This is a genomic window from Paenibacillus luteus (assembly GCF_006542765.1).
Taxonomy (GTDB): Bacteria; Bacillota; Bacilli; order Paenibacillales; family Paenibacillaceae; genus Pristimantibacillus; species Pristimantibacillus luteus.
In genome coordinates, this window is sequence record NZ_SKCD01000028.1 from 1 (window position 1) to 55,705 (window position 55,705).

A 55,705-nucleotide genomic window follows, 5' to 3' on the forward strand; every position below is an offset into this window, starting at 1 on the left:
ATGGCGGAGGGGAACCACGCGTTCCCATACCGAACACGACCGTTAAGCCCTCCAGCGCCAATGGTACTTAGACCGCAGGGTCTTGGGAGAGTAGGACGTCGCCAAGCACGAGAGACCTATCGCATGTAATGCGATAGGTTTTTTGTTTTATAAAGAAGATATAGATTTGGAAATACAAAATAGGTATGAATCATCCGTTGATTAGTGCTCGTTTCATTATGCCGCAAGGCAAGGAACGAGCTTTTATCTGTTTATTTGACCCTATTCATGTATAAACAGGCTTCATGCGCACCAAGCTATTAAAAAATGATTTTGTTCCAGCACTTGACCTTTTTCTAAAATTGCATATAATAAAATCAAAGTCAAAGAAAGTCAAAGTCAGTTGTCCGAATATTCGGTGTATAATGAATTTGACTGAAAAAGGCTTATTGAATGAAATGTTTCATCTTAGGCTTTATTGGTTATTTCTCAGGGAGGTTGGTGGTTTGCGAAACATTTCCGATCTCATCGAACAGTATTTGAAGCTTATGCTCCAAGACAGCCCGGGGGGCGCAGTGGAAATTCAACGCAATGACTTGGCTGACAAATTTTCTTGTGTACCGTCGCAAATCAACTATGTCATCAGCACTCGATTTACCATGGAGAAAGGATACATGGTTGAAAGCAAGCGCGGAGGCGGAGGCTATATCCGAATACAACGGGTTGATCTTCCGGCACTGAAGGCGATTCAATTCCATATCGAGGAAACGGTAGGGGAATGTGTTGATCAAGGTGCTGCGGAAGGACTAATTTATCAGCTGGAAGAAGCAAACCTCATCACAAAGCGCGAAGGGAATTTGCTTCGAGCAGCGGTGCATCGGGATACGATTACATTAAAGCTGCCGCTGCGGGATGAGATAAGAGCGAGACTGCTTAGATCCATGCTGATCTCATTGCTGGTCAAATAAAGCGATGCCGTGTATACCGAGGGGAGGGATCAGGCTTTTGTATTGCCAAGAATGCGGCAAAAAGCCAGCAACGCTTCATTTTACGAAAATCGTTAACGGTGAGAAAACTGAATTTCACATTTGTGAAAGTTGTGCTCGCGAGAAGGGCGAGGGCATACCAGGCGCACCTAACAGCTTCTCTATCCATAGTTTATTGTCAGGGCTTTTGGATTTTGAGCATATGGGCAGCTCGGGTGTGGGTGGGGCTGCGAAGCAGCCAGTGCTGCGCTGTGAGGATTGTGGCTTAACATACACGCAGTTCAGCAAGATCGGCCGCTTTGGCTGCAGCTCTTGTTATCAGGCGTTTGCGGATAAGCTTGATCCCCTTCTCAAAAGGGTTCACAGCAGCACCATACACAGCGGTAAAATACCCAAGCGTTCAGGCGGGCAAATTCAGTGCAAGCGCGAAATCGAACAGCTGAGACGGGATTTGCAAGCCAAAATAGAGCATGAGGACTTTGAGAGCGCAGCTCAGCTGCGTGATCGAATACGTGAGCTGGAACGCAAAATTGCAGACCTGTAGGCTGGCATAGAAGGAGTGAGTCAAACTCTTGACTAAGCATCGATTTTCACAGCACGCGCTAAGCGAATGGATGAAGGATGATGGTCCGGAATCGGAAATTGTCATTAGCAGCAGAGTGCGCGTTGCTCGAAATTTACGTCATCAGCCCTTTCCCTTGCTTGCTACGGATCAGCAGTCGAAGGATGTAATGGATCAATTGACTGAAGTGAGCCAAAGCGGTAAGCTGCAGTCGATAGGTTCTTTTGAAACCATCATCTTGTCGGATCTAAGTGAGCTTGATAAAAGGGTGCTTGTCGAAAAACATTTAATTAGTCCTAACTTAGCGAATGAATCGCAATGCGGGGCTGTTATTTTAAGCGATAATGAATCTGTAAGCATAATGATTAACGAAGAAGATCATTTGCGCATTCAATGTCTATATCCGGGATTCCAAATCCAGGAGGCATGGACGTTGGCCAGCGGAATTGACGATATTTTTGAAGAAGCTGCTGATTATGCTTTCGATGAAAAGCGTGGATATTTAACGACATGCCCGACAAATGTCGGCACAGGCATCAGGGCATCGGTTATGATGCATTTGCCGGCACTCGTGCTAACCTCGCAAATTAATCGTATTTTATCAGCGGTGACGCAAGTTGGGCTCGCGGTAAGAGGGCTCTACGGGGAAGGCAGTGAAGCACTAGGGAATTTGTTTCAAGTGTCGAATCAAATTACGCTTGGACAGTCCGAAAATGAGATTATTGACAATCTCTACAGTGTGGCCAGACAAATTATCGAACACGAGAAAGCTGCCCGCAAGCGGCTGATGCAGGAATCGCGACTGAGAACGGAGGATCGCGTGAAGCGGTCGTATGGCATCTTGTCGTATGCTTCCATTATGGATTCGAAGGAATCGGCTCAGCGACTGTCAGATGTACGGCTTGGTGCAGATCTCGGAATATTGACGAATGTAACGCCACAAATGTTGAATGAGCTTTTGGTAATGACTCAGCCCGGATTTTTGCAGCAAACCTTCGATGAGAAGATGAGCCCGGAGCAGAGGGATTTCAGGAGAGCAGAACTCATACGCAAGCAATTGCGTGGTGAAAAAGGCCATGGGGGTGCATCAATATGATGTTTGGAAGATTTACGGAACGAGCACAGAAGGTGCTGGCATTGGCGCAAGAAGAAGCAGTCCGCTTAGGACATAACAATATTGGAACAGAGCATATTTTACTTGGTCTCATTCGTGAAGGGGAAGGAATCGCGGCCAAAGCTCTTATCGGACTAGGTCTTGGACTTGAAAAAATTCAAGATGAGGTCGAAGCATTAATCGGACGCGGACAAGAGCAGCCAAACAACATTGCTTATACGCCGCGTGCGAAGAAAGTCATTGAGCTTTCCATGGATGAAGCGAGAAAGCTAGGTCATACGTACGTAGGTACAGAGCATATTCTGCTTGGTCTTATTCGCGAAGGAGAAGGCGTTGCGGCACGTGTGCTGAACAACCTTGGAATTAGTCTGAATAAGGCACGCCAGCAAGTGCTGCAGCTGCTTGGTAGCAGCGAGGCGGTGTCAAGCAATCATGGCTCGCCAGCCAATGTTAGCACGCCAACGCTGGATGGTCTTGCTAGAGACCTTACCGCCTATGCGAAGGAAGGAAATCTGGATCCCGTTATTGGACGGAGCAAAGAAATTGAGCGTGTTATCCAAGTTCTAAGTCGCCGGACAAAAAACAATCCAGTTCTAATCGGTGAACCTGGGGTTGGTAAAACAGCCATTGCTGAAGGGCTCGCACAAAAAATTATCGAGAATGAAATTCCTGAGACATTGCGGGATAAGCGTGTAATGACGCTGGATATGGGCTCTGTAGTTGCGGGTACCAAGTACCGTGGTGAATTTGAGGATCGACTGAAAAAAATTATGGATGAGATTCGCCAGGCTGGCAATATCATTCTATTCATTGATGAGCTTCATACCTTGATTGGAGCAGGCGGAGCAGAGGGCGCGATTGATGCTTCAAACATTTTGAAGCCAGCGCTTGCTCGGGGCGAGCTGCAGTGCATAGGTGCAACGACGCTTGACGAGTACCGCAAATATATTGAGAAAGACGCCGCACTTGAGCGTCGCTTCCAGCCAATTACGGTAGATCAGCCTTCACCGGAAGAAGCGATTCAAATTTTGTATGGACTTCGTGATCGTTATGAAGCCCATCACCGTGTGAAAATTACGGATGAAGCCATTGTGCAAGCCGTTAAGCTGTCTGATCGTTATATTCCGGACCGTTTCTTGCCGGATAAAGCCATTGACCTTATCGATGAAGCTGGTTCCAAGGTACGCTTGCATTCCTACACTGTACCGCCGAATTTGAAACAGTTGGAGAACCGTTTGGAGGATATCCGTAAGGAGAAGGATGCCGCGGTTCAAAGCCAGGAGTTTGAGAAGGCTGCTGCACTTCGTGATACAGAGCAAAAAATTCGTGAAGAACTGGATATCACCAAAAACCAGTGGAAAGAAAAGCAAGGCCGTACCGATTCTGAAGTAACGCCTGAGGATATTGCTCAAGTCGTTGCAAGCTGGACGGGTATCCCGGTTAGTAAATTGGCTGAGGAAGAAACTGAGCGTCTTCTTAAAATGGAGGATATCCTCCATGACCGCATTATCGGCCAAGACGATGCCGTCAAATCGGTATCAAGAGCCATTCGCCGTGCGCGTGCCGGTCTGAAAGATCCTAAACGCCCGATCGGGTCGTTTATCTTCTTGGGCCCAACAGGCGTTGGTAAGACGGAGCTGGCTAGAGCGTTAGCTGAAGCGATGTTTGGTGATGAGAATGCCGTCATTCGGATTGATATGTCAGAGTACATGGAGAAGCATTCCACTTCACGTCTTGTCGGAGCGCCTCCAGGCTATGTTGGATACGAAGAAGGGGGGCAGCTCACTGAGAAGGTACGTCGTAAGCCCTACTCGGTTGTACTGCTCGATGAGATCGAGAAAGCTCACCCGGAAGTATTCAATATCCTTCTGCAAGTGCTAGAGGATGGCCGCTTGACGGATTCCAAAGGGCGCGTTGTCGACTTCCGCAACACCTTGATTATCATGACGTCGAACGTTGGCGCCGATCAAATCAAACGTAATTCCTCGCTCGGCTTCACAGCCGTACAGGATGCAGGGCGCGACTTCTTGCAAATGAAGGATAAAGTTCTGGCAGAGCTGAAGAAAAGCTTCCGTCCAGAGTTCCTGAACCGTATTGATGAGAGTATCGTATTCCATTCACTGGGTGAAGAGCATATTGCTCAAATCGTTACATTGATGTCAGATGAGCTTCGCAAGCGTCTGCGCGAGCAAGATGTTGATTTCATATTGACGGAAGCTGCGAAAAATTTCCTCGCGAAGGAAGGCTACGATCCGCAATACGGAGCGCGTCCACTGCGCCGTGCTATTCAGAAGCATATTGAGGACCGGTTGTCCGAGGATTTGCTTATGGGCAAAATCCAAAAGGGCGATACGTTCACGATTGATGAAAAAGATGGCGGTCTAACGGTTACCAAGTCCGTCTCGGAGCAGGAACCAGAAGAATCCACTGCGAAATAAGGCTAAAATAAAAACAACCCCGCAACCAGAAATTATGGCTGCGGGGTTGTTTTTATGTCGTGCAACAATTGACAATGAGAATCATTATCGTATAATAAGAATAAAGCGGTACATTGAATGGGAGGAAAAACGATGATCGTCGTTACAAATACAATTAAAGTGAAAACGGGACATGGAGAAACCGTGGCCAAACGTTTTGAAAATTCAAAGGGCATTGACCAGTCTTCAGGCTTTGTACGAATGGAAGTTCTTCTGACAGAAGGGCTGCAGGAATACGATCAGCTCAAAGTCAGCACGACATGGATAGACAAAGCTGCTTTCGAAGGATGGGTCAATAGCGACTCTTTCAGGCAAGCACATGCGCATCGCGGCAACCAGCAGCAAGGCGCAGATGGACAACCAACGGAGTGCGTAATGCTCGGTTCACAGTTGACGACGCACCGTGTACTTGTTGCGAGGCAAACAGGGTAGAGGTTTAATCAAACGTGATTACGTTTAAGCGTAGTGTGTTTTCGTCATAAATGAATGTGATGCAAGGGCCTTTATGCTTGCTCTCTTATCCACTGTGGATAACGAGAGCCTTTTTTTATGCCCATTTGATGAAAGCGCTTGTGGGGATATGTTGATGTCCTGTGGATAATGTTGATGTAATGTTAATAAGTCTGTGGATAAAATATATTTTTGCTAAAAAGGACAAGCTTAACTGTGGGCAAAACGTTAAAGCTACGCACATTTCCGAATTCATCAACAATGTGGGTTTATACCTGACTCATAAAATGGTAAACTTTATATAGTGTCATTTTAAGCAAAATCGCTAGGGATGGCTTCAAATTTTTAAGCTAGCCATAACGTTTAAGGAGTATAGAATGGCCAAAATCAAATCAAAGTTTGTATGTACAGAATGCGGGACCGAATCGGCAAAGTGGCTCGGAAAATGCCCAGGCTGCCATGCTTGGAACTCTATGGTGGAAGAGAAAGAAACCGTTGTGAAGACGAAGGGCGTCGGATTGTCTTCGTTTCATGCGAAAGAAAAGCCGCAGTCCATCATACATATAGAAAGTGGGCAAGAGCCTCGTATTGAAACAAGGATGTTGGAGCTTAACCGGGTACTAGGCGGAGGCGTTGTTCCAGGCTCGCTTATTCTTGTAGGCGGTGATCCGGGAATCGGAAAATCAACACTGCTGCTGCAAACCTCTCACGCTCTTGCGGTGAAAGGACTCAAGGTGCTTTATATTTCTGGAGAGGAATCTGTACGTCAAACAAGACTTAGAGCTGACCGGCTTGGTGCGCTTACGGAAACGCTTTATGTATTATGCGAGACCAATATGGAGCAAATTAATGATGCCATTGAATCGGTCCAACCTGATTTTCTTGTTATTGATTCCATTCAAACCGTATATGATCCCAATGTACAATCAGCCCCAGGCAGCGTGTCTCAAGTACGAGAATGTACAGCACACTTTATGAGGGTAGCCAAGATTAAAGGGATCGCTACGGTGTTAGTTGGCCATGTGACGAAGGAAGGCGCAATTGCAGGGCCAAGATTGCTTGAGCATATGGTGGATTGTGTTCTTTATTTTGAAGGGGAACGACATCATACGTACCGGATTTTAAGAGCAGTGAAGAATCGGTTTGGATCGACGAATGAGATAGGTATCTTCGAGATGGGCGAGGATGGCCTCAGAGAGGTATCAAATCCTTCCGAGCTGTTCTTGTCTGAGCGTCCTCTCGGCGTATCCGGCTCGACCGTTGTAGCGAGCATGGAAGGTACAAGACCGGTGCTCGTAGAACTGCAAGCGCTCGTTGCGACTACAAATTTCCCTTCTCCGCGGAGGATGTCTACCGGCATAGACCATAATCGGATGGCACTTATCATTGCGGTATTGGAGAAGCGAAATGGGATGTTCTTGCAGACACAGGATGCGTACTTGAATGTCGCAGGAGGCGTGAAGCTTGATGAGCCAGCTGTAGATCTTGCAGCTGCGGTTAGTATAGCATCCAGCTTTCGCGATGCGCCGACGAAGCCTTATGACGTTATTTTTGGCGAGGTTGGGCTCACAGGTGAAGTCAGGGCAGTATCTCGTGCCGAACAACGGGTGAAGGAAGCGGAGAAGCTTGGATTTAAACGCGTTATTATGCCAGAGAAAAGCTTAAAGGGCTGGAAGCCGCCCGCTGGCATCGAAATTATTGGCGTAAGCACAGTGTCAGAAGCACTTAAGGCAGCGCTTGGATAGGGGGCAGACGATGAAGGAACCTACTCAGCTTGAAATCATGAACCAATTGTTGCAATTAGTCGCACCAGGTACCCCTTTTCGTGATGGACTTGAGAATGTGCTTCGGGCGAAAACGGGAGCTTTGCTTGTTGTCGGCTATAGTCCTGAAGTAATGGAAGTTGTAGATGGAGGTTTCTCCATCAATTGCGACTTCTCACCGAACTATTTGTATGAGCTTGCCAAGATGGATGGCGCAATTATTTTGAGTGAGGATATGCGCCGCATCTTATATGCCAATACACAGCTTATACCGAACAGCTCGATCCCTTCGATTGAAACGGGTATTAGGCACCGTACGGCTGAACGAGTTGCCAAGCAAACAGGCAAGCTCGTCGTGTCTATCTCGCAGCGCCGAAATATCATTACCCTGTATCAGGGGAACCTTCGGTATTCGCTAAAGGATATGGGCGTTATTTTGACGAAGGCGAATCAGGCGATCCAAACGCTCGAGAAATATAAAGCGGTACTAAGTCAATCCTTTACCAACTTGTCAGCTCTTGAGTTTGAGGAGCTTGTCACACTGCAAGAGGTTGCGCATGTCATCCAGCGTGTTGAAATGGTACTGCGCATCAAAATGGAGATCAAACGTTATGTCAATGAGCTTGGCACCGAAGGGCGTCTCATCAGCATGCAAATGGATGAATTGGTTGGCGGAGTAGAAGAGGACGCTTGGTATTTGCTTAAGGATTATGCCAAAGAGAATTCCGACGAGAAAATTCGGGAAATACGGGCAGGCCTCAAGAAGCTCAGCTCGGAAGAGCTGCTTGATGCTCCACCGATTATCCGTTTGATCGGTTACTCTCATACGAGCAACATGAATGATGAATCCGTCTCCCCACGCGGCTATCGCTTACTGAACAAAATACCTAGGTTACCGCTTATTATCATGAATAATCTCATCGAACGATTCGGACGGTTGCCTCATATTCTGATGGCCACGATCGAGGAATTGGATGAGGTAGAAGGCATTGGCGAGGTCAGGGCCCGGGCGATAAAGGAAGGGCTCAAGCGCATCCAAGAGCAGATGTTCATTGACAGGCAAATCTAAATCCCATACAATGGATTGAATGTGGTCCTGTAACGTGAAGGTACATTCGTTAAGGTTTTTGGGGCATAGTAGAGAAGAGGTGGAAAAGATGATCGTAAAATCGATACCGAGCCTTCTCACGGTGGGGAACTTATTCCTTGGAGTAATCGCCATCATTCTTGTATTTAATGAAAAACCAGATACGGCGGCAATGATGGTGCTAATCGCCATGCTGCTCGACGGTGTAGACGGACGCGTTGCTCGGGCGCTAAACGTTCAAAGTGAATTTGGTAAGGAGCTGGACTCTTTATCTGATGTGATTTCGTTTGGTGTAGCGCCTGCATTCATTATGTATGTTGTAGCGTTTCAAGATCTTAATCCAGCGTTGGCTTGGATTATTACAGCATTGTTTCCGATCTGTGGCGCATTGCGGCTTGCCCGCTTTAATGTGATTTCAAGCGCGCCTGGTTACTTTATTGGCTTGCCGATCCCGGCTGCTGGCGGTGTACTGGCGACATTAGCGCTTTTCAAAGATGACATTTACGTATCAGTGCTGCTTACAAGCACACTAGTGCTTGCGCTGCTAATGGTCAGCACCGTTAAATATCCGAATTTCAAAAAGGTTGGCATCCCCAAAAGCGCAGTATGGGTTGTCCCTATCATCATTGTTATATCTGTGGTGCTCGGTTTGGTATTCAAAAATCACTTATCTAAAATCGTGTTTGTACCGCTGTTGCTTTACGCGCTGTACGGCCTAAAAAAAAACGTTGATCGCCGATTGCCCAAACGAAACCGGAAAAGGAAGAAGCGGGAAGAAGCTTCGGACGATTCCGTTAAGTCAGAGAAGCCGGCGTGAACTGGTTGAAACAATAAAAATAGCGTTCCTAATCACAAATTATTGTGTTTAGGAACGCTATTTTTTTGTTTATAACATTAAATGATAAATAATTAACAAATAAAACAATATCTAAATCAGAAACATTATAATAAATGCAAGCGGGAAGTCGCATAATAACAGTTATACGACATTTTTAGACACAATATTCGAAAATGTTACTTACTATTATATGCCATTAATGCCATCAATACAACTTTCTATTTAAATCTATAGGAAGAAAGACCTTTTTAATTAGGTCGTTAGGTATGACCGATTAATAATTCCTCGACATAATCAGAAGCGGATTTCGTTAACTGTTCAACCGTATGCAAATATCGCTGCGTCGTATTAATATGCGAATGACCTAATGATTCCTGAACCTGCTGCAAGGATGCGCCATTTAATAAGGCTAATGTAGCATTAGTATGCCTTAGCCAATGAGGGGTAACGGGTTTATCCAATCCACATTTCAGACAGGAAGCTTTGATCATCCGTTCCACCTGTCTCGTTGTAATGCTAAAGATTTGTTCTTCTGATTTGCTCGATAGATGCGGCTTTGTACTTAACAGCTCCGTGTAAAGCATCCATAAATGACGGGGAACCTTGATCTCCCTTATTTTTCCGCCTTTGCCTCGTGTAACCGTAAGCCATACGGTTGATTCCATTGGGTCTGAATAAAAATCACACCAGCGAACGGCACAAAGCTCCGATACTCGCAAGCCGAGCAGGAGGAGGCTTAGGGCGATTAAATAATTGCGTTTGTTATCATGTTGTAGAAAATGCAGCAATTTTTTCACTTCATTTTTCGTGAGAAAGTGCTTTTTACTCATCAGAGGGATGACAGGCAGACGCACACTGCTTGTAGGATTGTGATTAAATAATCCAATATTGGGATCACTTCCCCATTTGTACATAGATTTAATGGCTGCCATCGTAACGGAAATGGAAGCTGGAGCAAGCGGCAGTTCGTTTTTCTCTTTTTTTACAGCCATAAGAAATAACTTAAAGGCTTCGATTTCCCTCCAGGTTATTTCGTTTAAATTCCGATAGGATATAAAGTTCCGGAAGCGTTCGATGGCTCTGAAATAACTCTTGTAGGTATGCTCTGATCTGCTGCGATTGCTTAAAAACATCTGGATTTTTTGCTCATCGGTAAATTTTATTTCTTTCTCTTTTAATACCTGTATCGAACGTTTTTCCTCTGCATATGACTCTGTTTTCACCAGAAATCCTCCTCATGTTGTCGTATAACTGTTATTATGCGACACCTAGCCGCGTGTATCATTTTTCTAAGCCTATAGACTATATTTTACAAAAAAAGTTACAAAAGCAACCATTATGCCATTTTAACTGGGTTGAAGAGGAGAAGCGAATGTCGATTAGTCCAGGCTATGCGGAAGTAGTTTCCTTACAGCAAACCAACGCGGGAAGTTGGATGAAGTACTTGATGTATAAAAGCCCGGCTACTTACCGGCACTGTGTCAGAGTAGCTCTGTTAGCCGAAATTATCGCGCCGTATTTAAATCTTTCTGAGCAAGATAATGCCTCGTTCATCAGAGGGTGTTTCCTGCATGATGTAGGCAAGGTAAGGGTGCCTAACGATATTTTGCATAAAAAAGAACACTTAAGTGAGTGGGAATGGAACATCTTGCGCAAGCATCCGGTATATGGGGAAGATATTTTGAAAAATCATTCGTTTTTTGATGCCAATATTTTGGATTTGGTGCGGCATCACCATGAAAGATATGATGGGGAAGGATATCCTGCTGGGATGTATGGCAAGTCCATTCCTTTATTCGCGAGAGCATGCTCCGTTATTGATGCTTTTGATTCAATGCTGTCTGTACGTCCATACCGTAAGCCGTTTACTAAAGAGCAGGCTTATCAAGAGTTGAGTAGAAATAGGAATACGCAGTTTGATGGAAAACTCGTAGATATGCTGATTTCGATTTCAACCGAAGAAATGTCCCTTTATTTCAGTTATATTTATTCGAAAGAAAAGTAGGCGGCACAAAAAAGCTTTGAGGAGAAGGTTCCCTCAAAGCTTTTTTTCTTGTTTGTATAGTTACGTTAAATTAAACAGGCCTAGTGTCGTGCACTTGTCGTACTCGTCAGCAATAACCTCATCAAGTTGAATGTCGAGCAAATTGCATAACGCAGTCATGTAAAATAAGTTGCGGCCTAGCTCGGCCTTCAGGACGTCGCGGCAATGCTCGCAGACAGCTCCTGAGAGATGGCTTTGCAGCGTCTCTTTGGCGTGCTCAAGATCAGAGTCGTCGGAATACTGCTGCTTACGGGCGTTTAGTTCGATGCAGCCGCAATCGGTCACGGCTTTCGTGACGGCGCGGTTAACGGAAGAACCAGCTTGACCAAATTTTGACATGACATCTAGCAAGCTGCGGTGCCGGAGCAGCAATTCGGATACTTGCTGCTGAAATTGATCCAGTGTAGGAGCGCTCATCGGTTCCACCTCTTTCACCAACCTCATAGGATGTGATCTTATTTTCCATTATAAGCTTCCTTAGCGCTGTTTTCAAAATGTGAATTATTAAAAATTATAAATCTTTGTATGAAATGATCGCCTCTAGGGTTAACAAGCCAATTATTGGAACATAATTGTAATGGAGGTGAACCATAATGGTTAGACGAATAATTCAACTAATGGGTATGATGTTTGGTGGTATGGCAGGCGGAGAAGTATACGGATGGATCTACGGAGCGGCCGTATGGTCAGGCTCATCCTTCGGAATGATGCAGCGATCCGGCACTTATTACATGAATGTAGCCATTGGTGCGGTTTTTGGTGTGGTTGTGGCAACGATGCTAGCAGGACAAATCATTCGGATGATGAATAAGGGAGCGGAGCAGGCGGCAGAGCTGCCTATGCAAAAGCTGATTGCCGGTGCGGGCGGTTTGCTCGCGGGTCTATTGCTTACCGTATTGCTTTATCCAGCAGTCGCAGGTCTAGAGGGGCTAGGCAGACTCATTCCTGCCGTGATGATGGTATGCTTCGGTTATTTGGGCTTTCATATTGGTCTGCATAAGCAGGAGGAGCTGGCAGAAGGCTTTGCTGCCCTGCTGGAGAGGCGCAGGAGTGTGCCAGCTGCAGATGAAGCGGGAGGATACGAAGAGCATAAGATACTGGATACGAGCGTTATCATCGACGGCCGTATTGCTGATATTTGTAAAACAGGTTTTATAGAAGGAACATTGGTCATTCCCGAATTTGTACTGGAGGAGCTTCAACATATTGCAGACTCTTCGGATTTGCTCAAACGCAACAGAGGACGGCGTGGCCTGGACATTTTGAACAAGATTCAAAAAGAGCTTGATGTGAAGGTGCTTATTTACGAAGGAGACTTCGAGGAGATTGGCGAGGTGGACAGCAAGCTTGTCAAGCTGGCTAAAGCTCTTCACGGCAAGGTAGTTACGAACGATTTTAATTTAAATAAGGTATGTGAGCTGCAAGGGGTATCTGTACTAAACATTAATGATTTGGCTAATGCAGTGAAGCCTGTCGTCCTGCCTGGAGAAGAAATCATCGTTCAAGTGATAAAAGACGGCAAAGAGCATGGACAAGGCGTAGCTTATTTAGACGACGGAACCATGATCGTGGTAGAGGGCGGACGTGAATATATCGGCACAACGATGGAAGTGCTGGTAACGAGCGTGCTGCAAACGTCTGCGGGCCGAATGATATTTGCAAAGCCGAAGCTGTTGGAAAAAGCGCTGTAACAAGGTATGATAGTACTATTGTTTAAGCGCAAACGGCTGACGCCGCCATGGTGGCGGACAAGCTCGTTTCGCAGTGAAATATAAGCAGGTTAATGGACGTGAGTCTTCTGGCTGCTTATGTTTTAACACAGTGTGAGGCGGGTCGAGGCATGGGAGCAGATTGGGGAGTTATCATCGTTGCAGCCGGAAGAGGCACAAGGATGGGGACGAAGGAGAGCAAGCAATATTTGCAGCTAGGGGACAAGCCTATTCTTGTTCATACTCTAGAGCTGTTCCAGTCGATGGATACGGTGAAGGAAGCTGTGCTGGTTGTAGGAAGCGATGATGTGGAGCGGTGCCGCAGTTGGGTAACGCATTATGGGATAACCAAGGTGAAGTCCGTTGTCGCCGGTGGCGATGAGCGCCAGCATTCCGTTTACTGCGGGCTGCAGGCGCTATCGACGGACTGGGTGATGGTACATGACGGGGTACGTCCGCTTGTTACGGCTGCAGCTGTACAGGCTTGCTGTGCAATGGCGGAGCAAAGCGGCGCTGCGGTGCTTGCTGTTCCGGTGAAGGATACGATTAAACAAGTGGATGAAGCGGGTGTAATCGTTTCAACACCAGACCGCCGAAGCTTGTGGGCGATTCAAACGCCGCAAGCTTTTCGTCGTGTCCTGCTGCTCGAAGCGCATGAACGCGCGCGTGAAGAGCAATTCATCGGAACCGATGATGCTATGGTCGTTGAGCGGTTAGGGGCTAACGTCATTGTTGCGGAAGGCGAATACACAAATATAAAAATTACGACGCCTGAAGATTTGCCGTGGGCGGAATTTTTGCTCACGAAGCGTCGTGCCGATCAGGCAGAGGGGAACGGTGGGCAAGAATGATTCGAGTTGGACAGGGGTTTGATGTGCATCAATTGGTAGAAGGGCGTCCTTGTATTATTGGGGGAGTAACGATCCCATATGAGAAAGGACTACTTGGTCACTCTGACGCAGATGTTCTGCTGCATGCGGTGACGGATGCGATATTGGGAGCGCTCGGGCTTGGCGATATCGGCAAGCATTTCCCGGATACGGATGCCGCATTCAAAGATGCGGACAGCTTGAAATTGCTGGAGGAAATTTGGAAACTGGTGCGTGAACGCGGCTATAAACTCGGCAATATTGACTCTACCATTATTGCGCAGCGTCCGAAAATGCTGACCTACATTCCGCAAATGGCGGAAATTATTGCGAATGCGCTTGAGGCTGATGTGAGCCAAGTGAACGTTAAGGCGACCACGACAGAGCAGCTTGGTTTTGCGGGACGCGGTGAGGGAATTGCGGCACAATCCGTTGTCTGCCTCATCAAGGATGTGCTATGATCGGGAATATTCAACTTTAATGCAGTAGCGGCGTGGGACAAAATTTTGAGGAGGCATTTGAGATGACAGCAGAGGTTCGGGTTCGTTATGCCCCGTCTCCAACGGGACATTTACATATTGGCAATGCAAGAACGGCATTATTCAATTATTTGTATGCAAGAAATCAAGGCGGAAAGTTTATTATTCGGATTGAAGATACCGATGTAAAGCGGAATGTAGCGGGCGGAGAAGAAAGCCAGCTTAAATATTTGAAATGGCTCGGCATCGATTGGGATGAGAGCATTGATATCGGTGGGGGCTATGGTCCATACCGACAGACAGAGCGTCTTGATATTTACAGCCAATATTGGCAGCAGCTGATTGATCAAGGGCTTGCCTATCGCTGCTATTGCACGGAGGAAGAGCTTGAGCGGGAGCGCGAGGAGCAAACGGAGCGCGGAGAGACACCTCGCTATTCCGGACAGCACCGTAACTTGACGGAAGAGCAGCGGCAAGCTTTTGAAGCAGAGGGTCGTGTGCCAAGCATTCGCTTCCGGGTGCCTGAAGGACGGACCTATTCCTTTGACGATATCGTAAAAGGTTCAATCAGCTTCGATACAACGGAGATGGGCGACTTCGTCATCGTGAAGAAAGACGGTATACCGACATATAACTTTGCGGTTGTATTGGATGACTACTTGATGAAAATTAGCCATGTGCTCCGTGGTGAGGATCATATCTCGAATACGCCTCGCCAGCTCATGATTTACGAAGCTCTCGGCTGGGAGCCGCCGCAGTTTGGTCATATGACGCTAATCGTCAATGAGCAGCGCAAGAAACTGAGCAAACGCGATGAGTCGATTATTCAATTTATTTCCCAATACGATGACCTCGGTTATTTGCCAGAGGCCATGTTTAACTTTATTACACTGCTTGGCTGGTCACCGGAAGGCGAACAGGAGATTTTCACCCGTGAGGAGCTTGTTGCTGTCTTTAACCCGGAGCGTTTGAGCAAAAGCCCGGCTGTATTCGATACGCAAAAGCTGAGCTGGATGAACAACGAATATTTGAAAAAAACAGATTTGTCGCGAGTGGTAGACCTTTGTTTGCCGCATTTGCAGGAAGCGGGCCGGGTTGCTTCAGAGCTTGATGCGGAAGGCCGCGCATGGGTGACTGACCTTGTCGCGCTTCACCAGGACAAGCTTCGTTCTGCTTCGGAGATCGTGCCCATGACAGAGCTCTTCTTCCGCGACACGGTGGAGGATGAAGAAGAGGCCGTGACTGTGCTGGCTGAAGAGCAGGTGCCAACCGTACTTCAGGCGTTTTTGACGCTGATTGAAGCGGGCGGATCTCCGTTTGGAGTGGATGGCATTAAAGAAATGATTAAGGCTGTGCAGAAGGAAACCGGCTTTAAAGGCAAACAGTTGTTTATGCCGATCCGTGCAGCACTTACTGGTCAAACACATGGTCCTGACCTTAACCAATCGCTTGCTTTGCTAGGCAAAGAAAAAGTTGCTGAGCGGCTGCGTACCCGTCTGACAGGCTACGGGGTTTGAACGATTTCGGCAGATCTCCAAATGAGGTGGACATAATGTCCTTGTCACATTTTTGGGTATTCGGTATACTATGTCTAATAAATGAATGAATTGAACGGCCATGAACAGGAGAAGTACGTTTGCTTGTGGATTCGCAGAGAGGACAACCGTCATTCGAATCGGCGTCGCATCAAGATGTGGCAAGGAGAATATAGAATGTGGCTGCAAGTTGTCTGGTCCGCCGAACGGAAATATGCACCTGGGAGCCTTGTTCCGAGCTGCTTCAGCAAGAGAAACACGATCATATGGATAAAGCGTTCCCGTTTTATCTTCGATGACGATGTACATCTGGCTAGGCAGGGTAGGCAGCAACGTATCGTCTGCGTTAAAGACCTTGAGACGAACAAGCTTCAGCGCAAGCTGGCTCCTTGTTCAAGCAGAGTGGAACCGCGAGTTTACACGCCTCTGCAGCATATGATGCTGCGGGGGCTTTTCTTTTTTTATAAGGAATTTATGAGCGTTTGAAAAAAAGGAGCATTGCTTATGTTTCGTCATTTCCAATCGGACATTCAAGCGGTATTCGAGAATGATCCTGCTGCCCGAAGCCGTTTCGAGGTTGTCTTCACGTATTCCGGCTTGCATGCGATATGGGCGCATCGTATTGCACACCCTTTATACCGCAAAGGATACTTTACGCTTGCGCGAATGGTCTCTCAAGTGAGCCGCTTTATGACAGGTATTGAGATTCATCCCGGGGCTCAAATCGGAGACCGTCTGTTTATCGATCATGGCATGGGCGTCGTCATAGGAGAAACCTGCGAGATCGGGGATGATGTTGTCATCTACCAGGGCGTAACGCTTGGCGGAACGGGCAAGGAAAAAGGGAAGCGTCATCCGACTATTGGCAATAATGTAGTTATTGGCTCTGGAGCGAAGGTGCTTGGTTCGTTCGAAGTGGGGGAGTTCTCTAATATCGGATCGAATGCGGTAGTGCTGAGAGAGGTTCCTGCCAATTGTACAGTAGTGGGCAATCCCGGCCGCGTAGTTAAACGGAACGGGCAGCGCGTTGGCGATCGGCTTGACCATACGCAGCTTCCTGATCCGGTCATAGAAATGTTCCGCACGATGCAAAAGGAAATCGATGATTTGAAAACCGAACTGAAGCAGCTTCGGGAACCTGTAGCTGGAGGAGAAATACGAAAATGACAGTATCTTTGTTCAACACCCTATCCAGGCAAAAAGAAACGTTTGTCCCGCAAGAGCCGGGGAAAGTGAAAATGTATGTCTGTGGACCCACCGTATATGATTATATTCATATCGGCAACGCGCGGCCCGTTATTTTCTTCGACGTTGTCCGCCGTTATTTGGAGGATGTCGGAAATGAAGTACAATATGTTGTGAATTTCACTGATGTTGACGATAAGCTGATTCGCAAAGCAGAGCAATTGGGAACGACTGTGCCAGAAGTTGCGGAGAAGTTTATTGCAGCGTTTTATGCAGATATTGAGGCGCTTGGCGTTCATAAAGCGACGCTTAATCCGCGTGTAACGGAGCATATCCCTCAGATCATTGCGTTTATTCAAGGGCTGATCGACAAAGGCTATGCTTATATGAGTGAGGGTGACGTTTACTACCGTACGGCTGCATTTGCAGATTACGGGAAGCTGTCCCATCAAAATATCGAAGAGCTGCAGTTCGGCATTCGGGTTGAGATTGGCGATCGTAAAGAGAATCAGCAGGATTTTGTGTTATGGAAGGGTGCCAAGCCGGGAGAAATTAAATGGGAAAGTCCATTTGGCGAAGGTCGTCCGGGCTGGCATATAGAATGCTCAGCCATGGCCCGTGCTTATCTTGGAGACACGCTGGATATTCACGGCGGGGGACATGATCTGCAGTTTCCGCATCATGAGTGCGAATGCGCGCAATCCGAGGCTTTAACAGGCAAACCGCTTTCGAATTACTGGATGCACAACGGTTATATTCACATTAACAACGAGAAAATGTCCAAATCGCTTGGCAACGGCATTACAGTACATGAGCTGGTGAAGCGGGTAAAGCCGAATGCTTTGCGTTACTTTATGCTCTCTACCCATTACCGGAGCCCGCTGAATTTCAGTGACGAAACGGTGGCTCAAGCGGAAAACAGCGTGGAGCGAATTGCAAACAGTGCAGCGAATCTTAAGCACAGGCTTGCTGCCTTAAAATCAGAGCTGCCGCAAGCAGGGCATGGAACGAGTGGTCTTATTCCATCGGGCGATGATGCATTGGATTCGAAGCTAAAGTCAATTCATGAACAATTCCATGCCAAAATGAGCGATGATTTTAATACGCCTGATGCGATAACGTCTATCTTTGATCTTGTTGCTGAGGCTAATCAATATTTAAATCGTGCGGATGCTGCTGCAGGCGCTATCCTTGCTTTGCTTACCTTGCTGGAGCGTATGGATGCTGTCCTTGGACTGCTGCCGCAGCAGCAAGCGGATGCCGAGCTGCTGGATGCGGATATTGAACAGCTGATTGTAGAGCGTACCGAAGCCCGCCAATCTAAAAATTGGGCTAGAGCGGATGAGATACGGGTACTGCTCACGGAAAAGAACATCGTGCTTGAGGATACGCCGCAAGGTATCCGCTGGCGGCGCAAATGAGCGAGCACATCGATACAAATATGCTGCTCTTTCATCCGCCTTCCAAAAAGCCGCAGCTAATGAATCCTGTTATCCTGGCGTATATAGGGGATGCGGTCTTTGAATTGCTCGTACGGCAATATTTAATTTCGCTTCCGAATCAGAAATCACATCATATTCATCGAGAAGCAACGAAATTTGTGTCCGCCAAAGGACAAAAAAGAACGCTGGACCGCTGGCAGCCACATTTAACAGAGGAAGAGGCGGACATTGTCCGCCGGGGCCGCAATGCCAAGTCTGGCACGCCACCTAAAAATGCCGATCTTGCCGATTATCGGCTCGCTACCGCTTTGGAGAGTCTCGTAGGCTACCTGTATTATGAGGGGCGCATGGAAAGATTGCATGAATTGTTTGATATTGCACTGGGAGAACAACCCAAACCATAGATGATGGGCTTTGAATCTGATTAAAATGAAATGAGGAGGGTGACCGATGACTGAAGAAATCATTCAGGATGAAATGATCGCCGGTAAGCACCCTGTGCTAGAGGCGCTGCGTTCAGGACGTGAGATTAATAAGATATGGATTGCCGATGGTGCTCAGAAAACACTGACGCAGCCGATCGTTGCAGAAGCCAAGAAGTCCGGTATCGTTGTCCAATTCGTGGACAAAAGAAAGCTGGACAGCTTGACTCCGGGCGTAACGCATCAAGGCGTAGTTGCTCAAGCGGCAGCTTTCGCTTATGTAGAGGTAGAAGAGATTCTTGAGCGGGCAAAGCAACGGGAGGAAGTTCCTTTTGTTTTACTGCTGGACGAAATCGAGGACCCACATAATCTAGGTTCAATTCTCAGGACTGCAGAATGCACCGGCGTGCATGGTGTCATTATCCCGAAGCGCCGCTCCGCTAGCTTGACGGCTACGGTGTTGAAGACTTCTGCTGGAGCAGCTGAGCATGTGCCGGTAGCCCGCGTAACGAATCTGGCACAAACAATCGATAAATTGAAGGAAGCGGGCGTCTGGGTAGCGGGTACCGATCTTAGCGCATCGCAAGACGTATACAAAATGAAGTTTGATATGCCGCTTGCGATTGTCATTGGAAACGAGAGTAAAGGCATGGGCAGACTCATCAAGGAAAAATGCGATTTTCTCGTTAAGCTGCCAATGCTTGGCCAATTAAATTCGTTGAACGCATCCGTTGCGGCGGGCGTGCTTATGTATGAGGTCGTTCGGCAGCGTCGGGGTATTTAGACCATGAATCGGCGCGACGATATTTTATTAGTCGACGGGTATAACATGATTGGGGCTTGGCCGGTACTTGAGAAGCTGAAGGAGTATGACTTGGAGGAAGCCCGGGATAAACTGCTTGATATGCTCGCTGATTATCAGGGATTCACCGGCATGCAGGTATTTGTGGTGTTTGATGCGCACCAAGTACCTGGGATTGGGGCCACGTACCGGCAGCACAAGCTGACGATCGTCTATACGAAAGAGAAAGAAACGGCTGATGAATGTATCGAGCGTCTTTGCTCCGAGCTGTTCGTTCGGCGCCGGAACATTTATGTTGCGACGTCTGATTTGGTGGAGCAGCATGTGGCCTTTGGCAAGGGAGCTCTTCGCGTATCCGCTCGGGAGCTGCTGATCGATATCGGGCAAAACAAAAGAAACATCGAACAATCTCTTCGTGAAGACAAGCCTGGGAAGCGAAATTCGGTAGACGGGATCGTGAGCTTGGAGATTCGTAGCAAGCTTGAGAGGTTAAGGCGAGGCGAGAAAGACGCAGATTAGATCCTTTGAATAAGAAGGAAACGGTTGGAAATTCCACAAAGTTACAAAATTGCTAGTAAATCAATGGTTTCAGCAACTCGGATTGGTTGACGGTGTAAGGTTACATAATGTATACTGACTCTATTATTAGCGATAAGAACGTGAGGATTTTGCTTGATATCCTTTCTTATCTTTCGACGTGAAGCGCTGCTAGTTTCCTAATGTTGGATACAGTTAGAACGGTTTGCGTGAATAAGAATCTAGCGGTGTACGCCTTGCAGGCCGGAGGGATAGTTCGTGAGTATCGACCTCAAAGAATGGAGTACGCTTGAGTATGACAGCAGTACGGACGAGGATATCGTCGAAGCGGTCCGCAATGGCGACAGCATAGCGTTGGAATATTTGATTAACAAGTATAAGAATTTCGTAAGAGCGAAGGCTCGCTCGTATTTTCTTATCGGTGCGGATCGTGAAGATATCGTACAGGAGGGTATGATTGGTCTATACAAGGCAATTCGTGATTTTAAAGGGGACAAGCTAGCAAGCTTCAAAGCCTTTGCAGAATTGTGTATAACGAGACAAATTATTACCGCCATCAAAACAGCCACGCGTCAGAAGCACATCCCGCTTAATTCCTACGTATCGCTCGATAAGCCCATTTATGATGAAGATTCGGATCGCACGCTGCTTGATGTCATTTGTGGCACACGCGTTTCTGATCCCGAAGAATTAATCATTAACCAAGAAGAATTCATTGGACTGGAAGACAAAATGTCCGAAATTTTAAGCGATCTTGAACGTAAGGTGCTTATGCTTTATTTGGACGGAAGGTCCTATCAGGAAATTGCTGTCGATTTGGATCGGCATGTGAAATCCATTGACAATGCCCTTCAACGCGTAAAGCGGAAGCTGGAGCGTTACTTGGAAGTCAGAGACATTAGCGGTTAACCGCATTCATATTTACATCGTGAATAACGAGGACTGTCTTCCATCTGGCGGTTTCAGATGAGATATGCGGTCCTTTTTGTTTTAAATGGGTAAAACTAGACTATACTGATAGATACGAGCCCGGTGTCAGCGTTGTTACCAATTATTCGTAGGCGGAACAGCTATCTTTTACATTGACATCAAAATTGCGGTATGCTAAAGTGTTTAGGTAGGCCTAAATTCGAGGTTTTTTTTCGTTTTGGCGTTGGAATCAATGAACTTTCATATAGAGCTTCATGATTCGTATTTTGTAGCAGTTCGGGAGGTGTAATTCAATGCGGGTAATTATCACGTTGGCATGCACAAACTGCAAACAGAGAAACTATGCGAGCAGCAAGAACAAACGCAATCACCCCGACCGCATCGAGTTGAAGAAGTTTTGCAAGTTCTGTAACGAGCAGACTCCTCATCGCGAGACGAGATAGTCAATTGGAGGTGTGAACGTGGCATTTTTGGCTAAACTAAAGCAAAGCTTTGGTACAACGTTTAGTTTTTTTGCCGACAGCTGGGCGGAACTTAAGAAGGTTCGCTGGCCAAGTCGTAAAGAGTTAGTGAGCTATTCGATCGTGGTTTTGCTTACGATCACGCTTGTAACCATTTACTTCTGGCTTCTTGACATCGGGATCTCGTCTCTGGTTGAACTCATTGTTTAAGAAGGGTCCAAAGGTGGATTTGTGATGGAAAAAAGATGGTACGTCGTGCATACCTATTCAGGCTATGAGAACAAGGTGAAAGCCAATTTGGAGCGCCGTGTTGAATCAATGGGCATGGAAGACAAGATTTTCCGTGTGCTAGTTCCTATGGAAGAAGAAGTGGTAGAGAAGGATGGTAAGAAAAAGACTGTCCAACGTAAAGTCTACCCCGGTTATGTTCTGGTGGAAATGGTTCAAACCGACGATTCGTGGTACGTTGTTCGTAATACGCCAGGCGTAACTGGATTTGTAGGATCAACAGGTTCCGGTTCAAAACCGATTCCTCTATTGCCAGATGAGGTTGAGCAAATTCTCAAGCACATGGGCATGGAAGAGCCAAAACCGAAAATCGAGTTCGATCTGAAAGAAACCGTTCGCGTCAAAGTAGGTCCTTTCGCAGATTTTGTTGGTACAGTAGAAGAAATTTTGCTGGACAAAGCGAAGTTGAAGGTTCATGTAAACATGTTTGGCAGGGAAACCCCGCTGGAGCTGGATTACACTCAAGTGGAAAAGATATAATATCTGGTTTCTATAACCCACCTGGGTTAAACCGGTGGTGGTTTGGAGGCGAAGTAACAACGCTTCTTACAGAGGCGGATGTTATTTACGCATGGAATAAAGGGTTAGGAGGTGTCAGGCATGGCAAAGAAAGTCATCAAGATGGTCAAACTGCAAGTTCCTGCAGGTAAAGCAAACCCAGCGCCGCCGATCGGTCCAGCACTTGGTCAAGCAGGCGTTAACATTATGGCGTTTTGTAAAGAGTTTAATGCTCGTACCGCGGATCAAGCAGGATTGATTATTCCAGTCGTTATTACAGTATTTGAAGACCGTTCTTTCACTTTCGAGACAAAAACGCCGCCGGCAGCAGTATTGCTACGCGTCGCAGCTGGAATCGAAAAAGGTTCAGGCGAACCGAATAAGAAAAAGGTCGCTACTGTAAAACGTGACAAAGTTCGCGAAATCGCTGAGCAAAAAATGCCGGATCTTAACGCAGCTTCTGTTGAAGCAGCAATGCGTATGGTTGAAGGTACTGCTCGCAGCATGGGCGTAACTATTGTTGACTAATACCGCGAGGTAGCTTGCTTTGCGTTAGCTTCGGCTTTCGCGAGTGGGAGGATCATCCTTAGGAGGATTTTCCGCTACAACCACATGAGGAGGAAATTACAATGGCTAAACAAGGTAAAAAATATGTAGAAGCTGCTAAGCTTATTGATAGCGAAGCAACATACGAGCCTTTGGAAGCGATCGAGCTTGTGAAGAAGGCTGCAACAGCTAAATTCGACGAATCCGTTGAAGTAGCAGTTCGTTTGGGTGTAGACCCACGTAAACAAGACCAAGCTGTTCGTGGTGTAGTTGTACTACCACACGGTACAGGTAAAACAAAACGCGTTCTCGTTTTCGCAAAAGGCGAAAAAGTGAAAGAAGCGGAAGCTGCTGGTGCTGACTTTGTTGGCGATGCAGACATGATCAACAAAATCCAACAAGGCTGGTTCGAATTCGACGTTTGCGTAGCAACGCCGGACATGATGGCTGAAGTTGGTAAACTTGGACGTATTCTTGGTGGTAAAGGCTTGATGCCGAACCCTAAAGCTGGTACAGTAACGTTTGACGTTGCTAAAGCCGTTCAAGAAATCAAAGCCGGTAAGATTGAATACCGTCTTGACAAAGCAGGTCAAATCCATGCTCCAATCGGTAAAGTATCTTTCGATGCTGAGAAACTCAACGAGAACCTCAAATCATTGATCGATGCGCTTAACCGCGCTAAACCGGCTGCTGCAAAAGGTATTTACCTGAAAAACATTGCCGTTTCTTCGACAATGGGCCCTGGCGCTCGTGTTTCAACAGCGATTTATCGCTAAGAAGAACGGAACTAAATTCGAATACGCATACCGTAGACAGTAGGTGCCATAAGGCTTAATTTCCTACCGAGGTGTTATGATAAAACGTTTGTGAGCAATATTCGATCCATTCGGATTGATGCGCGATAACGACATCATGGCCTTCGCAGTGTCTGCGAAGGCCTTTCTCATGCATCGAGGCGTGGAAAGCCCGTCGTAATTAACGGAATGTATACTATTACGGGAGGTGTACAGTTTGGCTAACGCAAATATCATCCAAGAGAAACAAGAGGCAGTTGCAGTTATTGCAGCGAAAATTGCTTCTAGCTCCAGTACAGTTGTAGCTGACTATCGTGGACTGAACGTTGCGCAAGTAACTGAACTTCGGAAACAACTTCGTGAAGCAGGAATCGAATTCCAAGTTCTTAAAAACTCGCTCGTTCGTCGCGCAACAGAAGGTACGGATTATGTAGAATTGAACAGCATTCTTACAGGTCCTACTGCAATTGCATTCGGTAACGAAGACGCTGTTGCTCCAGCTAAAATTTTGAACAACTTTGCTAAGAAAAATGAAGCTTTGAAACTTAAAGGCGGCATTGTTGAAGGTAAAGTGGTTTCACAAGAAGAGATCAAAGCACTTGCGGAACTTCCGTCCCGCGAAGGTTTGCTCTCTATGCTCCTCAGCGTATTGCAAGCTCCAGTGCGCAACTTCGCCCTTGCGGTTAAAGCAGTCGGCGAGAAGCAAGAAGCACAAGCATAAGATACGAACCTTTTCAGCACGGAACCGGCGAAAGCCGGCTGTATGATAAACCAAAAAAAATAAACCATATTCCCGGAGGTATAATCATGTCTAAAGAACAAATCCTAGAAGCGATTAAAGTTATGAACGTTCTTGAACTGAACGAGCTTGTTAAAGCAATTGAAGAAGAATTCGGCGTAACTGCAGCAGCTCCAGTAGCAGCAGCAGGTGCTGGAGCTGCTGTTGAAGCTGAGCAAACTGAATTCGACGTAATCCTTAACGGTGCTGGCCCATCGAAAATCAACGTAATCAAAGTTGTTCGCGAAATCACAGGTCTTGGCCTGAAAGAAGCGAAAGACTTGGTTGATAGCGCTCCTAAAGCTGTTAAAGAAAAAGTTGCTAAAGAAGAAGCAGAAGCAGTTGCAGCTAAGCTTACTGAAGCTGGCGCTTCCGTAGAAGTTAAGTAATATCGCTTCAAAACAATATGCTGATCATGCGATTGTACGATGAATCGGCTGGCGAGCCCCTTGAACCGTCAGGTTTCAAGGGGCTCGTTGTATGTTAAAGGATAAGAATGTATAAGTCTTCGGCTTATACATTCTTATCCTTCAACGCCAAACGAACCATTGTCGCAACGGCAGGGTGAACGTCGTTTGCGCGGTTTCGATGTTATAAAGGGGGTGATCGGTTATGTCGAATCATTATTACTCTCAGAGTCCGGATGTGAAGCATAATCGTAAGGTTCATGAAGTGTCTCTTCGCGGCTATTCTTTCCGATTTATGACGGATGCCGGCGTTTTCTCGAAATCAGGTGTCGATTATGGCAGCCAGGTTTTAATAGATGTATTAGAGATAGATGCTGCTGCAAAGGTACTTGATGTCGGATGCGGCTACGGGCCAATTGGTCTTACAGCGGCGAAGCTTGCGGAGCATGGACATGTGACCATGATCGATATCAATGAAAGAGCAGTTGAGCTCTCCATTGAAAATGCGAAGTTAAATGCGATTTCGAACGTAACCGTATTACAAAGCGATGTATATGAATCTGTTCGTCATTTAAAGTTTGATGTTATTATTACAAACCCTCCCATTCGCGCTGGCAAAGCGGTGGTCCACCGGATTTTTGAGGAAGGCTACGAATTGCTGGAGCAAGGCGGCAGTATGTGGGTTGTTATTCAGAAAAAACAAGGGGCGCCTTCGACGCAAGCGAAGCTGGAGTTGTTGTTCAGTGAAGTGGAAGAGGTCACCAAGGATAAAGGCTATCGCATTTTTCGAGCTGTAAAAGGCTAGTCGAATCAAGCAATAGTTGTTTTGAAAATATCTTTGAAAATAGAATTATATTTATTGACTTGACTTTTTAGATATGGTAAAATTATAAAATGTCAGCATTAAATTGGGCTCCATCTCTTTAGTTAACTAAAATGTCAAGTGTGAATTTTGAGCGCGGAATGCATAAGTTTTACACATTTGACGTATAATGTTTACGTTTTGGGCAAAATTATTTGATATGAGACTATCGCGGTCCGCGCTGTGATTGGTTTACTGCCGGAACATGCTCTTTTTTCGAACTATTCGATAAGGGCTTTTCTTTATTTGAGTATATAGACGGCTGGTCCGTCTATGGTGACACAGTGAGTAAACGATGCTGTGATACAGACATGAGGGGTGAGGTTAAGTTGGCAGGACAACTTGTTCAGTATGGTCGGCGCGCGCGCAGAAGCTACGCCAGGATCAACGAGGTGCTGGAAGTCCCGAACCTGATTGAAATCCAACAAAAATCGTATGAAAAGTTTTTGGACAGCGATTTAATTGAACTGTTTCAAGACATTTCTCCGATTTCGGACTTTACGGGCAATCTATCGCTTGAGTTTATCGACTATAGCTTGGGCGAACCGAAGTATTCGGTCGATGAATCAAAAGAGCGCGACGTGACGTATGCGGCTCCTTTACGCGTTAAGGTACGACTTTTCAATAAGGAGACCGGCGAAGTAAAGGAACAAGAAGTTTTCATGGGTGATTTCCCGCTTATGACAGAGACCGGCACGTTTATTATTAACGGGGCCGAGCGTGTCATAGTCAGCCAATTGGTTCGATCCCCGAGTGTGTACTTCAGCACGAAGGTCGATAAGAACGGGAAGAAAAATTACACGGCAACGGTTATTCCTAACCGTGGCGCTTGGCTAGAGCTTGAAACGGATGCGAAAGACATCATCTACGTTCGTATTGACCGGACTCGTAAAATACCGGTAACGGTACTTTTGCGTTCACTTGGTTTCGGTACAGATGCTGAGATTCTTGAGCTTCTTGGCCATGATGAGTATATCCGCAACACATTAGACAAGGACAACACGGATTCAACCGAGAAAGCGCTGATTGAAATTTATGAGCGCCTTCGTCCGGGCGAGCCTCCGACTTTGGATAATGCGAAGAGCTTGCTCGTCGCTCGTTTCTTTGATCCAAAACGTTATGACTTGGCCAATGTAGGCCGTTACAAAATAAACAAAAAACTCCACATCAAGAACCGTTTGTTCAATCAACGGCTCGCGGAAAATTTAGTTGATCCAACGACTGGCGAGATTATCGCTGAATCCGGACAAATGATTGACCGACGTTTGCTTGATGAAATTCTCGAAAAACTCGAGAAGGATGTTGGATTTAAAACTTATCACGTTGCTAACGGCGTGCTTGATGCTGATAGTATTCCACTACAAACGATCAGCGTATTCTCTCCATATGACGAAGGCAAAGTTATTAAAGTCATTGCCAATGGGATTATTGATAAATCCGTTAAGCATATCACGCCTGCGGACATTATTTCTTCCATTAACTACTTTATTAACTTGCTTCATGGCGTAGGCAGCACAGATGATATCGATCACCTGGGTAACCGTCGTCTTCGTTCGGTAGGCGAGTTGCTTCAAAACCAATTCCGGATTGGTCTATCTCGTATGGAACGTGTCGTTCGCGAGAGAATGTCCATTCAAGACGCGAATGCGATAACGCCTCAAGCGCTAATCAACATTCGTCCGGTAATTGCATCAATTAAAGAGTTTTTCGGATCCTCGCAGCTTTCCCAGTTTATGGACCAAACGAATCCGCTTGCTGAACTGACGCATAAGCGTCGTCTGTCTGCTCTCGGACCCGGCGGTTTGACTAGGGAACGCGCGGGCTTTGAAGTGCGTGACGTCCATCACTCCCACTATGGGCGGATGTGTCCGATCGAGACGCCAGAGGGACCGAATATCGGTTTGATCAACTCCTTGTCCTCGTTTGCCCGCATTAATGAGTATGGCTTTATTGAAGCTCCTTACCGTTGGGTAGATCCGAAGACTGGAATCGTTACGGAACAAATCGCTTACTTGACTGCTGATGAGGAAGACAACTACGTCATCGCGCAAGCGAATGCGAAGCTGACATCAGAAGACAGGTTTGCCGAAGAAAATACAATCGTGCGTTATAACAAGCAAGCCGATAACATTTTGACAATGCCAAGCGATCGCGTTGATTACATGGACGTTTCTCCTAAACAGGTAGTATCCGTTGCGACAGCGTTAATTCCATTCCTGGAAAACGATGACTCCAACCGTGCCCTCATGGGATCGAACATGCAGCGTCAAGCGGTTCCGCTTCTTATTCCTAGATCGCCACTTGTGGGTACAGGCATGGAGCATAAGGCAGCGAAGGATTCCGGCGTTTGTATCGTTGCCAAGCATGACGGCATCATCGAGCGTTCATCCGCTAATGAAATATGGCTTCGCCGCGTTGAACAAATTGATGGTAAACCGGTTACTGGTGACTTGGTAAAACATAAGCTGCACAAGTTTATGCGTTCTAACCAAGGAACATGCATTAACCAACGTCCACTTGTACGCAAGGGTGACGTCATTAAGAAGGGCGATATTCTTGCTGATGGTCCTTCCACTGAAATGGGCGAATTGGCTCTTGGACGCAACGTAGTCGTTGCCTTCATGACGTGGGAAGGCTACAACTATGAGGATGCGATCTTGCTTAGCGAAAAGCTTGTGAAAGAGGATGTTTATACGTCCATTCACATCGAGGAATATGAGTCCGAAGCACGTGATACGAAGCTTGGGCCTGAAGAAATTACACGTGACATCCCGAATGTCGGCGAAGAAGCTCTTCGTAACTTAGACGAGCGCGGTATCATTCGTGTCGGTGCTGAAATTGGCGCTGGAGACATCCTTGTTGGTAAAGTAACGCCGAAGGGTGTAACGGAGCTGACTGCGGAAGAAAGATTGCTGCATGCCATTTTCGGTGAGAAAGCACGTGAAGTGCGTGATACATCGCTGCGCGTACCGCATGGTACAGACGGTATTGTTGTAGACGTTAAAGTATTTACACGTGAGAACGGCGATGAATTGCCGCCTGGCGTTAACCAATTGGTACGTGCCTACATTGCTCAAAAACGGAAAATTTCCGAAGGCGACAAAATGGCCGGCCGTCATGGTAACAAAGGGGTTATCGCTCGGATCATGCCGGAAGAAGATATGCCGTTCCTGCCGGATGGCACACCAGTTGAGGTTGTTCTTAACCCACTTGGCGTACCTTCACGGATGAACATCGGTCAAGCGCTTGAGGTTCACCTCGGCATGGCTTGTAAGCATCTTGGCATTCACGCTGCTACGCCAGTATTTGACGGCGCACGTGAGAATGACGTATTCGATACGATGGAAGAAGCAGGCATGCAACGTAACGGTAAAACCGTACTTTATGATGGACGGACAGGCGAAAACTTTGAACGTGAAGTAACCGTTGGGGTCATGTACATGATCAAACTGGCGCACATGGTCGATGATAAAATCCATGCCCGTTCCACTGGTCCTTACTCACTTGTTACACAACAGCCACTCGGTGGTAAAGCACAGTTTGGTGGTCAACGTTTCGGGGAGATGGAGGTATGGGCGCTTGAGGCATATGGCGCTGCGTACACGCTTCAAGAAATCTTGACGGTTAAATCCGATGACGTGGTTGGCCGTGTGAAAACATACGAATCCATCGTCAAAGGTGAAAACGTACCAGAACCAGGTGTTCCGGAATCGTTCAAAGTTTTGATCAAAGAGCTTCAAAGCTTAGGTATGGACGTTAAGATCCTGTCCGAGAATGAAGAAGAGATCGAAATGAAAGAAATGGACGATGAAGACGAGGCAACAGGCGATAAGTTAAACCTCAATATTGAAGGTGCCGAAATCGCTGCTGAATAAACTAGTTGCTGGATTCCGTCACTTGGTCACGCGCCTTTGACGGAATCTAGCTGATTAGATAGACATTGTCATACATGACGGAGGAGGGTTGCTCCTTGTTGGACGTGAACAACTTCGAGTATATGAAAATCGGTCTGGCTTCGCCGGATAAAATTCGCTCGTGGTCCCGCGGAGAAGTTAAAAAACCGGAGACGATCAACTACAGGACCTTAAAACCGGAGAAGGAAGGTCTCTTCTGCGAGAAAATTTTTGGACCTACAAAAGACTGGGAATGTCATTGCGGTAAATACAAACGTGTACGCTATAAAGGCGTGGTTTGTGATCGTTGTGGCGTAGAGGTAACTCGGGCTAAAGTTCGCCGCGAACGTATGGGCCATATCGAGCTTGCTGCACCCGTTTCTCATATTTGGTATTTCAAAGGTATTCCAAGCCGCATGGGTCTTGCACTAGATATGTCGCCTCGTTCACTTGAGGAGATTATCTACTTTGCATCCTATGTTGTAACGGATCCAGGTGATACGCCACTTGAGAAAAAACAGCTTCTGTCCGAGAAAGAATACCGCAGCTACCGGGAAAAATACGGCTATGGTTTCCATGCCGGCATGGGCGCCGAAGCGGTTAAGAAGCTGCTTCAAGATATCGATGTGGATAAAGAATTGGAGCAATTGAAGGAAGAACTGCGTACAGCACAAGGACAACGACGCAATCGTGCGATCAAACGTCTTGAAGTTGTAGAAGCATTCCGCAACTCCGGGAACGAGCCGGAATGGATGATTCTAGACGTGCTTCCAGTCATCCCACCTGAGCTTCGTCCGATGGTACAGCTGGACGGCGGACGTTTTGCAACGTCTGACCTAAATGACCTTTATCGTCGTGTGATTAACCGGAACAACCGTCTGAAGCGCCTTCTTGATCTGGGTGCTCCTGATATTATCGTGCAAAATGAAAAACGGATGCTGCAGGAAGCGGTTGATGCATTGATCGACAACGGTCGTCGCGGTCGCCCTGTTACAGGTCCTGGTAACCGTCCTTTAAAATCCCTCAGCCACATGCTGAAAGGTAAGCAAGGACGTTTCCGTCAGAACTTGCTCGGTAAACGGGTTGACTATTCTGGTCGTTCGGTTATCGTCGTAGGTCCAAACCTCAAAATGTTCCAGTGCGGCCTTCCGAAGGAAATGGCTCTGGAATTGTTCAAGCCTTTCGTTATGAAAGAGCTTGTTAATAAAGGCCTCGCACATAACATTAAGAGTGCGAAGCGCAAGGTAGAACGCGTGAGCCCTGAGGTATGGGATGTTCTTGAGGAAGTCATCAAGGAACACCCAGTATTGCTTAACCGTGCCCCGACGCTCCATAGACTTGGTATTCAAGCATTTGAGCCAATTCTAGTTGAAGGTCGCGCGATTAAACTTCACCCGCTCGTATGTACAGCTTACAACGCTGACTTCGACGGTGACCAAATGGCGGTTCACGTTCCGTTGTCCGCAGAAGCTCAAGCAGAGGCTCGTTTGCTCATGCTGGCATCTGGCAACATCCTTAACCCGAAAGACGGCAAACCGGTCGTTACTCCTTCACAGGATATGGTTCTAGGAAGCTTCTACTTAACGATGGATAACAAAGAAGCTAAAGGTAGCGGTTCTGTATTCGGAACCATTAACGAAGCAATCTCTGCTTACCAACGTGGTATTGTTTCTCTGCACGCTAGAATTTTCATTCCAGTGCGCGTACTCAAAAAAGTTAATTTCACGGAGCAACAGCAAAATTCGTTACTCGTAACTACGGTTGGTAAAATTATCTTCAACGAAATATTCCCTGAAGATTTCCCGTATATCAACGAAGCAACGAAAACCAATTTGCTGCAAGGCACGCCGGATAAATATTTTGTGTACGAAAAAGGCGCGGATTTGACTAAGTTTATTGAAGTAGCGGATACGCCAGGTGCGGTAGGTAAGGATTACCTTGCTCTACTAATCGCTGAGTGCTTCCGTAAATATCATACAACGCTTACTGCGCAGCTTCTTGACCGTATTAAGCAGCTTGGTTTTACTTACTCTACGAAGTCTGGTATAACGATCGGCGTAGCTGACGTTATCATTCCGAAAGAGAAAGATGAAATCATGAAAGCCTCCGATGATAAAGTCGGTACCGTTATGAATCAATACCGTCGTGGTTTGATTACTAATGAAGAACGTTATGACCGTATCATCAGCATTTGGAGCAAATGTAAAGACGAGATCACCGAAGTTCTTATGAAGTCGATGGATCGTTATAACAACATCATGCTCATGGTGGACTCCAAAGCACGGGGTAACAAATCACAAATTACACAGCTTGGCGGTATGCGTGGTCTGATGGCCAATCCATCGGGACGTATTATCGAGTTGCCGATCAAATCGAACTTCCGCGAAGGCCTAACGGTACTCGAGTACTTTATCTCGACTCACGGAGCGCGTAAAGGTTTGGCGGATACAGCACTTCGGACAGCCGATTCCGGTTACCTGACTCGTCGACTTGTTGACGTTGCGCAAGACGTAATCGTGCGTGAAGAAGATTGTGGTACGGACAAAGGCTTCTCCGTAAGCAAAATTCAAGACGGTAAAGAGGTTATTGAAGATCTCTATGACCGGATTGAAGGACGCTATGCGTTTGAGACCGTTCGTAATCCAAAAACAGGCGAGATTATAGTTAACCGCAGCGAGCTTATTGATTCCAATAAAGCTGATGCGATTATCGATGCTGGCGTCGAAAAACTACAAATTCGTTCCGTACTGAGCTGCCGCGCGCGTCATGGCGTGTGTAAGATCTGTTACGGTCGTAACCTTGCGACTGGCAAGCACGTTGAGATTGGGGAAGCGGTTGGTATTATCGCAGCTCAATCCATCGGAGAGCCAGGAACACAGCTGACAATGCGTACGTTCCATACGGGCGGCGTTGCCGGCGATGATATTACACAAGGTTTGCCGCGTATCCAAGAGTTGTTCGAGGCGCGTAATCCGAAAGGTCAAGCGATTATTTCTGAGCTTGACGGTGTAATCAAAGAAATCCGTGAAGCGAAGGACCGTCGTGAAATCGAGGTTCAAGGCGAAGCGGAATCCAAAGTGTATGCCGTTACTTATGGTTCGCGTATCCGCGTAACGCAGGGACAACAAATCGAAGCCGGCGATGAGCTGACTGACGGTTCGATTGACCCTAAAGATATGCTGCGTATCAAAGGTATCCGTGGCGTTCAAAACTACATTTTGCAAGAAGTACAGCGCGTTTACCGGAACCAAGGGGTTGAGATCAATGACAAGCACGTTGAAGTCATGATCAAGCAGATGCTCCGCAAAATCCGGATCGTAGACGCTGGCGGTACGACTCTGCTTCCTGGCGCATTTGTTGACATTCATGAATATGAGTCGCAAAACCGCGCTGCAATCTTTGCAGATCTTGAGCCTGCTGTTGCAAAACCTGTTTTGCTCGGTATTACGAAGGCTTCACTTGAAACTGATTCCTTCTTGTCAGCAGCTTCCTTCCAAGAAACAACTCGCGTATTGACTGATGCTGCTATTAAAGGCAAAGTTGACCAGTTGCTTGGACTCAAGGAAAATGTTATTATCGGTAAGTTGATTCCAGCAGGTACTGGAATGGCGCGTTACCGTAACATTCGCTTTGCTGGCCTTGAAGATGAAGTTGTTACTACTGCTGAGGGCGAATTGGAAACTGAGGCTGTTACCGTCGATTAATCGATGTGGCAGCTAACGTAGCTAATACCTGATGCTAGCATAGATCGAAGGAGCGTTGCATCTTCCGCTTTCTTAGGATTCGGAAGATGGTCGCTCTTTTGTATGTTTAAAGTAAGAATTTCATTTACGAAATGTTTGCAAATGAATATCATTGAAATTTCTTGACACAACCACAATGTAGGTGGTACTATATCGAAGTGTGCCTAATTGTGTGATCACTGAATGGAAGAATTGAAGGTGATTTCTATGCAATTCAAAGTCGGCGCAAAGCAGACGACGAAGATGCTCGAGCACGAAAGGGCTATCGAAGTCTATGTTGCACGCGATGCAGATCCGCAGATGAAAGAGAAGATCATTCATCTATGTGAGCGGACGGGAGTTCCAATGAAATGGTTCGATACGATGGAAGACCTTGGGGAAACCTGCGGTATCGATGTCGGAGCCGCTATGGCAGCGCTCGTTAACGAAGAAGAATAATGCAATAACCGTTTTTGTTAGTTGATTATTTAACGATGATTGACTGACGAGAACTTTTGTTTGTTCTTTAATGAACCGCCTGGATCTGTGGGCTTAATTTTAGGTAAAATGTCTACCATACAAGCGTATACGGCTGTTGCCGTCCTTTGGTGGAAAGAGCTCGTTACGCGAAGAAATATAAGCGGATTTATAAACGAAGTTTTATAAATACTTATATTTTCAAAAGACATGAATATAGGGAAGGGGGTGGCAACATGCCAACAATTAACCAGCTAGTCCGTAAAGGACGCCAAGCGAAAGTCGTTAAATCGAAATCGCCGGCATTGCAAAAAGGTTTCAACGCATTGAAACGTGAAACTACTAACATCAGCGCTCCTCAAAAACGCGGTGTGTGCACTCGTGTAGGAACAATGACTCCAAGGAAACCGAACTCCGCACTTCGTAAATATGCTCGTGTTCGTTTAACGAACCGTTTAGAAGTTACGGCTTACATTCCGGGTATCGGACACAACTTGCAAGAGCATAGCGTTGTTTTGATCCGTGGTGGTAAAGTAAAAGACTTAGCAGGAGTACGTTATCATATCGTTCGCGGCGCACTTGATACTGCGGGTGTTAACAACCGTATGCAAGCTCGTTCGAAATATGGTACGAAACGTCCGAAAGTTAAAAAATCATAAGTATAACCCTAACGGGTCATTGAAATGCTAGAAATAGCGACTATTAGAAGAAAGGGGGACTTTCTCATGCCACGCAAAGGTCCTGTAACGAAACGCGATGTGCTTCCAGATCCGCTGTATAACAGCAAACTGGTAACGCGCCTAATCAACCGCATTATGCTTGACGGTAAAAGAGGCGTTGCACAAACACTATTGTATGATGCTTTCAAACTGATTCAAGAACGCACGGGTAAAGATCCGATGGAAGTGTTCGAAGCTGCTTTGAAAAATATTATGCCAGTACTTGAGGTTAAAGCACGCCGTGTCGGCGGTGCAAACTATCAAGTGCCTATCGAAGTTAAACCAGAGCGCCGTACGGCACTTGGTCTTCGTTGGCTCGTGAACTACTCACGTAACCGCGGAGAGAAAACGATGGAAGAGCGTTTAGCTGCTGAAATCACAGATGCTTCCAATAACACTGGCGCAGCTGTTAAGAAGCGCGAAGATACTCACAAAATGGCTGAAGCGAACAAAGCGTTTGCTCACTACCGCTGGTAGAATCTTTACATTCGAGAGGAGACCATTTTATGTCAAGAGAGTTCTCCTTGAAAAATACGCGTAACATCGGGATTATGGCGCATATTGATGCCGGTAAAACCACTACAACTGAACGGATTTTGTTCTTCACGGGCCGTACTCACAAAATCGGAGAAGTGCACGAAGGTGCAGCTACGATGGACTGGATGGAACAGGAACAAGAGCGCGGTATCACGATTACGTCTGCCGCGACAACTGCTCAATGGGATGGACACCGTATTAATATTATCGACACCCCGGGACACGTTGACTTCACAGTAGAAGTTGAACGTTCCCTGCGCGTATTGGACGGGGCCGTTGGAGTTTTCAGTGCGAAAGAAGGAGTCGAGCCACAATCTGAGACTGTATGGCGTCAAGCAGATCGTTACAACGTTCCGCGGATCGCATACGTCAACAAGATGGACATCATTGGTGCTGACTTTCTGAATGTTATTAAGGATATGCGTGAGCGTCTTCAAGCTAATGCTGTTGCGATTCAAATTCCGATTGGCGCCGAGTCAGATTTTGTCGGCGTTATCGATATCGTTGAACGCAAAGCATACAAGTACAAAGACGACACAGGTAAAGATCCAATTGAGGTTGAAATTCCTTCGGAGTATGCTGACCAAGTGGAAGAGCTTCGTACGGAATTGATCGAGAAGGTTGCTGAGCTTGACGAAGAATTAACGATGAAATATTTGGAAGGCGAAGAAATTTCGATTCCAGAAATCAAAGCAGCGCTCCGTAAAGGCGTTTGCGAAGTTAAAATCTTCCCAGTAATCGTTGGATCGTCTTACCGCAACAAAGGTGTTCAATTGATGTTGGATGCGGTTGTTAACTATCTTCCATCTCCTCTTGATGTACCTGCAATTAAAGGTACTCTTGAAGACGGCGAAGAGGGTGAGCGCCCTTCATCTGATACAGAGCCATTCGCAGCATTGGCTTTCAAAATCATGACGGACCCTTACGTTGGTAGACTTACGTTCTTCCGTGTGTATTCTGGCATACTAAAATCCGGTTCTTACGTTCTTAACTCCACAAAGGGTAAACGTGAGCGGATTGGACGTATTCTTCAAATGCATGCGAACTCACGTCAAGAGATCTCAGAAGTTTATTCTGGTGATATCGCTGCAGCAGTTGGTCTTAAAGATACAACTACTGGAGATACTCTTTGCGATGAGAAGAACACCATCATTCTTGAATCTATGAACTTCCCAGAGCCAGTTATCTCGGTTGCTATCGAACCAAAAACGAAAGCTGACCAAGACAAACTAGGTATCGCAATCTCCAAATTGGCGGAAGAAGATCCAACTTTCCGTGCACATACGGACGAGGAAACAAACCAAACGATTATCTCTGGTATGGGTGAGCTTCACCTTGAGATTCTAGTTGACCGTATGTTCCGCGAATTCAAAGTTGAGACAAACGTTGGTAAACCGCAAGTTGCTTACCGCGAAACATTCCGTCAAGCTGCGAAGGTTGAAGGTAAGTTCGTTCGTCAATCAGGCGGTAAAGGTCAATTCGGACATTGTTGGGTTGAGTTTTCACCACTTGAGCCAGGTTCAGGCTTCATATTCGAAAACAAAACAGTCGGCGGTTCGATTCCTCGTGAATTTATCGCTCCTATCCAGGCTGGTATCGAAGAGTCAATGAAGAACGGTGTAGTAGCCGGCTTCCCGCTCGTTGATGTCAAGGCTGTTGTAGTAGACGGATCGTACCATGATGTTGACTCCTCGGAGATGGCGTTTAAAATTGCAGGTTCGATGGCGCTTAAAGCTGCCAAAGAAAAATGTAAGCCAGTTCTTCTTGAGCCAATCATGAAGGTAGAAGTTACTGTTCCTGAAGAGTACATGGGCGATGTTATGGGTATGCTTAACTCCCGTCGTGGTCGTATCGAAGGTATGGATAGCCGTGCAGGTGCACAAATTATCCGTGCTAAGGTGCCTCTCTCCGAGATGTTTGGTTACTCCACTACACTACGTTCCGGTACACAAGGACGCGGCGTATTCTCGATGGAGCTTTCTCACTATGAAGAAGTTCCTAAATCAATCGCTGAAGAAATCATCTCTAAGAACAAAGGCGAGTAATCGAATTTGTTTCTTAAACCAATTGCTTTTGGCCGCCAGCTAAGTTTGCATGCAAACCAGATGTCGGCCCACACATAAAAAATTCATGATATATTGAGGAGGCTCATGTTCAATGGCTAAGGCAAAATTTGAACGTAACAAACCGCACGTTAATATCGGTACTATCGGTCACGTCGATCACGGTAAAACGACTTTGACTGCAGCTATCACAACAGTACTTTCCAAAAAATACGGCGGTGCAGCAATCGCATTTGACCAAATCGATAAAGCTCCAGAAGAGCGCGAGCGCGGTATCACGATCTCGACAGCTCACGTTGAGTATGAGACGCCTGCTCGTCACTACGCACACGTTGACTGCCCAGGTCACGCCGACTATGTAAAAAACATGATCACTGGTGCTGCACAAATGGACGGAGCTATTCTTGTAGTTTCGGCTACTGACGGCCCTATGCCACAAACTCGTGAGCACATCTTGCTTTCGAAACAAGTTGGCGTTCCTTACATCGTTGTATTTCTGAACAAATGCGACATGGTTGAAGACGAAGAGCTTCTTGAGCTAGTTGAAATGGAAGTTCGTGACCTTCTTTCTGAGTATGAGTTCCCAGGTGACGACACTCCAATCATCCGCGGTGCTGCTCGTGAAGCACTTGCTAACCCAGAAGGTCCTTGGGCTGACAAAATCATCGAGCTTTTCGAGCAAGTGGATACTTATATCCCTACTCCTGAGCGCGATACAGCTAAGCCTTTCCTTATGCCTGTCGAGGACGTATTCACAATCACTGGCCGTGGTACAGTTGCTACAGGTCGCGTTGAGCGTGGAATTATCAAAGTCGGCGACGAGATCGAAATTATCGGTCTTGCTGAAGAATCCCGTAAATCTGTAGTAACTGGCGTTGAAATGTTCCGTAAATTGCTTGACTCCGCTCAAGCAGGCGACAACGTTGGCGCATTGCTACGTGGTGTAGACCGTAACAACATTGAGCGTGGACAAGTTTTGGCTAAACCGGGTTCGGTTAAACCACACACTAACTTCACTGCACAAATCTACGTTCTTACTAAAGAAGAGGGTGGCCGTCACAAGCCTTTCTTCACTGGCTACCGTCCACAGTTCTACTTCCGTACAACTGACGTAACGGGTATCATCAACCTGCCAGAAGGCACTGAGATGGTTATGCCTGGCGACAACATCACTGTAACGGTTGAGCTTATTGCTCCAATCGCTGTTGAAGATGGAACTCGTTTCTCTATTCGTGAAGGCGGCCGTACAGTAGGCGCTGGCGCAGTAGCATCTATCCAAAAATAATTGATGGCGGCTTTAGCTGCTATGAATACAAAAGCCCTCACTTTGGTGAGGGCTTTTGATTTTTTTAGGGTACTCAGGCATGATCATGATAATAGTTTACTTAATCTTTACAATTAAGTAATGATTGACGGTAGACCTTACACCCATTTAATATTAGGGAATAGTAAAAAAAGAGGTTGCCCATCCCCAGTCAGATTGAATTACATCTATCAAGCCAGTGACTTCATCAAGAGAAAGCGATGCTGCTTTGCTGCAAGTTTAGAATCTAGAGTGGGGCGTATGACAAAGTGCTTCATATGATGAGAGGGGTTTGAAAAATGAGTAAGAAATTTTGGATCGGTATTGTACTTGCTTCAGTAATGCTTGTGACGGCTGCCTGTGGGGCCAAGACGGAATCAGGAACGAACAGCAGCACGAATGCGCCTAATACGGGCGGAGATGCAGAAAAGTCATATACGATAGCAATTTCTCAAATTGTTGAGCATCCTTCACTGGATGCAACTCGCGAAGGTTTTATCGCTGCGCTTAATGATGCGGGTATTGAAGAAGGCAAAAACCTTACTATTGATTTTAATAACGCACAAGGCGATGCAACAAATATCAAAACTATATCTCAAAAAATTGCAAACGGCAAAAGTGATCTTGCCCTAGGTATTGCAACACCTACGGCACAAGCACTTGCTGATGATGTGGAAAATATTCCGGTATTGTTTGCAGCTGTAACAGATCCGATTGATGCGGGTATCGTCACGCAGCTGGAAGCACCAGGCGGCAACATTACAGGTGCGTCGGACACGAATCCGGCTGCCATTACGCAAACGATGGATTTTATTGCTTCTCAATTCCCAAATGCTAAAAATGTGGGTCTTATCATTAATGAAGGTGAGCAAAACGCGGTAGTTATGGGTAAGATTGCTGAGGAAGCACTGGCTAAGCACAATATAAAACTGGTCAAAGCATCGGTTGCCAATTCTTCTGATGTTAAGCAGGCTGCTGATTCTTTGGTAGGCCGTGTTGATGCAATCTACATCACACTGGACAATATGGTTGTTACGGGTGCGGATGCGATTATTGAAGTAGCTAACGCTAATGATATTCCATTTTTCTCGGCTGACCGTGATACCGTAGAAAAAGGCGCTTTTGCAGCAGTCGGCTTTAAATACTATGACCATGGTTATGAAGTAGGTCAAATGGCTGTCGAAATTTTGAAAAATGGCAAAAATCCTGGTGAGATGGACGTTACCGTTCCTCAAAAGCTTGATTTCATTTTTAATATGAAAGCGGCAGCGGAGCAAGGAATTACGGTTACGGACGAAATGAAAGCATTTGTGAAAGACCAAGAAAAAAACATCATTGAGTAGAACATCGCCTTATAGCTTAAAATAATATGGACAAAAATGATATGGGTGATCAGGCAACTGGTTCACCCTCTTGTTTTGAAGAGGAGGTATGTCATATGATCGCATCCATGCAAGGGGCTGTGGAAAGCGGGTTATTGTATGCGCTTATGGCACTGGGAGTTTATATCACGTTCCGAATACTCGATTTTCCAGATTTAACGGTAGACGGAAGCTTTACAACAGGAGCGGCTATTGGCTCAGTAATGACCGTTAGCGGAACGCCACCATGGCTTGCAGTACTATGCGCATTTGTCGGCGGAGCGCTTGCAGGTACCTGTACAGGCCTGCTTCATACTAAAGGGAAGATAAACGGGCTGCTTTCAGGGATTATCATGATGATTGCCTTGTATTCCATTAACCTTAGAATTATGGGTAAACCGAATGTATCGTTAAGAGGCAAGGAAAATTTATTCGATAATGTATCTACACTTGTGGTTATGATTATTTTTGTCATTATTGTGAAGATCATTCTCGATTTGTTTTTCCGGACGGACATCGGACTTAGCCTTCGGGCGACAGGCGATAACTCTCGTATGATTCGGAGTTTCGGTGCGAATACTGATATTACGACGATTTTCGGCATTGCTTTGTCTAATGCGCTAGTTGCAACTTCCGGGGCGTTAATCGCTCATTATCAAAAATACGCGGACAACAGCATGGGAATCGGGATGATCGTCATAGGACTAGCTTCTGTTATTATTGGCGAAGCGATTTTCGGTTCGAAGACAATCTTCAGAGCGACGCTCGCTGTTATTCTCGGTTCGATTATCTATCGTATCATCTACGCATTCGCGCTGCGCGTTGAATGGCTGGATGCTTCGGATATGAAGCTGATTACGGCAGTTATTATTATTTTTGCACTTGTTGTTCCATCATCTAGGCGCGTATGGAAGCAGAAAAATGTAGCACGCAGGCGTACGGCAGAGATGCTTGCAAAATTGGATAAAGCACAGCCAGGAGGTGGACGCTGATGTTGGAAATAGCTAAGGTGTCCAAGCTGTTTAACCCTGGCACAGTAGATGAGAAGACCGCGCTTGTCGGAGCGAATCTGACGATGAAGCCAGGTGACTTTATTACGGTTATCGGAAGCAACGGCGCGGGTAAATCTACATTAATGAATATTATATCTGGCGTGATGAAGCCGGACGCGGGTGAAGTTAGAATAGATGGGCAAAATATAAGCAATCTGACCGAGTATCAGCGTAGTCAATGGATTGGCAGGGTATTCCAGGATCCAATGGCCGGTACGGCACCTCGTATGTCTATTGAAGAGAATTTAGCTATTGCTTATGCGCGTGGCAAAAAACGGGGATTCTCGTTCGGGGTAACACGCGCGAAGCGTGCAATATTCAAGAAAGAGCTGCAAAGGCTTGGGATTGGCCTTGAGAACCGTCTTAGTGCCAAGGTAGGCTTATTGTCAGGAGGAGAGAGGCAAGCGCTCAGCTTGCTCATGGCGACTTTTACAAGGCCGCAAATCCTGCTGCTCGATGAGCATACCGCAGCTCTCGATCCTGCAAGGGCTGAGCTCATTACGACACTGACCGAGACGTTGGTCAAAGAAATGAATTTGACCACGTTAATGGTTACTCATAACATGGAGCAGGCGATTCGGCTAGGGAACCGGTTGATCATGATGGATAAAGGCCGAATCATTCTCGATGTACCGGAAGAGCGCAAGAAGGATCTTACCGTCGTGCAGTTGCTCGGAGAGTTTGAAGTGATAAGCGGCAAGAAGCTGGCTGACGATCGAATTGTATTGGGCTAAAGTTTTGCTCTTATTCATCATGTATGCTAACTTTGTTTCGGGATAAGATCGGGAAAGAACCATTACTTCCGCAAATGCGCGGTTATAATGGTTCTTTCTTGTTATGGGTGTATTTCAGCTGTGGATAGGAATTTACCTTATAGTTAGATAGCCTATTTTTCAGAATAGAATGATCAGTTTAGGTTTGGCGTTATTTGGTGGTGTCTTTTCAGCAGTCATCTGTTTATAATCGTGAAGTGTCCATTTTGTCCGTTATTATAAATGAGTGGATTGAATGCTTGTAATAAGGGACATAATGGATGCTGGGCGTAAAGCTTGGGGCAGCTCTATATGCAAATAGACTCATCCAAGGACTTCTTGAGATAATGAGAACATTGGACCCGAGAAGGTGCTCCGTTAAGCCGTTTTGATAAAAAATGACCATTTTGAAAGAACATAAACTTTATGTTGCAATTGCCCATTGAATTCGGTATAATAATGTCTGTTGGTCTGACGTTGCGATGATGTGAGAGGTTGCCGACACACCCGGCCCCTTTGCCATGGGGCATGTGCAGGGTTTTCTCACGGAGTATGTCCGATAATAAATTGGGCGAAAGAAGGAGGGACTTATATGGCAAAGCAAAAGATTCGTATCCGCTTGAAAGCATACGATCATAGGATTCTTGATCAATCCGCAGAGAAAATTGTTGAAACTGCAAAACGTTCCGGCGCAAGCGTATCCGGGCCGATTCCGTTGCCAACGGAAAAGCAAATCATCACCGTTCTCCGCGCGGTACACAAGTACAAGGATTCTCGGGAACAATTCGAACAACGCACTCATAAGCGTTTGATCGACATTGTAAACCCAACGCCGCAAACGGTTGATGCGTTGATGCGCTTGGATTTACCATCCGGTGTAGATATCGAAATCAAACTGTAATATCAGCATATGCGATTATAGAAAGGAAATGAGGTGTCAACATGAAAGGTATCTTAGGAAAAAAACTTGGTATGACTCAAGTGTTTACTGCTGAAGGTAATGTCGTTCCTGTAACGGTTATCGAAGCTGGACCTTGTGTAGTACTTCAGAAGAAAGACCAAGAGAACGATGGCTACGAAGCTGTTCAGTTCGGTTTCTCCGATAAGAAGGAAAGCAGATCGAACAAGCCAGAAGCTGGTCACGCTAAAAAAGCTAACACAACACCTAAGCGCTACGTTCGTGAAATTCGCGGAATTAATCTAGGTGATTATGAAGTTGGCCAAGAAGTAAAAGCTGACCTATTCACAGAGGGCGAATTCGTTGACGTAACAGGTATTTCAAAAGGTAAAGGCTTTGCCGGCGTTATCAAACGTTGGGGACAAAGCACGGGTCCTATGTCTCACGGTTCCCGTTACCACCGCGGACCAGGTTCGATGGGTTCAATCCAAGCGAACCGTGTACCGAAAGGCAAACGCCTTCCAGGACATATGGGTAGCGAAACAATCACGATTCAAAAGCTTGAAGTTATCCGTGTAGATGTAGAACGTAACGTTCTTCTAATCAAAGGTTCGATCCCGGGCCCGAAAAACGGATTCGTTAAAGTGAAACAAACAGTTAAGAACTAATTGCTCTTGAAGAAAGGAGGAACAGGATATGCCTAAAGTAACAGTATATAACGTGAGTGGCGCGCAAGTGGGCGAGCTTGAACTGGCTGAAACGGTTTTCGGAATTCAACCAAACGTTCATGTTTTGCACAGTGCTGTTGTTAACCAACAAGCATCTGAACGCTTCGGTAATCACAAAACTAAAGGACGCTCCGAAGTACGCGGCGGCGGTCGTAAACCTTGGAAACAAAAAGGTACTGGCCGTGCTCGTCAAGGTAGCATTCGCTCCCCGCAATGGGTTGGCGGCGGTACGGTTTTCGGACCTACTCCACGCTCATACGGATTCAAGCTTCCTAAGAAAGTTCGTCGTCTAGCGATTAAATCGGCATTGTCATCGAAAGTGATTGCAAACGAGATTATCGTTTTGGATCAGTTGACACTTGCAGCTCCTAAGACGAAGGAATTTGCAGCAATCCTTAACAACCTTAAAGCTGGCCGCAAATCTCTTGTAGTAACGGCTAACTATGAAGATAATGTAGCTTTGTCTGCACGTAACATCCCTGGTGTTAAATTCGTAGCAGCTGACGGCATTAATGTTCTGGATGTATTGGTGCATGACAACCTTATCATCACTAAAGAAGCAGTAGAGAAAGTACAGGAGGTGCTTGCGTAATGAAAAATCCACGCGATATTATCAAGCGCCCGGTTATCACGGAACGTACGAGCGATTACATGGTTGATAAAAAGTATGTTTTCGAAGTAGATCTTCGTTCAAACAAAACTGAAATCAAACTTGCTATCGAGCAAATTTTTAAAGTTAAAGTAACCGGCGTTAACACAATGCGTGTTGCGGGTAAACCAAAACGTTATGGTAAACATAGCGGATACAGACCGGATTGGAAAAAAGCCATCGTTCAATTGAGCGCTGACAGCAAAGAACTTGAATTCTTTGAAACGTCTGTTTAGAAAAGGAGGAAATCGAAGTGCCAATCAAAAAGTACAAACCGACATCTCCAGCTCGTCGTAACATGTCCGTTTCGACATTCGAAGAGATCACGACAAGCACACCGGAGAAATCGTTGCTTGCGCCGCTTTTCAAAAAAGCTGGTCGTAACAACCAAGGTAAAATTACGGTTCGTCACCACGGCGGCGGACACAAACGTAAATACCGTATTGTTGACTTCAAACGTACAAAAGATGGTATCGTTGGTAACGTTGCGACGATCGAATACGATCCGAACCGTTCATCCAATATCGCTTTGCTTCACTACGCTGATGGTGAAAAAGCATATATCATTGCTCCAAAAGGTTTGAAAGTTGGGGATAAAGTAACATCTGGCGTTGGTTCTGACATTAAAATAGGTAACGCGTTGCCACTTGTCAACATCCCAGTAGGTACAATTATCCACAATATCGAATTGAAACCAGGCAAAGGCGGACAACTTGTTCGTGCGGCTGGTACTAGTGCTCAACTTCTTGGTAAAGAAGAAAACTACGTATCCATTCGTTTGACTTCTGGTGAAGTTCGTCGCATTCTGAACACTTGCCGTGCAACAATCGGTTCTGTTGGTAACGAAGATCACGAACTCGTGAAAATCGGTAAAGCCGGCCGTAACCGTTGGCTCGGAAACCGTCCAACTGTACGTGGTGTTGTCATGAACCCTAACGATCACCCACACGGTGGTGGTGAAGGCCGTGCTCCAATCGGACGTAAATCTCCGTTGTCACCATGGGGTAAACCAACTCTTGGTTACAAAACACGCAAGAAGAAAAAAGCATCGAGCCAATACATTATTCGTCGTCGCACGAAATAATAGCTGCTTGATAAAAACCGCGTGATACGAAAGTGTCGCTACCGCTTATTGAAGGGAGGAACACAAATGGGTCGCAGTTTGAAGAAAGGTCCGTTTATTGACGGTTACCTACTGAAAAAAGTCGAGGTATTGAACGAGACTGAGAAAAAAGTCGTTATCAAAACCTGGTCCCGCCGCTCGACCATTTTCCCACAATTCATTGGTCACACGTTTGCGGTATATGATGGACGCAAGCACGTGCCTGTATATGTAACGGAAGATATGGTTGGACACAAGCTTGGTGAATTTGCACCAACTCGTACGTATAAAGGCCATGCCGGTGAAGACAAAAAAACGGGCAGACGTTAATTTGCCCTTAAATATTTTTACTGAACGAGAGGAGGTTCCTACATGCCAGAAGCTAAAGCGCACGCTAAATTCATCCGTATTGCTCCTCGTAAAGCACAGCTTGTTGCGGATTTGATTCGCGGTAAACAAGTTGGCGAAGCAATCGCGATTTTGCGTCACACGCCTAAGTCTGCATCCCCAATTTTGGAGAAGCTGCTGAACTCTGCCATTGCTAACGCTGAGCATAACTATCAGCTTGACGTAAACAAATTGTTTATCTCGCAAGCCTTCGTTAACCAAGGGCCAACGATGAAACGTTTCCGTCCTCGTGCGATGGGTCGCGCAAGCCGGATCAATAAAAGAACCAGCCACATTACCTTGGTGGTATCTGAAAAATAAGGAGGGATTACGTGTGGGTCAAAAGGTAAATCCAATAGGCTTCCGGGTCGGAGTTATCCGTGATTGGGAATCCAAATGGTTCGCGGGCAAAGATTTCGGCGATCTTCTTATGGAAGACGTTAGAATCCGTGAATACTTGAAAAACAAGCTGAAAGACGCAGCAGTTTCTCACATCGAGATCGAACGTGCAGCTAACCGCGTGAACGTTACGATTCAAACTGCTAAACCGGGTATGGTTATCGGTAAAGGCGGCTCCGAGGTTGAAAACCTACGTACTGAGCTTGGTAAAATCACTAAGGGCAAAAAAGTACACATCAACATCTCTGAAATCAAACATGCTGATCTTGACGCTATTCTTGTAGCTGAAAGCATCGCACAACAACTTGAGCGTCGTGTATCTTTCCGTCGCGCATTGAAGCAAGCAATTCAACGCTCCATGCGTTCAGGTGCTAAAGGGATCAAAACTGCTGTTAGCGGTCGTCTCGGTGGCGCGGAAATCGCACGTTCGGAAGGCTATAGCGAAGGAACAGTACCTCTTCATACAATACGCGCTGATATCGATTACGGCACGGCTGAAGCGGCTACAACATACGGCCTAATTGGCGTGAAAGTATGGATCTATCGCGGCGAAGTCCTTCCGGTTAAGAAGAAAGCTCCCCAGGAAGGAGGCAACTAATCATGTTGGTACCTAAACGTGTCAAACACCGCAAACAACAACGCGGTCATATGAAGGGTCGCGCTAAAGGCGGCACTACAGTAGCATTCGGCGAATTTGGTCTTCAAGCTCTTGAGCCTTCATGGATCACTAACCGTCAGATCGAAGCGGCTCGTATTGCAATGACTCGCTACATCAAACGTGGTGGTAAAGTTTGGATCAAAATTTTCCCTGCAAAACCAATTACTCAAAAGCCTCTTGAAGTGCGTATGGGTAGTGGTAAAGGTAACGTTGAGAAATGGGTAGCCGTAGTTAAACCAGGTAAAATCCTGTTTGAACTTGCTGGTGTATCCGAAGAAACCGCTCGTGAAGCGATGCGTCTTGCGGCTCATAAATTGCCAATCAAGACTAAATTCGTGAAACGTGAAGAAGTGGGTGGTGAAGCAAATGAAAGCTAGTGAATTTAGAAACCTAACCTCTGCTGAGCTTGAACAACAGGTCGCTGGTTTTAAAGAAGAGCTTTTCAATCTTCGTTTCCAACTGGCTACTGGCCAATTGGATAACCCGACTCGGATCCGTGATGTGCGTAAAGGAATCGCTCGTGCTAAAACGATTTTGCGTGAAAGAGAACTCGGCATTAGCAGCTAGTCAATACCCTTACATGATTGCATAAACACGGCTGGAGGAAGGAGGAAGAACACATGAGCGATCGCAATGCCCGTAAAGTTCTAATTGGCAAAGTGGTAAGCGACAAGATGGACAAAACAATCGTAGTTGCTATTGAGACTTACAAAAAACACGATTTGTACCATAAACGCATTAAAGTAACGAAAAAATTTAAAGCGCACGATGAGAATGGCCAAGCGAAGATTGGCGACATCGTGAAAATCATGGAGACTCGTCCGCTATCGAAAGACAAACGCTTCAGACTTGTAGAAGTTGTTGAAGTTGCTGTCGTTATCTAATGAGCGTATGAAGTGTCTGAGCATTTTTCCGGAAGGAGGACGTTGAAATGATTCAACCATTTTCGCGCTTAGCAGTTGCTGACAACTCCGGCGCAAAACAATTGATGTGTATCCGTGTACTTGGCGGGACGGGACGTCGCGTTGGTCACATCGGCGATTTGATCGTTTGCTCAGTAAAACAAGCAACACCAGGCGGCGTTGTCAAAAAGGGTGACGTTGTAAAAGCGGTTATCGTTCGTACAAAGCGTTCGGTTCGTCGTAAAGACGGTTCTTACATCGCATTTGACGAAAACGCAGCAGTTATCGTTAAAGAAGATAAAAGCCCACGTGGTACTCGTATCTTTGGACCTGTTGCCCGTGAACTTCGCGATAAAGATTTCATGAAAATCGTATCGCTAGCACCAGAAGTAATCTAACAACCTATATAAGCTTGAAAGCACAAGCGTGCAGGAGGTGTAACTCATGCCAAGGCTGAAAAAAGTACTCGAATCCCATAACAATAAATTGCACGTGAAAAAAGACGACACGGTTATCGTCATTACCGGTAAAGACAAAGGTAAGAAGGGCCGCGTTATCGCTGCGTACCCGCGTGAAAACCGCGTACTCGTAGAAGGTGTTAACACTGTTAAGAAACATACTCGTCCATCGCAAGCTAATCCACAGGGCGGTATTATCGAACAAGAAGCGCCAATTCACGTATCAAACGTTATGCATATCGATCCGAAAAGCGGTAAAGTAACACGTATCGGATACAAAGTGCTAGACAACGGCAAGAAAGTCCGGATCGCGAAACGTTCTGGAGAAGTAATCGACTAATCGTTACGGTAGGAAAGGAGGTCCATGATCAATGGCAGCAAGATTGAAAGGTCGTTTCTTAAACGAAATAACTCCTGCTCTTATGCAGAAGTTCAACTATACGTCTGTTATGCAAGTGCCGAAAATTGAGAAGGTAGTTATCAACATGGGGGTAGGCGAAGCGGTTTCCAATTCGAAAATCCTTGATGTAGCAGTTGAAGAACTACGTATCATTTCCGGTCAAAAACCAGTCGTTACTCGTGCGAAGAAGTCTATTGCAGGCTTTAAACTTCGTGAGAACATGCCAATCGGGGTTAAAGTTACATTGCGCGGCGAGCGCATGTACCATTTCCTTGACAAATTGTTCAACATTTCTCTTCCGCGTGTACGTGACTTCCGCGGTGTATCGAACAAAGCTTTCGACGGCCGTGGTAACTATACGCTTGGCTTGAAAGAGCAATTGATATTCCCAGAGATCGAGTACGACAAAGTCGATAAAGTGCGCGGTATGGACATCGTCATCGTCACGACGGCAAAAACGGACGAAGAATCTCGTGAACTGCTGACCCAAATGGGCATGCCGTTTACGAAGTAATCCACTTTTAGGAGGTGTAATACCCAGTGGCAAAAACTTCGATGAAAGTGAAGCAACAACGCACACCGAAATTTAAAGTGCGTGCATATACGCGCTGTGAGCGTTGCGGCCGTCCGCATTCTGTTTTGCAAAAGTTTAAAATTTGCCGGATTTGTTTCCGTGAGTTAGCACATAAGGGCCAGATTCCTGGCGTTAAAAAAGCAAGCTGGTAATCAGCCTAGTTTGGGAAGGAGGTTAACACAATGGTTATGTCTGATCCGGTTGCAGATATGTTGACGCGCATTCGCAATGCGAACGTGGTTCGTCACGAAACCGTGGAAATGCCCGCTTCGAAAATGAAGAAGCAAATCGCTGAGATTTTGAAGCGCGAGGGTTTTATCCGCGACGCTGAATATATCGAAGACAACAAACAAGGGATTATCCGTATTTTCTTGAAATACGGCCCTAACCAAGAGCGCGTTATTACTGGCTTGAAACGTATTTCGAAACCAGGCCTTCGCGTTTATACACAATCAACTGAAATCCCCCGTGTACTCGGTGGACTTGGAATTGCAATTATTTCCACTTCCAAAGGGATTATGACTGATAAAGAAGCTCGCCAAGTTAAATCTGGCGGCGAAGTAGTTTGCTACGTTTGGTAAGTAACAAGTCACAAAGATAGGAGGTGTAACAATGTCCCGTATTGGTCGCAAACCAATCCAAGTGCCTAACGGCGTAACAATCAACTTGGACAACACAGTTATTACTGTAAAAGGACCGAAAGGAACACTTTCGCGCGAAATTCACAAAGAAATGAAAGTGAATGTAACGGAAACTGAAATCCTAGTAGAACGTCCTTCCGATAATAAATTGCATCGCTCGTTGCACGGTACTACTCGCAGCATCATCGCTAACATGGTGAGCGGCGTTACAGAAGGCTTCTCCAAAAACTTGGAGCTAGTCGGCGTAGGTTACCGTGCAAGCAAAACTGGTGACAAAATCACACTTAACGTTGGTTACTCTCACCCAGTTGAGATCACTCCAGATAGCGGCATCGAGTTCGACGTGCCTGCGAACACTAAGATTACTGTTCGCGGTATCGATAAAGAGCTTGTTGGCGCAACTGCAGCGAAAATTCGTTCCGTACGTGAACCAGAACCGTATAAAGGTAAAGGTATCAAGTATGAAGGCGAACGTATCATCCGTAAAGAAGGTAAAGCTGGTAAGAAAAAATAAGCAAACGGTCCGTTTGCTTAAGATAGCGTCTTAAGGCTGAAAGAAAGGAGTGAACTTTGTATGATTACGAAAGGCGACAAAAACAAGGCTCGTCTGAAAAGACACCTTCGTGTTCGTAAAAAAATTAACGGTACAGTTGCACGTCCGCGTCTATCTGTATTCCGTTCCTCCAAGCATATTTATGCTCAATTGATCGACGATGTTTCAGGCGTAACAATCGTTTCTGCATCCACACAGGATAAAGAATTGGCTGAAGCAATTGGCAACGGTGGCAACATCGATGCAGCGAGCAAAGTCGGAGAATTGATTGCGAAACGCGCTCAAGCTAAGGGTGTATCCCAAGTAGTATTTGATCGCGGCGGTTACTTGTATCACGGCAGAATTCAGGCACTTGCTACAGCAGCTCGCGAAGCTGGCCTAGAATTCTAATCGACTTTATTTATAAGGAGGTTAAACGACTTGCGTGTAGATCCAAATACGTTAGAACTGACTGAAAAAGTTGTTAATATCAATCGCGTATCTAAAGTTGTAAAAGGCGGACGCCGTTTCAGCTTTAGTGCACTTGTAGTAGTCGGCGACGGTAAAGGCTACGTTGGCGCAGGGATCGGTAAAGCAGGCGAAGTACCTGATGCAATCCGCAAAGGTATCGAAGATGCTAAGAAAAACCTGATCCATGTTCCAATCGTTGGCACGACTATCCCTCACCTTGTTCTCGGACATTTCGGCGCAGGTGAAGTTCTTCTGAAGCCAGCTTCCGAAGGTACTGGCGTTATCGCTGGCGGCCCGGTTCGTGCGGTTCTCGAACTTGCTGGTGTCGGCGACATCTTGACGAAATCGCTAGGTTCTTCGAACTCCATGAATATGGTTAACGCAACGCTTGAAGGTCTTTCCCGTCTTAAACGCGTGGAAGAAGTTGCAAAGCTACGTGGAAAAACAGTCGAAGAGCTGTTACGCTAAGGAGGGAAATAAGATGGCAAAATTGCAAATCACCCTCGTTCGCAGTTTAATCGGTCGCAACGAGAAACAACGTGCAACGGTTGAATCTTTCGGTCTAAAGAAGATTCGTCAGGCAGTTGTTTTGAACGACAGCCCAGCTGTCCGCGGCATGGTTAACACTGTTAGTCACTTGGTAAAAGTAGAAGAAGTACAAGAATAGACTGTAGTTCCAAGAAATAAATAAGGAGGTGCACGAACGATGAAATTGCATGAGCTAGCACCAGCACCGGGCTCAACCCAAGCGCCAAAGCGCAAAGGTCGCGGTATCGGTTCCGGTAACGGTAAAACGGCCGGTAAAGGTCACAAAGGTCAAAACGCTCGTTCCGGCGGCGGCGTTCGTCCTGGTTTCGAGGGCGGACAAAATCCTTTGTATCGTCGAGTGCCGAAACGTGGATTTAATAACCCGTTCCGCAAAGAGTACGCGATTGTCAACATTGAAGAACTAAATGCGTTTGCAGCAGGAACTGAAGTCACTCCAGAAGTTCTCATCGAGACTGGGATCGTAAAGAACCCGCTCGCAGGAATTAAAATTTTGGGTAATGGTGAAGTTAGCGTTACACTTACTGTAAAAGCAAACAAGTTCTCTCAATCTGCGGTAGAGAAAATCCAGGCTGCCGGCGGTAAAACCGAGGTGATCTAATTGTTCAAGACCGTGTCCAACATTTGGAAAGTGGCGGATCTTCGTACAAGGATCCTCTTCACCCTTTTCATCCTATTGATTTACCGTATCGGCTCTTTCATCCCGGTACCCGATGTAAACAAAGATGTGTTCAAGCAGGTTGATGCAGCCGGTGCGGATCTGTTCGGCTTGCTTAACACGTTTTCCGGCGGTGCTTTGTTCCAGTTCTCTATCTTCGCAATCGGAATTACGCCATACATTACAGCGTCGATTATCGTACAGCTGTTATCGATGGACGTTATTCCTAAATTTGCGGAGTGGGCAAAGGAAGGCGAGAACGGTAAACGTAAACTCGCACAAATCACTCGTTACGGTACGATTGGCCTCGGTTTGATCCAAGGTTTTGCAACAGCAATCGGCTTTAACCGTCAATACGGCTATGAAATGATTGTTGGCGCAACTTTCGTCGATTACTTGCTTATTGCCATCATCTTGACTGCAGGTACTGCATTCCTGATGTGGCTTGGTGAGCAAATTACGGAAAAAGGAATTGGAAATGGTATTTCCATTCTTATCTTTGCAGCAATTGCAGCTGGTATTCCTGGACACGTTCGTACGATCATCGAAACGAAGTTCGTAGGTGCCCAAGATCAACTGTTCTTGAACATCATCAGTATGGTGCTGGTTCTGATTGCGATTATCGCGATCATCGTCGGTGTTATATTCGTACAACAAGGTATTCGTAAAATTCCGGTTCAATATGCTAAACGTGTAGTTGGACGGAAAATGTACGGTGGACAATCGACACACATTCCGATGAAAGTGAACGGCGCAGGCGTTATTCCGGTCATTTTCGCGGTTTCACTTATCATGTTCCCGATTACGATTGCTCAGTTCTGGGCTACCCAGCCTTGGGCAAACTGGATCATTAAAAATATGAGCTATGACCAGCCGCTAGGTATGGTATTGTACGTATTGTTAATCATCGGGTTTACCTTCTTCTACACTTTCGTACAGATTAATCCGGTTCAAATGGCTGATCAAATGAAGAAAAACGGTGGATATATTCCTGGTATTCGCCCAGGCAAGCCAACATCAGCATACCTAACACGCGTTATGTCGCGTATTACGTTGAGTGGTGCGATCTTCCTGGCGGTTATCTCAGTCATTCCGGTATTCTTCGGGTCACTTGCTGGATTACCTAAGTCAGTGCAGCTAGGCGGCACTTCATTGCTAATCGTTATCGGTGTTGCACTGGATACGATGAAACAAATTGAGAGCCAGTTGATCAAACGCCATTACAAAGGGTTTATCAATAAATAACAATAGGTTCTGACCGGGCTTCCGCGATCGTCAATCAGCGTTCCGCGGCAGCCCGCCCGAGCCTATTGTGCTTAAAGCGAGGAACTCAGCATGAACATTTTATTCATGGGCCCTCCGGGAGCCGGTAAAGGTACGCAAGCTGAACGGATCGTAGAAGAGTTCGGTATTCCCCATATTTCCACTGGTGATGCATTCCGCCTCGCTATGAAACAAGGAACCGCGCTTGGAATCAAAGCGAAAGAGTATGTCGACCAAGGCTTGCTCGTTCCCGATGAGATCACGAACGGTATTGTTAAGGAAAGACTAGAACTTGATGATTGCAAAAATGGTTTCTTGCTCGACGGGTTTCCACGCACATTGCAGCAAGCTGAAGCACTGGATGTTATGCTTGCCGAGCTCGGTCGCAGTATTGACCATGTTGTTAATTTAAAGGTTGACCGCAGTTTGCTGCTTGCCCGTTTGACGGGTAGACGCATATCGAAAACGACTGGTACGACTTATCATGTAATCTTTAATCCCCCTAAGGTCGAAGGTATTTGCGACAAAGACGGCGGAGAATTGTATCAACGTTCCGATGATACAGAGGAAAAGGTAGGCACTCGTCTGGATGAGTATTCTTCCAAGACAGCCCCTCTACTCGATTACTACAGTGCTAAAGGACTCCTTCGCGAAGTCGACGGCGAGAAGGACATTGATGTTGTAACATCAGACATCATTTCCTGCTTGCGAGGTTCATTGTAATGATTATCTGCAAATCCGAATCGGAGCTGCGATATATGAGGGAAGCTGGTCGCATTGTTGCGGAAACGCATCGATTGATGGCGGAAGCTGTGAAACCAGGCATCACTACTCGTGAGCTTGACCAAATCGCTGAAACGTTCATTAAGAGTCAAAATGCGATTCCTTCCTTCAAAGGTTACAATGGTTTCCCCTCCAGCATTTGCGCTTCTGTAAATGATGAACTGGTGCACGGCTTCCCTGGGTCACGCAAGTTGAACGAAGGCGACATTATTAGTATCGATATCGGTGCGCAGTATGAAGGCTATCATGGCGACTCGGCTTGGACCTATGCGGTTGGAGCTGTAACGCCTGAGGTTCAAAGGCTGCTGGATGTAACGGAAGCATCGCTTTATGCGGGGCTAGCGCTCATCAAACCGGATATTAGACTCTATACAATCTCGCACGCTATTCAGAAGGTAATTGAAGATGCAGGATTCTCCGTAGTAAGGGAATACGTAGGGCACGGAATCGGCGCGGACCTCCATGAGGAACCACAAATACCGAACTACGGCATACCTGACCGCGGCCCGCGTCTGAAGACCGGAATGGTGCTTGCAATCGAACCAATGGTTAATATCGGTGAACGATATGTCCGTACGCTAGAAGACAATTGGACGGTTGTAACGGAAGACAGTTCATGGTGTGCTCATTTTGAGCATACAGTAGCTGTTACAGAGGACGGCTTTGAAATATTGACCATTTTGCCGCAGCAGCCGGAGGTTTGACGATGGATGCTCGTCCCCAGATTGGTCAGTTCGTCAAAGTACTTCGCGGTAAAGATGAGGATAGCTTTGCGGTTATTCTTGCGATCGTCGACGAGCGATTCGTCATGATTGCGGATGGCAACAAACGCCGATTCGATGGGCCGAAGAAAAAGAACGTTCTACATCTCGAGTTACAGTCTGCAATTAGTCCGGAGGTTTCAAGCAGCATGCATGAAACCGGCAGGGTGACCAACGCAAAGTTACGTTATGCAATTCAGAAGTTTGTAAATGCGAAAGGAGAATGACGGTTGGCTAAGGAAGACATCATTGAGGTCGAAGGTACGGTCATAGAGCCGTTGCCGAATGCCACGTTCAAGGTGGAGCTGGAGAACGGTCATCAAATTCTCGCACATGTTTCCGGTAAGCTCAGAATGCACTTTATTCGCATCCTGACAGGAGACAAGGTGGTTATACAGTTATCGCCTTATGATTTATCAAAAGGGCGCATCACCTATCGTAAGTAAGCTGAAATAGCGGCTTGGTTGCGAAAGATTCGGGAGGTAATCACAATGAAGGTTAGACCTTCGGTAAAGCCGATCTGCGAAAAATGCAAAGTCATTCGTCGCAAAGGCAACGTAATGGTGATTTGTGAAAATCCGAAACACAAACAAAAACAAGGATAGAAGGAGGGGAATATAGCCTATGGCACGTATAGCTGGTGTAGACTTGCCGCGTGACAAACGCGTCGAAATCGCCCTGACATACATTTTCGGTATCGGCAAAACAACGTCGCAAAAACTTTTGAAAACAGCTGAAGTTAGCTTCGATACTCGCGTTCGTGACTTGACAGAAGACGAACTTGCTCGCCTTCGCGAAGCAATCGACAAATCTGTTAAAGTAGAAGGCGACTTGCGTCGTGAAATTTCGCTTAACATTAAGCGTCTGACTGAAATCGGATGCTACCGTGGTCTTCGTCACCGTCGTGGCTTGCCAGTTCGCGGTCAACGTACGAAAACGAATGCACGTACTCGTAAAGGTCCTCGTCGGACTGTAGCTAACAAGAAGAAATAAGAAGGGAGGATAATGGACAATGGCTAAACCAAAAAAAGTCGTTCGTACGAAACGTCGCGACCGGAAAAATATTGAGACTGGCGTTGCGCACATTCGCTCAACGTTCAACAATACGATCGTTACGATCACGGATCCGCACGGCAATGCAATTTCATGGGCAAGCTCTGGCAACATGGGCT

The 55,705-nt window shown here is 46.3% G+C and carries 69 protein-coding genes, 1 rRNA gene and 1 other annotated feature (1 of these 71 cut by a window edge); of the genes, 68 read left to right on the forward strand and 2 right to left on the reverse strand.

The genetic code is table 11. From position 1 onward, the window contains the following. From rrf to pssA, 9 genes are all read left to right on the forward strand, one after another. A 5S ribosomal RNA gene (gene rrf, locus E0496_RS20950) occupies positions 1-107 on the forward strand; the annotation flags it as partial. 378 nt (positions 108-485) lie between these two features. After that, positions 486-947: a CtsR family transcriptional regulator gene (locus E0496_RS20955; RefSeq protein WP_141503770.1), complete on the forward strand. Its 462-nt coding sequence runs from the start codon at positions 486-488 to the stop codon at positions 945-947. Between the two features lie 37 nt (positions 948-984). Further along, positions 985-1,509, forward strand: a complete 525-nt coding sequence (locus tag E0496_RS20960; RefSeq protein WP_141503771.1) for a protein-arginine kinase activator protein McsA — start codon at positions 985-987, stop codon at positions 1,507-1,509. Between the two features lie 28 nt (positions 1,510-1,537). Further along, positions 1,538-2,623, forward strand: a complete 1,086-nt coding sequence (locus tag E0496_RS20965) for a protein-arginine kinase McsB (protein ID WP_141503772.1) — start codon at positions 1,538-1,540, stop codon at positions 2,621-2,623. Further along, positions 2,620-5,079: an ATP-dependent protease ATP-binding subunit ClpC gene (clpC, locus tag E0496_RS20970; RefSeq protein ID WP_141503773.1), complete on the forward strand. Its 2,460-nt coding sequence runs from the start codon at positions 2,620-2,622 to the stop codon at positions 5,077-5,079. The genes E0496_RS20965 and clpC overlap by 4 nt, the downstream gene beginning before the upstream one ends. A 132-nt stretch (positions 5,080-5,211) precedes the next feature. Continuing rightward, positions 5,212-5,550 (forward strand): antibiotic biosynthesis monooxygenase, encoded by a 339-nt coding sequence (locus E0496_RS20975; protein WP_141503774.1) that lies wholly within the window; start codon positions 5,212-5,214, stop codon positions 5,548-5,550. Between the two features lie 395 nt (positions 5,551-5,945). Further along, a complete protein-coding gene (radA, locus tag E0496_RS20980) occupies positions 5,946-7,313 on the forward strand; it encodes a DNA repair protein RadA (RefSeq protein WP_141503775.1) in 1,368 nt (455 codons plus the stop codon). A 10-nt stretch (positions 7,314-7,323) separates the two neighbouring features. Continuing rightward, positions 7,324-8,400, forward strand: coding sequence for a DNA integrity scanning diadenylate cyclase DisA (gene disA, locus E0496_RS20985; RefSeq protein WP_141503776.1), 1,077 nt, complete (start codon positions 7,324-7,326; stop codon positions 8,398-8,400). A gap of 88 nt (positions 8,401-8,488) precedes the next feature. After that, on the forward strand, positions 8,489-9,235 hold the full coding sequence (pssA, locus tag E0496_RS20990) for a CDP-diacylglycerol--serine O-phosphatidyltransferase (RefSeq protein ID WP_141503777.1): 747 nt from the start codon (positions 8,489-8,491) through the stop codon (positions 9,233-9,235). Between the two features lie 281 nt (positions 9,236-9,516). Here pssA and E0496_RS20995 read toward each other — a convergent pair whose 3' ends face one another. Then, positions 9,517-10,479: a tyrosine-type recombinase/integrase gene (locus tag E0496_RS20995; RefSeq protein ID WP_241674915.1), complete on the reverse strand. Its 963-nt coding sequence runs from the start codon at positions 10,477-10,479 to the stop codon at positions 9,517-9,519. On the opposite strand from E0496_RS20995, the gene E0496_RS21000 reads away from it, so the two are divergent. Further along, complete coding sequence (locus E0496_RS21000; RefSeq protein WP_141503778.1) at positions 10,464-11,261, forward strand: HD-GYP domain-containing protein; 798 nt, start codon at positions 10,464-10,466, stop codon at positions 11,259-11,261. The two genes, E0496_RS20995 and E0496_RS21000, sit on opposite strands and share 16 nt — an antisense overlap. Positions 11,262-11,321: 60 nt before the next feature. Here the strand turns inward: E0496_RS21000 and E0496_RS21005 are convergent, their stop codons facing one another. Continuing rightward, positions 11,322-11,717 carry a nucleoside triphosphate pyrophosphohydrolase family protein gene (locus E0496_RS21005; RefSeq protein WP_141503779.1) on the reverse strand — a complete coding sequence of 132 codons (396 nt, stop codon included), beginning with the start codon at positions 11,715-11,717 and terminating at the stop codon, positions 11,322-11,324. 176 nt (positions 11,718-11,893) lie between these two features. Between E0496_RS21005 and E0496_RS21010 the strand changes: the two genes are divergently transcribed. The 58 genes from E0496_RS21010 to rpsK form a co-directional block, all read left to right on the forward strand. Continuing rightward, positions 11,894-12,991: a PIN/TRAM domain-containing protein gene (locus E0496_RS21010; protein WP_141503780.1), complete on the forward strand. Its 1,098-nt coding sequence runs from the start codon at positions 11,894-11,896 to the stop codon at positions 12,989-12,991. A gap of 149 nt (positions 12,992-13,140) precedes the next feature. Next, positions 13,141-13,860, forward strand: a complete 720-nt coding sequence (gene ispD / locus E0496_RS21015) for a 2-C-methyl-D-erythritol 4-phosphate cytidylyltransferase (RefSeq protein WP_141503781.1) — start codon at positions 13,141-13,143, stop codon at positions 13,858-13,860. Beyond that, positions 13,857-14,339 carry a 2-C-methyl-D-erythritol 2,4-cyclodiphosphate synthase gene (gene ispF / locus E0496_RS21020; RefSeq protein ID WP_141503782.1) on the forward strand — a complete coding sequence of 161 codons (483 nt, stop codon included), beginning with the start codon at positions 13,857-13,859 and terminating at the stop codon, positions 14,337-14,339. Before ispD ends, ispF begins: the two co-directional genes overlap by 4 nt. A gap of 62 nt (positions 14,340-14,401) precedes the next feature. Next, positions 14,402-15,874, forward strand: coding sequence for a glutamate--tRNA ligase (gene gltX, locus E0496_RS21025; protein ID WP_141503783.1), 1,473 nt, complete (start codon positions 14,402-14,404; stop codon positions 15,872-15,874). An 81-nt stretch (positions 15,875-15,955) separates the two neighbouring features. Further along, entirely contained in the window at positions 15,956-16,378 is a 423-nt protein-coding gene (locus E0496_RS21030) for a hypothetical protein (protein WP_206669829.1), read from the forward strand. An 18-nt stretch (positions 16,379-16,396) separates the two neighbouring features. Further along, on the forward strand, positions 16,397-17,059 hold the full coding sequence (gene cysE, locus E0496_RS21035; protein WP_141503785.1) for a serine O-acetyltransferase: 663 nt from the start codon (positions 16,397-16,399) through the stop codon (positions 17,057-17,059). Next, the gene (gene cysS, locus E0496_RS21040) at positions 17,056-18,498 is read left to right on the forward strand and encodes a cysteine--tRNA ligase (protein ID WP_141503786.1); all 1,443 of its coding nucleotides are present in this window, start codon (positions 17,056-17,058) and stop codon (positions 18,496-18,498) included. The genes cysE and cysS overlap by 4 nt, the downstream gene beginning before the upstream one ends. Continuing rightward, entirely contained in the window at positions 18,495-18,923 is a 429-nt protein-coding gene (locus E0496_RS21045) for a Mini-ribonuclease 3 (RefSeq protein WP_141503787.1), read from the forward strand. The genes cysS and E0496_RS21045 overlap by 4 nt, the downstream gene beginning before the upstream one ends. Positions 18,924-18,969: 46 nt before the next feature. Next, the gene (rlmB, locus tag E0496_RS21050) at positions 18,970-19,725 is read left to right on the forward strand and encodes a 23S rRNA (guanosine(2251)-2'-O)-methyltransferase RlmB (protein ID WP_141503788.1); all 756 of its coding nucleotides are present in this window, start codon (positions 18,970-18,972) and stop codon (positions 19,723-19,725) included. A gap of 3 nt (positions 19,726-19,728) precedes the next feature. After that, positions 19,729-20,262, forward strand: coding sequence for an NYN domain-containing protein (locus E0496_RS21055; protein ID WP_141503789.1), 534 nt, complete (start codon positions 19,729-19,731; stop codon positions 20,260-20,262). A 276-nt stretch (positions 20,263-20,538) separates the two neighbouring features. Further along, complete coding sequence (sigH, locus tag E0496_RS21060; RefSeq protein WP_053373882.1) at positions 20,539-21,189, forward strand: RNA polymerase sporulation sigma factor SigH; 651 nt, start codon at positions 20,539-20,541, stop codon at positions 21,187-21,189. A gap of 314 nt (positions 21,190-21,503) precedes the next feature. After that, positions 21,504-21,653 (forward strand): 50S ribosomal protein L33, encoded by a 150-nt coding sequence (rpmG, locus tag E0496_RS21065; protein WP_015847242.1) that lies wholly within the window; start codon positions 21,504-21,506, stop codon positions 21,651-21,653. An 18-nt stretch (positions 21,654-21,671) separates the two neighbouring features. Then, on the forward strand, positions 21,672-21,881 hold the full coding sequence (gene secE / locus E0496_RS21070; RefSeq protein ID WP_141503790.1) for a preprotein translocase subunit SecE: 210 nt from the start codon (positions 21,672-21,674) through the stop codon (positions 21,879-21,881). A 24-nt stretch (positions 21,882-21,905) separates the two neighbouring features. Continuing rightward, positions 21,906-22,439, forward strand: coding sequence for a transcription termination/antitermination protein NusG (nusG, locus tag E0496_RS21075; RefSeq protein WP_054025341.1), 534 nt, complete (start codon positions 21,906-21,908; stop codon positions 22,437-22,439). A 120-nt stretch (positions 22,440-22,559) separates the two neighbouring features. Beyond that, on the forward strand, positions 22,560-22,985 hold the full coding sequence (gene rplK / locus E0496_RS21080; protein WP_028609671.1) for a 50S ribosomal protein L11: 426 nt from the start codon (positions 22,560-22,562) through the stop codon (positions 22,983-22,985). A 101-nt stretch (positions 22,986-23,086) separates the two neighbouring features. Continuing rightward, entirely contained in the window at positions 23,087-23,779 is a 693-nt protein-coding gene (gene rplA / locus E0496_RS21085; RefSeq protein WP_141503791.1) for a 50S ribosomal protein L1, read from the forward strand. Between the two features lie 12 nt (positions 23,780-23,791). Continuing rightward, positions 23,792-23,957, forward strand: a sequence feature (ribosomal protein L10 leader region). Between the two features lie 57 nt (positions 23,958-24,014). Further along, entirely contained in the window at positions 24,015-24,518 is a 504-nt protein-coding gene (gene rplJ, locus E0496_RS21090) for a 50S ribosomal protein L10 (RefSeq protein WP_141503792.1), read from the forward strand. An 86-nt stretch (positions 24,519-24,604) separates the two neighbouring features. After that, complete coding sequence (gene rplL / locus E0496_RS21095; RefSeq protein WP_141503793.1) at positions 24,605-24,964, forward strand: 50S ribosomal protein L7/L12; 360 nt, start codon at positions 24,605-24,607, stop codon at positions 24,962-24,964. 223 nt (positions 24,965-25,187) lie between these two features. Beyond that, positions 25,188-25,787, forward strand: coding sequence for a class I SAM-dependent methyltransferase (locus E0496_RS21100; RefSeq protein WP_141503794.1), 600 nt, complete (start codon positions 25,188-25,190; stop codon positions 25,785-25,787). Positions 25,788-26,173: 386 nt separating this feature from the next. Continuing rightward, positions 26,174-29,719, forward strand: coding sequence for a DNA-directed RNA polymerase subunit beta (gene rpoB, locus E0496_RS21105; RefSeq protein WP_141503795.1), 3,546 nt, complete (start codon positions 26,174-26,176; stop codon positions 29,717-29,719). A 95-nt stretch (positions 29,720-29,814) separates the two neighbouring features. Next, positions 29,815-33,441, forward strand: a complete 3,627-nt coding sequence (rpoC, locus tag E0496_RS21110) for a DNA-directed RNA polymerase subunit beta' (protein WP_141503796.1) — start codon at positions 29,815-29,817, stop codon at positions 33,439-33,441. 222 nt (positions 33,442-33,663) lie between these two features. After that, positions 33,664-33,918, forward strand: coding sequence for a ribosomal L7Ae/L30e/S12e/Gadd45 family protein (locus E0496_RS21115; RefSeq protein ID WP_241674916.1), 255 nt, complete (start codon positions 33,664-33,666; stop codon positions 33,916-33,918). A gap of 254 nt (positions 33,919-34,172) precedes the next feature. After that, on the forward strand, positions 34,173-34,595 hold the full coding sequence (rpsL, locus tag E0496_RS21120) for a 30S ribosomal protein S12 (RefSeq protein WP_141503798.1): 423 nt from the start codon (positions 34,173-34,175) through the stop codon (positions 34,593-34,595). Between the two features lie 66 nt (positions 34,596-34,661). Next, on the forward strand, positions 34,662-35,132 hold the full coding sequence (gene rpsG / locus E0496_RS21125) for a 30S ribosomal protein S7 (protein ID WP_028609662.1): 471 nt from the start codon (positions 34,662-34,664) through the stop codon (positions 35,130-35,132). Positions 35,133-35,161: 29 nt separating this feature from the next. Next, positions 35,162-37,237 (forward strand): elongation factor G, encoded by a 2,076-nt coding sequence (fusA, locus tag E0496_RS21130; RefSeq protein ID WP_141503799.1) that lies wholly within the window; start codon positions 35,162-35,164, stop codon positions 37,235-37,237. A gap of 112 nt (positions 37,238-37,349) precedes the next feature. Beyond that, a complete protein-coding gene (tuf, locus tag E0496_RS21135) occupies positions 37,350-38,540 on the forward strand; it encodes an elongation factor Tu (RefSeq protein ID WP_141503800.1) in 1,191 nt (396 codons plus the stop codon). A gap of 317 nt (positions 38,541-38,857) precedes the next feature. Then, a complete protein-coding gene (locus E0496_RS21140) occupies positions 38,858-39,901 on the forward strand; it encodes an ABC transporter substrate-binding protein (protein WP_141503801.1) in 1,044 nt (347 codons plus the stop codon). A 95-nt stretch (positions 39,902-39,996) separates the two neighbouring features. Next, the gene (locus E0496_RS21145; RefSeq protein WP_141503802.1) at positions 39,997-40,911 is read left to right on the forward strand and encodes an ABC transporter permease; all 915 of its coding nucleotides are present in this window, start codon (positions 39,997-39,999) and stop codon (positions 40,909-40,911) included. Then, the gene (locus E0496_RS21150) at positions 40,911-41,705 is read left to right on the forward strand and encodes an ABC transporter ATP-binding protein (protein WP_141503803.1); all 795 of its coding nucleotides are present in this window, start codon (positions 40,911-40,913) and stop codon (positions 41,703-41,705) included. The genes E0496_RS21145 and E0496_RS21150 overlap by 1 nt, the downstream gene beginning before the upstream one ends. A gap of 610 nt (positions 41,706-42,315) precedes the next feature. Further along, positions 42,316-42,624 (forward strand): 30S ribosomal protein S10, encoded by a 309-nt coding sequence (rpsJ, locus tag E0496_RS21155; protein ID WP_102715347.1) that lies wholly within the window; start codon positions 42,316-42,318, stop codon positions 42,622-42,624. A gap of 41 nt (positions 42,625-42,665) precedes the next feature. Further along, on the forward strand, positions 42,666-43,289 hold the full coding sequence (gene rplC, locus E0496_RS21160) for a 50S ribosomal protein L3 (protein WP_141503804.1): 624 nt from the start codon (positions 42,666-42,668) through the stop codon (positions 43,287-43,289). A 28-nt stretch (positions 43,290-43,317) separates the two neighbouring features. Beyond that, entirely contained in the window at positions 43,318-43,941 is a 624-nt protein-coding gene (rplD, locus tag E0496_RS21165; RefSeq protein WP_141503805.1) for a 50S ribosomal protein L4, read from the forward strand. Then, the gene (rplW, locus tag E0496_RS21170) at positions 43,941-44,234 is read left to right on the forward strand and encodes a 50S ribosomal protein L23 (protein WP_053373900.1); all 294 of its coding nucleotides are present in this window, start codon (positions 43,941-43,943) and stop codon (positions 44,232-44,234) included. Before rplD ends, rplW begins: the two co-directional genes overlap by 1 nt. Positions 44,235-44,251: 17 nt before the next feature. After that, positions 44,252-45,082 (forward strand): 50S ribosomal protein L2, encoded by an 831-nt coding sequence (gene rplB / locus E0496_RS21175; RefSeq protein WP_141503806.1) that lies wholly within the window; start codon positions 44,252-44,254, stop codon positions 45,080-45,082. A 66-nt stretch (positions 45,083-45,148) separates the two neighbouring features. Continuing rightward, complete coding sequence (gene rpsS / locus E0496_RS21180; protein ID WP_056635975.1) at positions 45,149-45,430, forward strand: 30S ribosomal protein S19; 282 nt, start codon at positions 45,149-45,151, stop codon at positions 45,428-45,430. A 42-nt stretch (positions 45,431-45,472) separates the two neighbouring features. Beyond that, the gene (rplV, locus tag E0496_RS21185) at positions 45,473-45,808 is read left to right on the forward strand and encodes a 50S ribosomal protein L22 (RefSeq protein ID WP_028609649.1); all 336 of its coding nucleotides are present in this window, start codon (positions 45,473-45,475) and stop codon (positions 45,806-45,808) included. A 13-nt stretch (positions 45,809-45,821) separates the two neighbouring features. Then, positions 45,822-46,484, forward strand: a complete 663-nt coding sequence (gene rpsC / locus E0496_RS21190) for a 30S ribosomal protein S3 (protein WP_141503807.1) — start codon at positions 45,822-45,824, stop codon at positions 46,482-46,484. Positions 46,485-46,486: 2 nt separating this feature from the next. Beyond that, positions 46,487-46,921 carry a 50S ribosomal protein L16 gene (gene rplP / locus E0496_RS21195; protein WP_028609647.1) on the forward strand — a complete coding sequence of 145 codons (435 nt, stop codon included), beginning with the start codon at positions 46,487-46,489 and terminating at the stop codon, positions 46,919-46,921. Further along, complete coding sequence (gene rpmC, locus E0496_RS21200; protein ID WP_053373905.1) at positions 46,911-47,111, forward strand: 50S ribosomal protein L29; 201 nt, start codon at positions 46,911-46,913, stop codon at positions 47,109-47,111. The genes rplP and rpmC overlap by 11 nt, the downstream gene beginning before the upstream one ends. A 53-nt stretch (positions 47,112-47,164) precedes the next feature. After that, positions 47,165-47,428 (forward strand): 30S ribosomal protein S17, encoded by a 264-nt coding sequence (gene rpsQ, locus E0496_RS21205; RefSeq protein WP_141503808.1) that lies wholly within the window; start codon positions 47,165-47,167, stop codon positions 47,426-47,428. Positions 47,429-47,475: 47 nt separating this feature from the next. Continuing rightward, a complete protein-coding gene (rplN, locus tag E0496_RS21210) occupies positions 47,476-47,844 on the forward strand; it encodes a 50S ribosomal protein L14 (RefSeq protein WP_054025318.1) in 369 nt (122 codons plus the stop codon). A gap of 46 nt (positions 47,845-47,890) precedes the next feature. After that, positions 47,891-48,244 carry a 50S ribosomal protein L24 gene (rplX, locus tag E0496_RS21215; RefSeq protein WP_076271424.1) on the forward strand — a complete coding sequence of 118 codons (354 nt, stop codon included), beginning with the start codon at positions 47,891-47,893 and terminating at the stop codon, positions 48,242-48,244. A 31-nt stretch (positions 48,245-48,275) separates the two neighbouring features. Next, entirely contained in the window at positions 48,276-48,818 is a 543-nt protein-coding gene (rplE, locus tag E0496_RS21220; RefSeq protein WP_053373908.1) for a 50S ribosomal protein L5, read from the forward strand. A gap of 26 nt (positions 48,819-48,844) precedes the next feature. Then, positions 48,845-49,030, forward strand: coding sequence for a type Z 30S ribosomal protein S14 (locus E0496_RS21225; RefSeq protein WP_037291562.1), 186 nt, complete (start codon positions 48,845-48,847; stop codon positions 49,028-49,030). Positions 49,031-49,060: 30 nt separating this feature from the next. After that, positions 49,061-49,459, forward strand: coding sequence for a 30S ribosomal protein S8 (gene rpsH / locus E0496_RS21230; protein WP_053373909.1), 399 nt, complete (start codon positions 49,061-49,063; stop codon positions 49,457-49,459). Between the two features lie 31 nt (positions 49,460-49,490). Then, positions 49,491-50,033: a 50S ribosomal protein L6 gene (gene rplF, locus E0496_RS21235; protein ID WP_141503809.1), complete on the forward strand. Its 543-nt coding sequence runs from the start codon at positions 49,491-49,493 to the stop codon at positions 50,031-50,033. Positions 50,034-50,093: 60 nt separating this feature from the next. Continuing rightward, positions 50,094-50,462, forward strand: coding sequence for a 50S ribosomal protein L18 (gene rplR / locus E0496_RS21240; RefSeq protein ID WP_141503810.1), 369 nt, complete (start codon positions 50,094-50,096; stop codon positions 50,460-50,462). A 30-nt stretch (positions 50,463-50,492) separates the two neighbouring features. Next, positions 50,493-50,990: a 30S ribosomal protein S5 gene (gene rpsE, locus E0496_RS21245; RefSeq protein ID WP_054025314.1), complete on the forward strand. Its 498-nt coding sequence runs from the start codon at positions 50,493-50,495 to the stop codon at positions 50,988-50,990. Between the two features lie 13 nt (positions 50,991-51,003). After that, positions 51,004-51,189, forward strand: a complete 186-nt coding sequence (gene rpmD, locus E0496_RS21250) for a 50S ribosomal protein L30 (RefSeq protein WP_076271422.1) — start codon at positions 51,004-51,006, stop codon at positions 51,187-51,189. Between the two features lie 39 nt (positions 51,190-51,228). Next, positions 51,229-51,669 (forward strand): 50S ribosomal protein L15, encoded by a 441-nt coding sequence (gene rplO, locus E0496_RS21255; protein WP_053373914.1) that lies wholly within the window; start codon positions 51,229-51,231, stop codon positions 51,667-51,669. After that, a complete protein-coding gene (gene secY, locus E0496_RS21260; protein WP_141503811.1) occupies positions 51,670-52,971 on the forward strand; it encodes a preprotein translocase subunit SecY in 1,302 nt (433 codons plus the stop codon). 90 nt (positions 52,972-53,061) lie between these two features. Next, complete coding sequence (locus E0496_RS21265; protein ID WP_141503812.1) at positions 53,062-53,712, forward strand: adenylate kinase; 651 nt, start codon at positions 53,062-53,064, stop codon at positions 53,710-53,712. Next, positions 53,712-54,476: a type I methionyl aminopeptidase gene (gene map / locus E0496_RS21270; RefSeq protein WP_141503813.1), complete on the forward strand. Its 765-nt coding sequence runs from the start codon at positions 53,712-53,714 to the stop codon at positions 54,474-54,476. The genes E0496_RS21265 and map overlap by 1 nt, the downstream gene beginning before the upstream one ends. A 2-nt stretch (positions 54,477-54,478) precedes the next feature. Further along, positions 54,479-54,760 carry a KOW domain-containing RNA-binding protein gene (locus tag E0496_RS21275; RefSeq protein ID WP_141503814.1) on the forward strand — a complete coding sequence of 94 codons (282 nt, stop codon included), beginning with the start codon at positions 54,479-54,481 and terminating at the stop codon, positions 54,758-54,760. Positions 54,761-54,763: 3 nt separating this feature from the next. Next, on the forward strand, positions 54,764-54,979 hold the full coding sequence (gene infA / locus E0496_RS21280; RefSeq protein WP_053373919.1) for a translation initiation factor IF-1: 216 nt from the start codon (positions 54,764-54,766) through the stop codon (positions 54,977-54,979). Positions 54,980-55,024: 45 nt separating this feature from the next. Further along, positions 55,025-55,138 (forward strand): 50S ribosomal protein L36, encoded by a 114-nt coding sequence (rpmJ, locus tag E0496_RS21285; protein ID WP_003333770.1) that lies wholly within the window; start codon positions 55,025-55,027, stop codon positions 55,136-55,138. Positions 55,139-55,157: 19 nt separating this feature from the next. Then, entirely contained in the window at positions 55,158-55,526 is a 369-nt protein-coding gene (rpsM, locus tag E0496_RS21290; RefSeq protein ID WP_141503815.1) for a 30S ribosomal protein S13, read from the forward strand. A 19-nt stretch (positions 55,527-55,545) separates the two neighbouring features. Beyond that, positions 55,546-55,705 carry the 5' portion of a 30S ribosomal protein S11 gene (gene rpsK, locus E0496_RS21295; RefSeq protein ID WP_054025307.1) on the forward strand. Its footprint extends 236 nt past the window's final position, so the window shows 160 of its 396 coding nt (coding positions 1-160); it begins with the start codon at positions 55,546-55,548; its stop codon lies off the right edge, out of view.

Bases quoted from the DNA above. Each gene is read 5' to 3' on its own strand.
- rplV (WP_028609649.1), top strand. From the start codon at position 45,473: ATGCCAGAAGCTAAAGCGCACGCTAAATTCATCCGTATTGCTCCTCGT.
- E0496_RS21100 (WP_141503794.1), top strand. From the start codon at position 25,188: ATGTCGAATCATTATTACTCTCAGAGTCCGGATGTGAAGCATAATCGT.
- ispF (WP_141503782.1), top strand. From the start codon at position 13,857: ATGATTCGAGTTGGACAGGGGTTTGATGTGCATCAATTGGTAGAAGGG.
- rplK (WP_028609671.1), top strand. From the start codon at position 22,560: ATGGCAAAGAAAGTCATCAAGATGGTCAAACTGCAAGTTCCTGCAGGT.
- rplF (WP_141503809.1), top strand. From the start codon at position 49,491: ATGTCCCGTATTGGTCGCAAACCAATCCAAGTGCCTAACGGCGTAACA.
- rplR (WP_141503810.1), top strand. From the start codon at position 50,094: ATGATTACGAAAGGCGACAAAAACAAGGCTCGTCTGAAAAGACACCTT.
- rplE (WP_053373908.1), top strand. From the start codon at position 48,276: ATGGCAGCAAGATTGAAAGGTCGTTTCTTAAACGAAATAACTCCTGCT.
- E0496_RS21265 (WP_141503812.1), top strand. From the start codon at position 53,062: ATGAACATTTTATTCATGGGCCCTCCGGGAGCCGGTAAAGGTACGCAA.
- E0496_RS21055 (WP_141503789.1), top strand. From the start codon at position 19,729: ATGAATCGGCGCGACGATATTTTATTAGTCGACGGGTATAACATGATT.
- rpsJ (WP_102715347.1), top strand. From the start codon at position 42,316: ATGGCAAAGCAAAAGATTCGTATCCGCTTGAAAGCATACGATCATAGG.
- rpsL (WP_141503798.1), top strand. From the start codon at position 34,173: ATGCCAACAATTAACCAGCTAGTCCGTAAAGGACGCCAAGCGAAAGTC.
- clpC (WP_141503773.1), top strand. From the start codon at position 2,620: ATGATGTTTGGAAGATTTACGGAACGAGCACAGAAGGTGCTGGCATTG.
- E0496_RS21275 (WP_141503814.1), top strand. From the start codon at position 54,479: ATGGATGCTCGTCCCCAGATTGGTCAGTTCGTCAAAGTACTTCGCGGT.
- nusG (WP_054025341.1), top strand. From the start codon at position 21,906: ATGGAAAAAAGATGGTACGTCGTGCATACCTATTCAGGCTATGAGAAC.
- E0496_RS21000 (WP_141503778.1), top strand. From the start codon at position 10,464: ATGACTCTGTTTTCACCAGAAATCCTCCTCATGTTGTCGTATAACTGT.
- rplN (WP_054025318.1), top strand. From the start codon at position 47,476: ATGATTCAACCATTTTCGCGCTTAGCAGTTGCTGACAACTCCGGCGCA.
- rplW (WP_053373900.1), top strand. From the start codon at position 43,941: ATGAAAAATCCACGCGATATTATCAAGCGCCCGGTTATCACGGAACGT.
- rpmD (WP_076271422.1), top strand. From the start codon at position 51,004: ATGGCAAAATTGCAAATCACCCTCGTTCGCAGTTTAATCGGTCGCAAC.
- rpsS (WP_056635975.1), top strand. From the start codon at position 45,149: ATGGGTCGCAGTTTGAAGAAAGGTCCGTTTATTGACGGTTACCTACTG.
- E0496_RS21115 (WP_241674916.1), top strand. From the start codon at position 33,664: ATGGAAGAATTGAAGGTGATTTCTATGCAATTCAAAGTCGGCGCAAAG.
- rplA (WP_141503791.1), top strand. From the start codon at position 23,087: ATGGCTAAACAAGGTAAAAAATATGTAGAAGCTGCTAAGCTTATTGAT.
- cysE (WP_141503785.1), top strand. From the start codon at position 16,397: ATGTTTCGTCATTTCCAATCGGACATTCAAGCGGTATTCGAGAATGAT.
- rplX (WP_076271424.1), top strand. From the start codon at position 47,891: ATGCCAAGGCTGAAAAAAGTACTCGAATCCCATAACAATAAATTGCAC.
- rplO (WP_053373914.1), top strand. From the start codon at position 51,229: ATGAAATTGCATGAGCTAGCACCAGCACCGGGCTCAACCCAAGCGCCA.
- rplL (WP_141503793.1), top strand. From the start codon at position 24,605: ATGTCTAAAGAACAAATCCTAGAAGCGATTAAAGTTATGAACGTTCTT.
- rplP (WP_028609647.1), top strand. From the start codon at position 46,487: ATGTTGGTACCTAAACGTGTCAAACACCGCAAACAACAACGCGGTCAT.
- E0496_RS21145 (WP_141503802.1), top strand. From the start codon at position 39,997: ATGATCGCATCCATGCAAGGGGCTGTGGAAAGCGGGTTATTGTATGCG.
- rpmC (WP_053373905.1), top strand. From the start codon at position 46,911: ATGAAAGCTAGTGAATTTAGAAACCTAACCTCTGCTGAGCTTGAACAA.
- rpsG (WP_028609662.1), top strand. From the start codon at position 34,662: ATGCCACGCAAAGGTCCTGTAACGAAACGCGATGTGCTTCCAGATCCG.
- tuf (WP_141503800.1), top strand. From the start codon at position 37,350: ATGGCTAAGGCAAAATTTGAACGTAACAAACCGCACGTTAATATCGGT.
- pssA (WP_141503777.1), top strand. From the start codon at position 8,489: ATGATCGTAAAATCGATACCGAGCCTTCTCACGGTGGGGAACTTATTC.
- rpsH (WP_053373909.1), top strand. From the start codon at position 49,061: ATGGTTATGTCTGATCCGGTTGCAGATATGTTGACGCGCATTCGCAAT.
- rpmJ (WP_003333770.1), top strand. From the start codon at position 55,025: ATGAAGGTTAGACCTTCGGTAAAGCCGATCTGCGAAAAATGCAAAGTC.
- cysS (WP_141503786.1), top strand. From the start codon at position 17,056: ATGACAGTATCTTTGTTCAACACCCTATCCAGGCAAAAAGAAACGTTT.
- rpmG (WP_015847242.1), top strand. From the start codon at position 21,504: ATGCGGGTAATTATCACGTTGGCATGCACAAACTGCAAACAGAGAAAC.
- rpsM (WP_141503815.1), top strand. From the start codon at position 55,158: ATGGCACGTATAGCTGGTGTAGACTTGCCGCGTGACAAACGCGTCGAA.
- gltX (WP_141503783.1), top strand. From the start codon at position 14,402: ATGACAGCAGAGGTTCGGGTTCGTTATGCCCCGTCTCCAACGGGACAT.
- E0496_RS21045 (WP_141503787.1), top strand. From the start codon at position 18,495: ATGAGCGAGCACATCGATACAAATATGCTGCTCTTTCATCCGCCTTCC.
- E0496_RS21140 (WP_141503801.1), top strand. From the start codon at position 38,858: ATGAGTAAGAAATTTTGGATCGGTATTGTACTTGCTTCAGTAATGCTT.
- rplD (WP_141503805.1), top strand. From the start codon at position 43,318: ATGCCTAAAGTAACAGTATATAACGTGAGTGGCGCGCAAGTGGGCGAG.
- E0496_RS21150 (WP_141503803.1), top strand. From the start codon at position 40,911: ATGTTGGAAATAGCTAAGGTGTCCAAGCTGTTTAACCCTGGCACAGTA.
- E0496_RS20975 (WP_141503774.1), top strand. From the start codon at position 5,212: ATGATCGTCGTTACAAATACAATTAAAGTGAAAACGGGACATGGAGAA.
- ispD (WP_141503781.1), top strand. From the start codon at position 13,141: ATGGGAGCAGATTGGGGAGTTATCATCGTTGCAGCCGGAAGAGGCACA.
- radA (WP_141503775.1), top strand. From the start codon at position 5,946: ATGGCCAAAATCAAATCAAAGTTTGTATGTACAGAATGCGGGACCGAA.
- E0496_RS21030 (WP_206669829.1), top strand. From the start codon at position 15,956: ATGAATGAATTGAACGGCCATGAACAGGAGAAGTACGTTTGCTTGTGG.
- rpsQ (WP_141503808.1), top strand. From the start codon at position 47,165: ATGAGCGATCGCAATGCCCGTAAAGTTCTAATTGGCAAAGTGGTAAGC.
- fusA (WP_141503799.1), top strand. From the start codon at position 35,162: ATGTCAAGAGAGTTCTCCTTGAAAAATACGCGTAACATCGGGATTATG.
- E0496_RS21005 (WP_141503779.1), bottom strand. From the start codon at position 11,717: ATGAGCGCTCCTACACTGGATCAATTTCAGCAGCAAGTATCCGAATTG.
- disA (WP_141503776.1), top strand. From the start codon at position 7,324: ATGAAGGAACCTACTCAGCTTGAAATCATGAACCAATTGTTGCAATTA.
- E0496_RS21010 (WP_141503780.1), top strand. From the start codon at position 11,894: ATGGTTAGACGAATAATTCAACTAATGGGTATGATGTTTGGTGGTATG.
- rplC (WP_141503804.1), top strand. From the start codon at position 42,666: ATGAAAGGTATCTTAGGAAAAAAACTTGGTATGACTCAAGTGTTTACT.
- map (WP_141503813.1), top strand. From the start codon at position 53,712: ATGATTATCTGCAAATCCGAATCGGAGCTGCGATATATGAGGGAAGCT.
- rlmB (WP_141503788.1), top strand. From the start codon at position 18,970: ATGACTGAAGAAATCATTCAGGATGAAATGATCGCCGGTAAGCACCCT.